Origin of the sequence: uncultured Eudoraea sp. (genome assembly GCF_947258525.1) — a bacterium.
Classification (GTDB): domain Bacteria; phylum Bacteroidota; class Bacteroidia; order Flavobacteriales; family Flavobacteriaceae; genus Eudoraea.
Genome location: NZ_CAMYIP010000111.1, coordinates 1 through 48,595, shown reverse-complemented (window position 1 = coordinate 48,595; position 48,595 = coordinate 1). Strand labels below are relative to the sequence as shown.

Sequence of the window (48,595 nt, the reverse complement as noted above, 5' to 3'; positions counted from 1 at the left end):
TATGTCTGACACAATCAGGGGGTTAGATTTGTTGCTTGTCAATGATCAGTATTATACTACCCATCTTGGTGATGTTGGGATAAATGCAAATATTGTTGAAGCATATTCTAAAGATAAAAACAGAGGCATGATTACCTATGCCAAGTATTTCCTTGAAGAACTGGATAAACTAAAATACTTTAATATGACAGTTAAGGCCAACGGGGAAACTACAAAGGCTAATGGCCTTATGGTGAGTATCTGCAATTCAAGAAAATATGGAACCGGCGTTCCTCTTAACGCAGTTGGGAATCCAATGGACGGTAAATTTGAAATTGTTATTGTCGAAAAGGTAGATACCATTTCACTCTTAAAAGCAGGCATGGCAAAGTTTAATGAAGAATATCTCAAAAGTCAGTATAGCCAACTTATTGTCACAAAAGAGGCAGAGATTGAATTTGAGGAACCCAGGCTCCTTCAGCTCGATGGCGAGGTTATTGGCATGTTTGACAAAATAGATGTTAAAATTTTAACCGGTGCGATTAAGTTAATAACACACCATGATAATTTAAACATCAAATAGTTTACAATTCAGACACCTCTTTAAGGAATCATACATATTCCAGAATAAGATCCCAATTGATCTTTTATTTTCTGCTGGTGGGAAAAGCTTTTGCCTCAAATAAAATTGATTAATTGCAGCTCGTCTTTTTAAATAAAAAATGGTAATTTCCTTACTCAGATTCAATACCTGGAGTAATGAAAAACATAAACAGAAGAAAATTCATTCAAAAGACATCATTATCCGCGGCGGCAATAGCTGCAGCATCTATTATCCCTGTTTCCGGCCAAACCCGAAAAAATAGAGATACCAGTGCTGTATATATGGGTGATTTTGCAGCCCCTAAACTAGAGACTATCAGGATTGCCGTAATAGGAGTAGGTGCCCGCGGACCTCAACATTTGCAGTTTTCTGCTTCCTTACCGGGTACTGAGATTGTGGCAATTTCAGATTTATATGAAGATCTTGCCACAAAATGGGCAGGTGTGGTTAAAGAAATGGGTAAGGGCCAAAGACATCAACATATTGCTACCTATTATGGCAGTGAAGATAAATGGAAATTGATGCTCGAAGAAGTAAAACCTGACATGGTTTTTATTGCAACAAACTGGGCTAATCATGCCCCAATGGCCATCGAAGTAATGAACAAAGGCGCCCATGCTTTTGTAGAAGTTCCTTTAGCCTTAGGCATTGACGAGCTCTGGAAAATTGTAGACACCTCAGAGAAGACCAGGAAACATTGCATGATGATGGAAAATGTAAATTATGGCCGTGACGAATTGCTATTCTTAAATATGTGCAGACTAGGGGTCGTTGGTGAACTATTACACGGGGAGGCAGCCTATATTCACGATCTAAGAACACAGATGGATGAAGTTAAACGAGGTACCGGATCCTGGCGTACGTATCATTATGCCAAAAGAAACGGCAACCTCTACCCTACTCATGGGCTGGGCCCGGTAGCACAATATATGAATCTGGGACGTACTGAGGATACTTTTAAAAGTCTTGTGTCTTATTCTACTCCTGCTATGGGCCGTGCTTTATATGCCAGGAAAAATTATCCTGCTGATCATAAATGGAATCAAATGGATTATAAGGGGGGCGATATGAATACATCTATAATCAAGACAAATATGGGCAGAACCATTCTTGTTCAATGGGATGAAACAAGTCCGAGACCTTATACCCGACTTAACTTAATACAGGGAACCAAAGGTATTTTAGCTGGCTTTCCTACTAGGGTAGCTTTGGAAGGTGGTATTGAAGGCATTACAGAAAGTCATCATCAATGGGCGGAGGGAGAACAACTAGCCACACTTTACGAAAAATATGATCATCCATTATACAAACGCCTGTCCTCAACCACAAGTGAAAGTGGTCATGGTGGTATGGATGGGATGATGGTTTACCGAATAATAGAGTGTCTTAGGAACGGACTTCCTTTGGATCAAAACGTGTATGAAGGATGTTTCTGGAGTGCGGTTTCTCCTTTAAGCGAGCTCTCTATAGCTAATGATGGTGCTCCGCAGACATTCCCTGATTTTACCCGGGGTAATTGGAAAGAAACTAAACCTTTGGATATTATAACCTAATTTTACCCGTTACGAAAAATTTTCTCATCTAGTTCGTCTCATTAACAAGTACGCATTTTCCGTTTGATAATGAATACACAAATTAATTCAATAAAAAGGCAAATAAGCGACGTTCATAATGGTTTGATTTGGGCTGGGACCTCTTATAATAAAAGATTGTCTCAACTTAAAGAAAATGAGCTGTTTGTACGTCCGCTCCCCTCTGTTCACAGTATTGCTGAAATTATTGCACATATCATTTCCTGGCGGAAGGATACCATCTTAAAATTAAAAACAGGTCGAGGCAAACTTACAGATGACCAACCTGAGAATTGGAGATCAAATGAGGAGTTAAAGTCTATTGGCTGGAAGAAGCTCAGGGAAGAAGATAATAGTACCCTTAGTGAATTATTTGAGCTATTACAGGATAAGGATGATACATTTTTGAATGAATGCTACTATGACCCCGAATTTGGTGGTAACTATCCTTATTCATTTGTACTCGAAGGAATGTTACACCATGATATTTACCATTTAGGACAGATTGGGCTGGTGATAAAACTGCTAAAGGGATGAATCGTCTATCAAAACCCCTAATAGAAACTCCCAGGTTAATACTAAGGGAATTCACAGTTGACGATGCTTATAAAATCTGGGAATTAAATTCAGATCCGGAAGTAATAAAATACACCGGTGACCCCCCTTTTGAAAATGTTGAAAACGCAAGAGATTTTCTTAATAACTACAAGGATTATGAAAACAATGGCTTTGGCAGATGGGCGGTAATTAAGAAAGATTCTAACACTTTTTTAGGGTGGTGCGGACTAAAATTAAATGAGCAGAATTTAATTGATCTCGGGTTTCGTTTCTTCAGAAGAGAATGGAACAAAGGATATGCCACAGAAGCTGCTAAAGCTTGTCTTGAATATGGGTTTATGGAACTTAATATAAAAGAGATCATTGGCAGGGTTGCAATGAAAAATACAGGTTCTATAAAAGTTCTGGAAAAACTCTCTATGGAATATTGGAAAAACGATAGCTGCAAGGGGATAGAGAACTCCTTGTATTATAAAATATCTAAAGAACAGTATCTTAAGAATACACAAAACGGCATATAACCTATGGATTCGGACTCTGATTACCTAAAAATAAACAAGGCCTCCTGGAACCGCAAGACAGATACTCACATGGAATCTGATTTCTATGATGTAAAAGGATTTCTCAATGGAAAGACATCTCTTAATAATATAGAGCTAGATCTCCTTGGCGATCTGGAAGGCAAAAGCATATTGCATTTGCAATGTCATTTCGGACTGGATTCACTTTCTCTAGCCAGGATGGGCGCAAAAGTTACAGGAGTAGATCTCTCTGACCAAGCTATTCAAAGGGCCAGAGAATTAGCTCAGAAAACAAACCTTGACGCCAAATTTGTTAACTGTGATCTTTATGATCTGCCTAATCATCTGAATAATGAATTTGATATAGTTTACACTACCTATGGCACCATAGGCTGGCTTCCCGATCTGAACAAATGGGCGGCGGTTGTCTCAAGGTTTTTAAAACCGGGCGGCAGGTTTATTTTCATTGAGTTTCATCCGGTTGTCTGGATGTTCGATGATGAATTTAGCAAGATTGCCTATCGATATTTCAATTCAGGACCCATTGTAGAATCCGAAACGGGGACATACGCTAAAAAGGACGCTGATATTAATCTGGAATACGTAATGTGGAATCACAGCCTGGGAGAAGTTATAACCAGTTTGGTTGGTAATGGTATTGAAGTGACCTCCTTTGAGGAATATGATTATTCACCATATGACTGTTTTAAATTCACTATGGAATCGGAACCGGGTAAGTACAGGATTAAGCATCTTGGAAATAAACTACCCATGGTGTATTCTTTAGAAGGCATAAAAAAGTAATCGGGCAAATAAATTTAATATAGTTAACTCATGACAAAATACTTATATGTATTCTTGATTCTGGCCATTGTATCATGTGTAGATAAATCGAAAACTGAATTACCTGAACCTACCGGGAAATATAGTGGTATCTTCAAAAAAGGAAATTTTGAAGATTCAATTACTATTGATATAGAGCGAGATTCTACGGACTGGAAAGTATTTTTTTCGAGCCTTCAACAAAACGCAAATCGCATCCCTTTTAGGGAGGTTGAAGTAAATGGAGATTCAATAAATTTTAAACTACAGAGCGATTTTTACACGTATTCGTTTAAAAATAAATTTGAAAACAATAATACTGAATTACGTGGAACACTGGCCGTGGATACAGTTGAAATTCAATACGCACTTTTTAAAACTATGGCCGATGAAAAAGTATTGTCAGCTGAGGACATTGGCTATGAATCCAATGGTCTCCATCTGAACGGCACTATCTTTTATCCTGCACCTCAGAAAGACAATAATATGGGTCTGATTATAGTCACTTCTTCAGGCAATTCAGACAGAAGTGCTTCGCGAGCAGAGGCTCAACTTTTTGCCAAACAAGGTTTTACCACTTTTATTTATGACAAACGGGGAACAGGAATCTCTGAAGGTAACTGGCCAATGGCCAGTATAGAAGAACTTGCTTCAGATGATATTAATGCTATTAAGCGGTTTTCAGAAAAAACAACTATCCCGCTTAATCTTATAGGTATAAAAGGCAGCAGCCAGGGAGCTACCAAGATCCCATATATTTTAAATGAATTAAAAGAACTTAAGTATGGAATAGCTGTAAGCTGCCCCGGTACTACCTTATTGGAGAGTGATCTTAACTACTGGAAAAACAGAAATACTAAAAATCTGGGTATAAATATTGAGCAGGCAACAAGTTTTGAGCGTAAAGTTTTTGAAACGATTGCAGGAAATATTTCCAAAGAAACTCTTGAGAAAGAGATCAATTTAATCAAATCACAAGATTGGTATAATATGGTATGGATTCCAAAGCTTGATGAGATTGAAATAGATAAAAAACTAAACTTTACCCCTATTCCATATTTTGAAAAAACTAAACAGCCTGTATTGATTGTTCAGGGGAGTTTAGATGAAATAATTCCTGAAGACAGTCATGAAGTAATTACCGAAGCTCTCAAGAAAGCCCAAAACAAAAATTATGAAATTGTATTACTGCAAGGTGCTTCCCACTCTATGTACGATATCGGGCAAAGTGATTTTCCGTATTGGTCTAAAATACATCCCGAATATGTAGCAACTTTGGAGAATTGGATCAATACTATTTCGGTAACCAATTAAGCCTTCAACAGGGTTCTTTTACATTGTCTAAAAAGTTATATAAATTTTGAATTCTAAATTTCGTAAGACCAAAATCCCCCTTATATTTAAGGACTGAACATTTTAATAAATCACTTTTAGGAATCTAATATTAATATTGATTAATCAATAAGTAGAACAGTTCTTTTGTTAACCATACAGACTTTATAGGCCAATTAAATGATTTCAACACTGGGAAAAATTTTTACTGATCTTTTTATAAGATACATGCCCAGTGCTTATGTTTTTGCATTGCTCCTCACGTTGTTCACTGGTTTTATGGCTCTTATTTGGACCGATGCCTCGCTTATGAATGTGCTAAGTGGCTGGTATGATGGCTTTTGGTCCTTATTGGCCTTTGGAATGCAGATTATTCTGGTTATTGTGACAGCCTATAGTATAGCACAATCCGATCCCATTGCAAAAGGAATAAATTGGATAGCGCGTTTTATTAATACTCCCGGGCAGGTTTATTTATTTGTACTGATATCCAGTGCGTTGTTTTCCCTGATCAGTTTCGGAATGATCGTCATTGTAGCCATTTTGGCCAGGGAATTGGCAGTAAGAGTGAAGGGATTAAATTATCCTTTCCTTATTGCCTGTGTTTATTTTGGCATGGGTAGTTGGGTTGCCGGGGCTTCCAGTTCTATTGCCCTTTTATTAAATACCGAAGATAACTTCTTGATTGAAGCGGGAATTCTTTCAGAATTAATACCAACTGCATATACCTTGGGGTCTTCACTCAACCTGGTTATGATTCTGTTATTTGTTGTAGTAAGTCCATTATTATTTTTCACTTTAATCCCAAAAAACAGCAAACAAAAAGAATTATCTGATCTTTTGATCCTGGACAATCCACAAAAGGAATCTTCTGTAAAAGCAGAGGCGGATTCCTACAAATTGCCTTTCAAGGCAGTCTCAGACATTTTGAATAATAGTGCTTTTTTGCAGGTCACAATTTCAATTTTTGGCTTTATATATATCGGCCATTACTTCTACCAAAATGGTTTTGATCTTAATTTTAACATTATCATCTTCATGTTTTTGATACTCGGATTATTTCTGCACAAAACACCTCTGCGCTATAGCATTTCCATGAAACGTGCGAGCAGCAATATTTCCGGAATACTATTTCAATATCCATTTTATGCAGGTATCATGGGAATTATGTTTTCAACAGGTCTGGGCGACAAAATTGGGGAAATTCAGGCATCATTTGCCACAATGACCAATTATCCGTTTTTAGCTTATGTTTCTGGTGGTTTGGTAAATTTTGCAATCCCCTCTGCAGGAGGTGAGTTTGCAGTAATTGGTCCCAGCATTATTAATGTGGTTAAAGATTTGGGAGCAGGATTAGGTGAATCTGAAGTTACCGCTATGATAGCAAGAGCATCAATGGCTATTGCCTATGGTGAAAGCCTTAGTAATGCCCTTCAACCTTTTTACCTGCTTATTATTTTTCCAGTTATGGCAGCCGGGACCAAATTGCAGGCAAGAGATATTATGGGTTTCTTTGTTATTCCATTTATTTTGTTTTTTATCATTCAGTCACTATTGCTTGTCTATATGCCATTATAACAGTACAATGGTGTATCCTTTACCTGGCATATGGTAAGTTCCCTTTCCATACATACACAACTGCTTTATTAAACATTATTTCTTAAATTTAAATATGTGTTATGATATCAAGGCAAGTTTGGAAGCTCAGTTAAAGAGAGCAAGGCATTATGGCAATGAGCAGGCTATTGAAGAAATCATTGAAAAACTAGCGCCCTTGTCAGATCTGCCACTCTATCATGTATCGGGCTTTAATCACCCAAAATTATTTATTTATCCCGATAGTTCGCCATATGAGCCAACTCTTGCAACCTGGGGTCTGGTACCATTTTGGGTGAAAGATAAAACACAACTTAGAAATCTCTGGAACAAAACACTTAATGCCAGAGGGGAAACCATTTTTGAAAAACCTTCTTTTCGTAATTCCGCCAAAAACAAAAGATGTATTATTTATGTAGATGGATTTTATGAACATCATCATTTTAGAGGGAAAACTTATCCTTTTTATTTAAGTAGAAAAGATGGCGAACCAATGGCCCTGGCTGGACTCTGGAGCGAATGGGCAGATCCTGAAACAGGGGAATTTATAAATACTTTTACTATTGTTACAACAAAGGGCAATGCCATGATGACCAGGATCCATAACAATCCGAGGGCAGCAGGACCCCGAATGCCACTAATACTTCCCGATGAATTGGCGGATAAATGGCTTGAGCATATAGAGGACGAGTTAGATAAAAAAACTATTCAGGAATTAATTCAATCCTATCCGGAAGACCAACTAAAAGCTCATACTGTTAGCCGTCTCAGGGGTAAAGAATATCCCGGTAATATTCGAGAGATCACTAAAGAGGTAACCTATGCGGAGTTGGAATTTTAAAGGACGACCATTACAAAAATCGGCAGTTGGTGATTGCTAATAGTATGATAATTTTCTAAAACAAAATGCAAATTAAAAACAAGGGATTAAGTCGTATTTCAATTCTATTTTTAACGCTTATTATTTCTTGTAATGGTGCAACGAAGGAATCATCTAAAGTTACAATAGCAGCCTCTGCAAATATGCAATATGCTCTGGGACCTATTACAGAAAAATTTATAGAAAAGACTGGTATTCCCTGTCAATTAATTTTAGGATCTTCGGGTAAACATACGGCTCAAATCATGGAAGGTGCCCCATTTGATGTTTTTGTATCGGCTGATATGAAATACCCTACGAAGCTGTATGATAAGGGTTTAACAACGGCTCCACCTGAGATCTATGCCTATGGAAAATTAGTACTATGGACCATGGTTGACGAGCTACCACTATCAATGGCAAAACTGAATGATTCTTCTATTAATCACATTGCACTGGCAAATCCCAAAACAGCACCCTATGGACAAGCAGCGGTAGAAGTACTGGAAAAACATGCGCTTTTAGACCGTCTTAAAAATAAATTGGTATACGGTGAAAGTATTGGCCAAACCAATCAATTTATTTATTCTGAATCGGCCGAAATTGGGTTTACAGCACAATCCGTGGTTCTGGCACCAGAAATGAAGGGTAAGGGTAAATGGATTTTGGTGAATGATACTGATTATAAACCAATTTCACAGGGTGCAGTGGTCATAAAACAATCTGAAGGAAATAATCATAATGCTAATAAATTTTATAATTTTCTTTTCTCCAATGAGGCCAGGATTATATTAAAAGATTTCGGATATTCGGTAGATGAATAGCTTAAAAGGTCATATTAAGGAAGTTCAGGTAAATGGCAGTTTGTCACTCGTAACCGTAGCGCTTTCTGATGAAATATTGTTTAAGGCTGTTATCATTGAAACTCCCGAAACTGCATCTTATCTTAGCGAAGGCCATTTGGTTAAGGTTTTGTTTAAGGAAACTGAAGTTGTTATTGGAAAAGATATAAAGCATTTAATAAGTCTTCAAAACCAGATTAGAGGAGAAATTAAGCGTGTTGAACGTGGTCAGTTATTAAGTAATATAATTATAAATACCCCGGCAGGTGATATCAGTTCCATTATTACCACCAATGCGGTAGATCAACTTAGTTTAAAAGAAGAACTAACAGTATGCGCTATGGTTAAGACTAATGAAATAATGTTATCTGAATAATGAATTGGGATCCACTCTTAATCACCTTTAAACTAGCTTTTGTTACTACGGTAATTCTTTTGATTATTTCGGTGCCTCTGGCATACTGGATGGTTAATACGAAATCCAGGTCTAAACCCCTTATAGAAACGCTGGTCAGTATGCCCCTCGTATTACCGCCTACAGTGCTTGGATTTTATTTCCTTTTAGCATTCAGCCCGGGTAACGCATTTGGCAATTGGATAAATGAATGGCTTGGGATTAAACTCGTATTCTCGTTTGGCGGACTTGTTGTAGCCTCTATAATCTACAGTTTGCCTTTTATGGTGCACCCTATTCAATCTGGCCTGAGTATTCTGCCACATTCATTGACGGAGGCTTCACAGGTAATGGGAAAATCTAAATGGACAACATTGTTCAAAGTACTCTTACCCAATTGTAAAGCTTCATTATTAACAGGAATTGTACTTGCTTTTGCCCATACCGTGGGTGAATTTGGGGTAGTACTTATGATAGGTGGTAGTATTCCGGGTAGAACCAAAGTTGCATCCATTGCCATATATGACGAAGTGGAAGCTATGAACTATAGTGCGGCTAATTTCTATGCTACAGTACTGTTTGTTATTACCTTTTGTATTTTGCTTATGGTCTATTTAATTAACGGGGGGTATCTAAAGCGCTTTTGGAAATGATTAAAATAGACGTTCATAAAAAATTACGCGCCTTTGACAGTGAAATGAACTTTCATATTCAATGCCAAATTAAGAAAGGGGAATTGGTAACGCTGTATGGTGAATCTGGTGCAGGAAAAACATCAACTTTAAGAATACTTGCCGGCCTTTTAAAACCTGATAAAGGAGAAATAACGATAAATGAAGTCAGTTGGATTGACACTAAAAACAAAATCTTTTTGGCACCTCAGAAGAGGAATATAGGTTACGTTTTTCAGGATTATGCCTTATTTCCAAATATGAGCGTATTACAAAATCTGGAGTTTGCATCTGGCAAAGGACAGAATAAAAAGGTGATAACAGAACTTATAGAGATGATGGAACTTGGCGATCTTCAAAACAGAAAACCACAAACCCTGTCCGGTGGCCAACAACAACGTGTAGCCCTTTCGAGAGCTCTTGTTCGCAAACCCGATGTTCTTTTATTGGATGAACCACTTGCCGCACTGGATTATAAAATCAGGTTGAAACTCCAGGATTATATCACAAGAATTCATAAAGAATACAATTTAACAACGATATTGGTAAGCCATGATATTGGTGAGATCATGAAACTGTCTGACCGGGTTTTTGTGCTTGAACAAGGCAAAATTGTGAGACAAGGTATTCCGAGTGAGATCTTTTCTAACCAAAAAATCAGCGGTAAATTCAAATTTACCGGAGAAATATTAAAGATAGAACCCCAGGACGTTGTCTTAATTGTTTCTGTTTTAATACAAAACAATGTAGTTAAAGTAATTGCCAATAAATCTGAAATGCAAACCCTTAAGGTTGGCGACAAAGTGATGGTGGCGTCTAAAGCTTTCAATCCTATTCTTTATAAAATCCAAGAATAGTTAGGTCAAAATTTTTACAAATTCGAATGAGCAACACGGCATTACTTCTTATCGATATTCAAAAAGGTCTGGATGAAATTGACTATTATGGTGGCCACAGAAATAATCTGCAGGCAGAAGCCAATGCCAAAAGAATCCTGGACTTCTGGAGAAATCAAAAGTTTCCTATCTTTCATATTAAACATAATTCCACTAATTCCGATTCACCGCTCATACCGGGCCAACCGGGCAACGAATTCAAAGATATTGTTAAGCCCCTGGCAAATGAATCAATTATAGAAAAACAGGTGAATAGTGCTTTTATAGGTACAGATTTAAGACAACAATTGGATTTGCTGGGAATAAGCAAATTGGTAATAGTTGGACTTACTACAGATCATTGTGTATCTAGCAGCGCAAGAATGGCGGGTAATTTGGGATATAAAACCTTTTTGGTTTCAGATGCTACGGCTACTTTTGATAAAGTGGGTCCTGATGGAACTAAATTCAAGGCTGAAACCATTCATGATATTGAATTGGCCAGTTTGCATAACGAATTTGCCACAGTTATCAGAACCGATGAATTATTAAGACAAGTCGCGGGAGAATAACAGATTTAGAAGTTTTCTTTGGCCAGATTTTAGATTACGATTGAAAAATGCCTGATGACCAATGAAAAAGGCGCTCCTGCCTGTGTAAATGCTAATACGAATTCTTTAAAATATACGTTAGTGTAACATATGAAAATACAAAATGTACTTTTTGCAATATTCCTGGGAACGGGAATGATTTTTGCCCAGGATTGGCAAACTGATCTGGCCGTAGCGAAAGAAATGTCTAGAGCCGGGAATAAAAGTATAATCTTGGTATTTCAGGGATCAGATTGGTGTGCCCCTTGTATAAAACTTGACAAACGAATATGGAGTAGTGAAGAATTCCAGGAATATGCTTCCGATAAATTTGTGATGTTACTGGCAGATTTCCCTCGTAAAAAGCAAAATAGGCTCCCGCTTGAACAAAAAAATAAAAATGAGAAGTTAGCAGAGACCTATAATCGCAATGGATATTTTCCCTTGGTCGTTGTTCTGGATAAAGATGGTAAAGTATTGGGACAAACAGGATATAAAAATATATCTGTAAAAGAATATATCGATTTATTAGAATCTTTTTCCGAGTAAATGACGAAACACATAGCTGCACTTTTGATCCTTATTTTAAGTATTGTTCCCGCATGGGCACAGCAATCTTTCCATAGAAACTTAAAACTGATGGGCAGTGGTTTCCAAATTACCGTTGTCGTTAAGGACTCAACGGAGGCCGATAAAGCTATAAACCTCGCCATTAATGAAATTACAAGAATTGAAAAACTCATTTCTTCCTGGGACCCTAATTCCGAAACTTCTGAAATCAACTCAAATGCAGGAATAAAGCCGGTTAAAGTCAGCCGGGAACTATACGGCCTGATAGACAGGGCGATAAATATTTCAACTTTAACCGATGGTGCTTTTGATATAAGCTACGCGTCTATGGATAAAATCTGGAAATTTGATGGCAGTATGAAGAAAATGCCTTCAAATGAGGCAATTAAGTTATCTGTTTCTAAGGTGGGATTTCAGGATATCATTCTTGATGCCGAGAATACCTCTGTCTTCCTCAAAGAAAAGGGTATGAAAATAGGGTTCGGAGCCATAGGAAAGGGATATGCAGCGGATCGTGCAAAGGCCTTACTACAGAAAAACAATATACAGGCAGGTATTATTAATGCCTCAGGAGATATGAATACATGGGGCAGACAACCCAATGGTAACGAATGGACTGTAGCTATCACGAATCCACTAAACAAAACTAAGGCGGCCGCTATTTTACCAGTTACTAACGGTGCGGTGGTAACTTCAGGCAACTATGAAAAATTTGTTCAATTTAACGGTACGCGTTATGCCCATATAATAGACCCGCGAACAGGTTATCCTTCTACCGGCATTTTGAGCGTAACAGTATTTGCTCCCAAAGCAGAATTAGCCGATGCGCTTGCAACTTCTGTATTTGTCATGGGCATTGAAGCAGGGTTAAACAGAATTAATCAATTGCCTAAAATTGAATGTATAATTATAGATGAAAAAGGGAAGGTGTTTACTTCCGACAATATAGAAATAGACAGGATATGATCAAGAAAATTGCATTTATAGTCTGTATCCCAATACTTTTAAACAGTTGCGTGGTGGTTAAGGGATATGAAAAAGTGAATATTAATGATCCTGATATGGAGTTATCGGAAAAACTGTGTGACAGAAACGTTACAGTCTTTCATTCCTATCGGGAAGCTGCTGCCGGGGCAAATGGTGGCAAAACAGGTGGAGGTTGCGGATGCAATTAATTAACCGGATTGCATAATATAATGCGCTATTCTTTTAAGAAAAACTATGACAATAAATAAGTCCCTATTTTTTATTTGCCTCTTCATGGTCTGTTGCATTTGTAATGCTCAGAATTCTGATCAAAATCCTGACGGCTATAAAAAAAGGGTTTTGGAAACCGCTGAAATTGATCTATTATCTAGTTACTATTACCAGGATGGTAATAATGCTGCGGTAACCGGGGGGCTTGGCACTGAAGAATTAACAGATATTACGGGAACTATGATAATATCAATACCTGTAAGTGATGATGACGTGCTTACAGTAGACGCGGGCATTTCTGCATATACTTCCGCATCATCCAGTAATATTAATCCATTTGATAAAGGTTTTGCAGATCCATTTATCTCTGCCTCTGGTGCTTCGCGGGATGACACCTGGTTTAATCTTACAGGTAATTATAGTCATAGTTCAGATGATAGAAATTCTATATGGAGTGCTTTGGAGGCAGTTATACCAGATTGTTTAATGAAAAAAATACTGAACTAGGGCTTAGTGCAAATGTATTCCTTGATAAATGGAAGATTATCTACCCCTATGAACTTCGCCCTTTTGCCCCAGGTGGAAGAGGTCTAAATGATTTTCTATTTATAGAAAATACGATTACCGGAAATCCTGATTACAACCCGTCTTTTTCTGTTTTAACGAACGAAAATCGCAACTCCTATTCATTGGGTATTGGTTTATCACAAATCCTTTCACGTAATATACAGGGGACTTTTTTAACTGATTTTGTACTGCAACAAGGTTTGCTGTCAACACCCTTTCAGAGAGTTTACTTTAGTGACATAGCAGATTCCTTTATTGATAATTTTCATCTGGCTGATGACATTGAACGCTTACCCGATTCCAGGTTTAAAGTTGCATTGGGAGGAAGGCTCAACTTTTTTGTTAATGAATATCTGGTAATACGCTCGTACTACAGGTATTATTTTGATGACTGGGGGATAAATTCCAATACATTAAGTCTTGAATTCCCTGTAAAGATCACGCAAAAATTTACTTTATATCCTTCGTATCGGTTTTACAACCAAAAGGCGGCAGATTATTTTGCGCCCTATAACGAACATCTTTCCACTTCCATATACTATACCTCAGACTATGACCTTTCTGAGTACAATGCAAATCAATATGGTTTCGGAATCAATTATACGAACATAATCCTAAAACAACACAAGTTGAAAGTAGGTTTAAAAAGTGTTGATTTAAAATATAATTATTACAAAAGAAATACCGGTTTAAGTGCAGGAATTATTACTGCCGGTTTAAAGTTTGTCGTTGATTAAAACGAATTCTATTATTTATGAGCATCAGGTAAAGGGATAGCCGGAAATATTCTAAAAAAAAAACGAGCCTAAAGCTCGTTTTTCAGTTTGTATAAAAATACTTATTATTTGGCTACATTAACCGAACGCGTTTCACGTATAACGGTTACTTTTACCTGTCCCGGATAGGTCATGTCTGTTTGAATTTTCTGAGAGATTTCAAAAGATAGCTGTGCCGCTTTTTCATCACTCACTTTCTCACTTTCAACAATAACTCTCAATTCCCTTCCAGCCTGAATGGCATAGGCTTTTTGGACGCCTCCAAAAGCAAAAGCGATATCTTCAAGATCTTTTAGCCTTTGAATATAGGAATCCAGCACCTGTCTTCTTGCTCCCGGACGGGCTCCACTTATAGCGTCGCATACCTGCACGATTGGGGATATCAGCGTCTTCATTTCAATTTCATCATGGTGAGCCCCAATAGCGTTGCATACGTCTGGCTTTTCACCAAATTTTTCGGCCCATTGCATACCTAAGATTGCATGCGGTGTTTCTACTTCTGCTTCGGTATTTGGCACTTTACCTATATCGTGAAGTAAGCCGGCTCGTTTTGCTATTTTGGGATTCAAACCTAATTCCGCGGACATTACTCCACAAAGCTTTGCTACCTCCCTTGAGTGTTGCAATAAGTTCTGACCATAGGAAGATCTATATTTCATCCTACCCACTGCTCTAATCAATTCAGGATGTAATCCGTGAATTCCCAAATCTATAACCGCACGTTTTCCAACCTCAACTATTTCCTGTTCAATTTGCTTTTCAGTTTTTCGCACAATTTCTTCTATCCTGGCCGGATGAATTCTACCATCTGTAACCAGCTTGTGAAGGGATAATCGGGCTACTTCTCTTCTTACTGAGTCAAAACAGGAAAGTATGATGGCCTCTGGCGTATCATCAACAATAATTTCTACTCCCGTAGCCGCTTCCAGTGCCCTGATATTCCTTCCTTCCCTACCAATAATACGGCCTTTAACATCATCAGAATCAAGGTTGAATACAGATACGCAGTTTTCCACAGCCTCCTCTGTACCGATGCGTTGTATGGTATTTATGACTATTTTCTTTGCTTCCTGCTGGGCAGTAAGTTTAGCATCCTCCATTGTGGTCTGCAAATAAGCCATAGCATCTGTCTTGGCCGTTTCCTTTAAAGACTCAAGGAGCTGACTTTTAGCATCTTCCGCAGATAAGCCAGAAATTACTTCTAGCTGTTGAACCTGACTTTTATGAAGTTTTTCAAGTTCTGACTGCTTTTTGTCGTAAAGCTCAGATTTATGTTCTATATCCTTGAGCTTTATTGCCAGCTGTTCATTCAGCTTACGGTTCTTTGAAAGTTCACCGCTAATCTGCGATTCTTTGTCCCGTGTTCTTTTTTCAGCTTCAGCAATCTTTTTGTCCTTGTTTATGATTACTTTCTCATGTTCCGCTTTTAACTCCAAAAACTTCTCCTTTGCCTGAAAAATCTTGTCTTTTTTAATATTCTCGCCTTCAAGATTGGCGGTTTTTAATATAGAATTTGCCTCTTTTTTTGCATTTGCAATGGTTTTTGATGCTTTGCCTTTCTCCAAAGCCTTCGCAACCAGCAAACCTATAACTAAACCAACCAAAGCTGCTATTGCAATTGTTGTAATATCCATAACCTATTTTAATAATTAATACTTACCTGCCCCCTTGTTAAAGTTTGAATGCAGCACTCAAATGTGGCGCTAGCCCCCTACCAAGTACTAAGGGTATAAAACAAATCGAGATCAGGTCTCAAATTGAATTTGTAAACCAATTAAAAACAAAAAACCCACATTGGTGAAGTTCTGTACAAACTCCAATAAACAGGTTTAGGGCTACCAGGTTGATCAAGGATCCTTTACAAGAAGGCCAAATTAGTGTTGAGTTCGTCAAAAATTAAATACCAATGTGGGCAGTAACTTTGTATTATGTTAAAGAACTTATTTTATACTAAGCTTAGAGTTTACCAACTGATCCAACGCTTTTAAACGTTCTGTTACTTCTTTGGTATCCTCTGAATTATCTATGCCACGTTGTTCAATCTTAGAGGCAAACTGCAAGGCACACATGGCCAGTACATCTTGTTTGTCTCTAACGGCATAATTTTGCTCAAATTTTTTGGCAAGCTGTTCTATATTTTTTGCAGCCTTTCTTAGTCCTTCTTCCTGACTCGGGTCAATGGTCAAAGGATATACCCTATCAGCGATAGAGAGCTTTATTTTCAGCTTCTCTCCCATATTTCTTTGTCACACTATTCAGCGAGTTGAGCCATACAGTAGTCCAACTCTCTAATCAATGTATTTATTTTGAGCTTTGCTTCAGTTTTATTATTATCACTGCCCAGTATAGAATTTGCAAGCTTGAGAGAATTATATCTTTCTTCCCATTCCAAAATGGTATTCCTCAGTGTGTCATCCTCATTTCTCAGTGTCACAATCTCCTGCTCCAACCTAATTTTAGATTGATTTAGCAATTCTATTTTGTGCAGAAGCTTGCTAATTTTATTCTCCAAGGAATCAACGATTTCAACCAATTCGCTCATATGCAAATTACAATACGTTTTACACAAAGTTAACACACCTTCAACGACTTCGCAATAGTTTTTGCAATTATTCCTGAAGTAATTTTGTAAATGCTTTGATTTGGGGTATTCCAAAAACCTAATCAAAGATTAAAGAAAATTGTAGGAGTTAGCAGACCTTTTTTCCAAGTTTAATTCGTATTAATTAAATTCGCATCAACTTAGCACTTATGAGAATACGCATTTTAAGCCTCCTACTTCTTTCAGTTCTCTCCGTTATGGGTCAGGAAAAGTACCCATTAAATACTTTTAGGGCTCCTTTGGATATACCCATAATTCTAGCCGGCACATTTGGAGAGTTACGATCAAATCATTTTCATTCGGGCATTGACATTAAAACCCAACAGAGACAGGGATTACCTGTATATGCTATTGGGGATGGCACGGTAACTAGAATTAAGATAGGACTTTGGGGCTACGGGAAAGTCATATACATTGCCCATCCGAATGGTTATACCTCGGTGTATGGACATCTTCAAAAATTTTCCCCGGAAATTGAAGCCTTTATTAAAAAGATTCAATATGAGAAAAAATCTTATGAGGTTGAGGTATTCCCGGATTATGGGGACATTAAGGTATCGAAAGATCAGGTTATAGCATATAGCGGTAATACGGGTGGATCGTCCGGACCACATCTGCATTTTGAAATAAGAAGTAGTATATCAGAAAAACCCACGAATCCGCTTCTTTATGGATTAGAGGTAAGGGATGCCACCAATCCCGTCCTATTGAATCTGTTTGCCTATCCTTTATCTGAAGATGCACAAGTAAATAGAAGCACAAAAAAAATTCAAATTAAATTCAACAAACAAAAAGACGGTAGTTATCTGGCAGAAAACGTATATGCAGCGGGGACAATCGGTTTTGGAATAAACACCTATGACAGGCAAGATCTGGCTGCCAATAAGAACGGAGTCTATTCAATTCAACAAGTAGTTAATGGAAAAGTTTACTCCGATTTTAATTTTGAATCCTTCTCATTTGGCGAAACCCGATATATCAATACGCTAATAGATTACGATCATTTTGGGAAATATAACGAGCGAATTCAACGCTGTTTTATAGCTCCGGGCAATCGTCTTGAAATATATAAACAAGTATACAATGAGGGAAAAATTTCAGTAAGGGAGGGACTAAATTACAATGTTGAAATTCTGATTAAGGATCTGAATAATAATTTGACAAAATTAGTTATACCTGTGGAAGGCAAGAGAGAGCAACCACTGGTAATAGAGGAGGAAATAAAAACAGATTATTTTATTATCGCCAAACAACCTAATAACTACGACCTTGGTGCAGCTAAAGTGTATTTTCCGGCAAATACGTTTTATGAAAATTTTTATATGGACCTGCAAAAAGGGGAGGATACAGTAGTAATTCACAACAATAGAATCCCTGCCCACAAAAACTTTACAATAACTTTTGATGTCTCCAAATACGCTCCTCAGGAACGTAAGAAATTATTTATAGCCCGCCTTGACAAAAAAAAGAAAGCGAATTACATGAATACCTTTAAAAGGGGTACAAGTTTTACCACCAGAACGAGAAGTCTGGGGACTTATACTCTTGCCCAAGACACTATTCCACCCAAAATACGCCCTAAGAATTTCAAGGAAAAACAGTGGTTAAATAACTATCGCTATCTCAGTCTTGTAATCTCCGATGATTTAAGTGGCATTGACACTTATTCCGCTACATTAAACGGGGCATGGATCTTAATGGAATACGAGCCCAAAACAAAAACTCTCACCTATAATTTTGACGATAAAATTCTAAATCAAACGCAATGTGAACTTAAAGTAGTCGTTACAGATAACGTAGGTAATTCAAATACCTTTACCAGTAGTTTTTTCAGAAAATAGACTTTTGAAGTGTTTTAAACTCTTATTCCCTCTTTTTCTTTTTGGTTCATTTGCTGTTGTGAGTGGACAAAAAGCATCAATTACAGGAGTAGTCCTGGATGTCAATGATGAGCCTTTATCTAATGTAAATATCACTACCAAAGGGAATGGTACTTATACAGATTCTACCGGATTTTATTTGCTCGAAGTAATTGCGGATAAAGAAATAACCATAGTTTTTACTCATTTAGGCCATAAAAATGTAGTTCTTGAAGACTTAATCCTCACTACGAATGAAACCTTCGAATTCAATCCGGTAATGAAAACCGATGTAATTCAGGTAGATGGTGTTGAAGTCACGGCCACCGGAGAAAAAAGCGCTGAAGGTATCACAACAATTTCTGCTGAACTCGTTCGAAAAATTCCCGGTGCCAATGCAGGGGTAGAAAATGTACTAAAATTACTTCCTGGAGTATCTTCAAATAATGAACTAAGTACACAATACTTTGTAAGAGGAGGCAATTATGACGAAAACCTGGTCTATATAAATGGAATTGAAGTCTATAGACCTTTCCTAGTGCGCTCAGGTCAGCAAGAAGGATTAAGCTTTGTGAATAGCGATATGGTTCAAAATCTGGAATTCTCTGCCGGTGGTTTCCAGGCTCAGTATGGAGATAGGCTCTCATCTGTACTGGATATAACTTATAAAAACCCGTCAGAATTTGGGTTGAATATAGATGCAAGCTTTTTAGGCGCAGGCCTTACTCTTGAAACAAACTCAAAAAATAAAAAATTTACCAGTGTATCTGGCTTGCGCTACAGAGACAACAGTCTGCTTGTAAATAGCCAGCAGACCAATACAAATTTCACGCCTGCTTTTGCTGATTTGCAGACTTATCTTACTTATCATTTCTCAGGTAAATTTAGCCTTAATTTTTTGGGAAACCTTTCCTTTAATAACTATAAGAATGTGCCACTTTCAAGGCAGACCAACTTTGGAACTATTAGTGATCCTAAGGCCCTTGTCGTGTATTATCAAGGTGAAGAAAATAATAATTATCAAACAAGTCTTGGGGCACTGAAAGCAGATTATTATCCAAATGACAACGTTTCTCTAAGTTTTATAACATCTGTATACCATACAACCGAAGAGGAGTATTCAGATGTCATTTCACAATATGAATTGGGTGAGATAGATACTGATCTAGGCAGCAATAATCTGGGTGATGTAACCTCAACACGAGGATTAGGCACTCAATTTAACAGAGCCAGAAATGATCTTGATGCTCTTATTGTAAATGTGGCGCACAGAGGCGAGTTCAGTAAAAATGAAGTATCCCTGGAATGGGGAATTAAATATACTCATGAGGACTTTCGAGATCAAATTCGTGAATCTGAATTTTTAGACTCATTAGGCTATTCCGTGAGGCCGCCAAACAATGAGTTTATAAACAACCAACCGCAGGAACCTTTTATAGCCCCGATAGTTCCCTATACATCTATTTCTGCCTTGAATTTTGTAAAAACTAATCGCTTATCAGGGTTTTTTCAATATAGCAAAAGAACTCTTTGGAGTACCAATAACATTTATTATAACATAGGTTTCAGGACGCATTACTGGACACTTAGCGGGGAAGGATTTCCAAGTAATTCTCAGATTATTTTCAGCCCAAGAGGACAGTTTGCAATTAAACCCTCATGGAAAGTCGACATGTTATTTAGAATTGCCGCAGGAGTTTATCAGCAACCGCCCTTTTATCGAGAATTAAGAGATCAGACAGGTACTATTCAACCCGGAGTAAAAGCTCAGAAATCCACACATTTTGTACTTGGCAATGAATATAGTTTTGAACTTTGGAACAGACCTTTTAAGCTGGTAAGTGAGGCTTACTATAAGAATTTGACCAATGTAAACCCGTATACTCTAGAAGATGTAAGGATTCGTTACGCCGCTGCAAATAATGCAACGGCATATGCTTATGGATTTGATATGAGAATGAATGGTGCATTTGTACCGGGAACAGAATCCTGGGTAAGTTTGGGTTTCCTTAAAACTGAGGAAAATATAGATAACAGAGGTTATATTTCAAGGCCAACAGATCAAAGGTTTCAATTAGGCATATTGTGGCAGGATTACATCCCTACAATCCCCAGTTTAAGGATGTACATGAACCTGGTATACAATACGGGCGTGCCCGGAGGTTCCCCAAGTTATGCCGATCCTTATAATTTTCAGAATAGATTAAGAGATTATAAGCGTGCAGATCTCGGTATTTCCTATATTTTTGTAGGATTAAATAAACAATACCCGGAAAATCATTGGTTATACCGCTTTGAAGAATTAAATGTTGGTTTTGAGATATACAACTTATTCAACAATCAAAATTCTATAACTAATACATGGGTAAGAGATGTGGACACAAAACTGGAGTTTGCGGTTCCCAATTATATGACATCCCGTGTGTTCAACCTGAAATTAAGTATGCGTTTTTAGATTATTTCGAATGAAAAAATTATTTTTTATAACCCTTCTTGCCTGCGGCACAGTAATCAATGCCCAAAAAAATGTATTTGAAAGCAGTAAATTCGATGTCTTAAGTGAGGGTCATCAACAGTTAGCTATTATTCCGTTTTTTACTCATCTTGAATTGGAAGAAAAAATTTCCAAAGAAGAATCAAAAAAGTTAGAAGAGAAAGAAGGTTATGCCGTGCAGGATGCCCTGGAGACCTATTTTGGGCTCGGAAAGAAAAAGAAGAAATTCACGGTCGATTTTCAAAATACTAAAAATACAAATGCTTTACTCGCACAAAAAAACATCACTTACGATAATATAGATACTTATACCATTAAAGAACTTAGTGAAATTCTGGAAGTAGATGCCATAATCAGTGGGAATTTGGATATTAATATCTTGCTTTCAAAAGGAATACCGAAAGAGTTTAGCTTTATGGACTATATACTTGGCGATGCCAATTATGGCAGAATTGGAATTAAAATAAGTGATGGTAAAACAGGAAAATTATTATGGAAATATGAGAATGAAATCACTAAGAAATCGGGAAGAAATACAAATGACCTGATTGATAAAATGATGAAAAAATTGGTTCGCAAATTTCCCTACGACAAGGAAAGGTCAAAATTGAAAAAGAATCTTAAGACTGACTAAACTCCTTCAAAACCTCAATTACGTAATCTACCTCTTCTTTGGTGTTATATTTCGAAAATGAAAATCGCACAGAAGGCTTTTGTAGATCTTCCTCAGACAAAATTTCTGCTAGAACATGAGAACCACCATCGGCTCCGGACTGACAGGCACTTCCCTCAGAACAAGCAATTCCTTTAAGATCCAAATGAAATAAAAGCATTTGTGATTTCTCTTCATTAAAAGGCAGGCAAACACTAACTATAGTATAAGTGCTTCTATCCAAATGCCCGGAATAGCCATTAAACTTAACTTCAGGGATAGCTACTTTTATTTTATTGATAAAATACTCTTTTAATCCTGATATGTATTCTTTCTCTTCTTCCAGGTTGTCGTATGCCGCAACGAAGGCCTCCCTTAGACCAACAATATTGTGAAATGCTTCTGTGCCGGCCCTGTAACCGCGTTCTTGTGAACCGCCAATTATTAAAGGTTCCAAATTGGTGTTTTTCCTTATAAAGGCAAAGCCAACGCCTTTGGGTCCATGAAATTTATGAGCTGCGGCAACAATGAAATCAATTGGCGTGGCTTGCAAATCCCATTGAAAATGACCTATAGATTGTACAGTATCCGAATGGAGAAGTGCACCTTTAGACTTGCATAATTTTGCTATCTCATGAATATCCAAAATATTCCCAATCTCATTGTTTACGTGCATTAAACTCACTAATTTTTTAGAATCATCAGCTTCCAATAACTGTTCCAAATGCACAAGATCAATGTTGCCAAAGCTATCAAGATCCACGTATTGAACTTGTATACCAAACTCTTTCACCAGGGCATCGGCGGTATGTAAAACCGCATGATGTTCAATTTTTGAAGTTATAATTGTATGCACCCCAAGGTCCCTGACGGCACTTCTAAGGATCATATTGTCTGCTTCTGTACCTCCAGACGTAAATATTATTTCCGAAGGGTGGGCGTTTAAATATTTCGCAATTGTTTTGCGCGCTTGCTCAATTTCTGTTTTAGCGCTTCTTCCAAATCCATGGGTAGAAGATGGATTACCATAGCAGCTGGCCAGGGCATCCTGCATTTTTCCAATTACTTCTTCCCTAACCCGGGTTGTAGCGGCGTTATCAAAATAGATCTTTTGCATCTAAAAGCTTTGCATTGTGAGACACGGCCAAAAATAATCGAAATAAACTTAAACTCTTCATAAATTGAGTACAATACACTAGGATAATAGCCTTAAATTCATTTACATTTGAGTTATGAATCGAGTATTATTAGTTTTTATTTTGTGTTTGTTTAACTCATGTGATGACGGTGATCTTGTAATTGAAACCATAGATTTTAACGATACTAGTATCTCTTTCTGTCAATCCACCACTACGATCAACAGTACATTATTCTTTAAAATAAAAACAACAGAAGCTTTAGTTCTTGAATTGCAAAGTGGCCTTTTAAAGAATGAAGTTTCTGCAGATACTATTGTCAGCGCGGTTCCAGGACAATCTCAACTTATATACCGGACTTTCTCCGACAACGTTTCAAGCAATTATTTTTGCGATGCTGTACCTCCTGTCATACCTACTGTTACTGATGAGTTCGAAGCAGAAAGTGGAGAAGTTTTAATTACTACAATGCAAAGCGAAAACGATTCTACTATTTTTGAACATAAAATTGAATTAAGCGGTATTTCTTTTGTTAATTCTTTGGGCCAGAGGATAACAGATCTGAGAATAAATGATTTCGGTACAATTACTACTACCGAGTAGGTAATTCATGGATTCTGATAAATATATACTTCGGTAGCCCCTAACCCATATTTTTGATAATCCGCATCATAGTATTTTACATTTTCGTACCGTTTAAATAAATAATTCAATTCTTCTTTTAGTACGCCGGCACCCACACCATGAATAAAGACTACTTTTTGTATTCTTTTACTTAGAGCAAATTCAAGCTGGCGCTTAGCAGTTTCGAGCTGTATATTGAGTATATCATAATTGCTCATCCCTTTTGAAGAGGGTACAAGTTGATGTATATGGAGATCTACTTCCATTTTGGCCACATTTCGTTCTTTAGGCCGAACTTTAGTGGTTTTTCGTTTACCGGCCTGTTCCTTATCTGCCTTCACCCGGGCAGCTTCAAAATTGCTTACTTTTATAGGGTTAAGCCCTTCTGTATGCATTAATTCCGATGCCTCAAAATCCATATCGAAACCTTCATTAGTTCGTATCGTTATAAAATTGTTGGAAACGGCTATAACTATCCCATTAATGTTATCGTCAATAACCTCAACCCTCTCCCCTTGTTCAAATTTTTTCATAATCACTGGTTATTATTCACTTTTCTGTATTAGTCCAATTTTTCGAAGTTTTATAAATTCCGAACATCAGCAAAATTATTCCCACACACATGGCGTACTCTTGCTTAGCCCATTGGTCCCTTGTTGCCATTATAATTGCACCGGCCGTAATCAGTAAAAAATAAATGATTCGATTTGTTTTCATTCCTCAAAAATAATAGTATTTTTCAGTTGATTAATCGGCCAGAATGAAAATCGCTTTATCCATATTGCTTTTTATAGGTGAAGACTATTTGCTGCCATGTCTCAACAAGCAGCTTTTAGGTATTGAATGTACCGGATGCGGTATTCAAAGAGCGGCTGTTTTACTATTTCATGGGGAATTTATAGAGGCTTTCAGAATGTACCCTGCAATCTACCCTCTAATATTATTGACGGGTTTTTTGTTGTTGGATAATTTTATGAAGATAAAATATGCAAATAAAATCAGTATATTCCTGATTATAACGAGTGTAGCGACAATATTGATCAACTATATTTTAAAATTTTTTTAACCAAACCATTACTTCATGGAACAACAAAAACTACCTAATGTAACTATAGCTATTGTACTGGCAATTCTTTCCTATCTATGTTGCTGTTTTGGTGGCCTGCCAGCAGCTATTTTAGCCGGTATTGCCTTTTTCCTGGTATATAAGGATGAAAACAAATACAAGGAGAATCCTGAACTCTATTCCAACTATAGTCAGCTTAAAACCGCAAAAATTTTAGCTATCATTGGAATAGTCCTGGGCGTTTTATGGTGTATCTGGGTCATATATTCCATTTCTGCTATTGGTGGCTGGGATGCCTACATGGAACAAGTGAATGAAATGAGAGAACAATGGGAGCAATAAATATCCCTGAAAAACATATAAAATGAATCAACAGCCTTTACCCGGTGCAAGTAATGCTTTGACAATGGGCATTATATCTATCATAGGAGCCATTACATGTTGCGGCCCTTTTGCGATCATATTTAGTATTATTGGTTTAAGCAGTGCTAAAAAGGCAGAGGGACTTTATCAGAATCATCCCGAAAATTATTCGGGATATGAAAGTGTAAGGACTGGCCGCATTTTATCTTATGTTGGAATGGCCCTAGCTTTGATATATCTGGTTTTCGGGATCCTGTATTTTGGAGTTATAGCTGCTTTTATTACGAGTGGAAATTTCTAAGAGGACATTAAAACTAATTAAATTACCGAAGATAAAATATAAAAAACCCTCATAATGAGGGTTTTTTTCTTGTATTTAAGTTTATGCTTGTTAATTAGCTATCTCACTCATAAATTTCAGCCGGTATAGTCGTAATTCTTCATCTTCATATTCACCATCAAACTCTTTTTGCGCCTCTTTTATATTGTCGGATTCAGCTTCTAAAAAATAATCATGAATTTCTTCCTGTTGATCCTCATCAAGGATTTCGTCTATCCAATATCCTATATTCAGTTTGGTGCCGCTAAAAACTATTTGTTCCATTTCCTTTACCAATTCTTCCAATTCAAGGCCTTTTGCAGAGGCAATATCATTCAATGGCAACTTTCTATCAACATTCTGAATAATATATAGCTTAAGTGCAGAATTAGCGCCTGTACTCTTTACTACGAGGTCATCCGGACGAATTATTTCATTCTCCTCAACATAATTGTTAATTAAGGATAAGAATGGCTTTCCATACTTCTTGGCCTTACCCTCACCTACCCCATGTATATTTACCAATTCTTCCATGGAAATAGGATATTTAAGAGCCATATCATCAAGGGAAGGGTCCTGAAAGATCACAAAAGGAGGAACATCTAACTTTTTAGCTTCACTCTTTCTAAGATCTTTGAGTAAACGCAATAATTTTTCATCAGCAGCACCTCCCGCACTTTTTGCTGCAGTAACTATGGCCTGGTCATTTTCTTCATTATAAACATGATCCTTGGTCATCATAAAGGACACAGGATTTTCAAGAAATGAAGCCCCGGCACTGGTAACATGCAATATGCCGTATTGTTCAATTTCTTTTTTTAGCAACCCTGCAACCAATACCTGCCTAATTAAGGCCATCCAATAACTTTTATCTTTGTCGGATCCTATTCCAAAAAATGGTTTTTCATCGGTTTTGTGAGAAGCAATAAGTGCATTCTTAGACCCCATGAGTGCAAATACAATTTCTTTTGCCCGGAACTTTTCTTTGGTGCCCTGAATTACCTTAATTAGCTTAACAACATTTTCTTTGGCTTCTTCCTTTTTCTTCGGATTTCGGGCGTTATCATCCATATCTGCCCCTTCACCGTTAACCTCATCAAATTCTTCGCCGAAATAATGAAGAATGAATTTTCTCCGAGACATGGATGTTTCAGCATAGGCAACAATTTCCTGAAGCAGGGCATTTCCAATTTCCTGTTCTGCTACCGGCTTACCAGACATGAATTTCTCTAACTTTTCAACATCTTTATACGAATAAAATGCAAGACAGTGACCTTCGCCCCCATCCCTGCCTGCTCGGCCCGTTTCCTGATAATAGCTTTCAATACTTTTGGGAATGTCATGATGGATAACATATCGCACATCCGGTTTATCTATCCCCATTCCAAAAGCTATAGTTGCTATGACTACATCTACTTCTTCCATAAGGAACATGTCCTGATACCTAGAGCGCGTCTTAGCATCAAATCCGGCATGATAAGGCACAGCACTAATACCATTAACCTGCAATACCTGGGCTAGTTCTTCAACTCTCTTCCTGCTTAAACAGTAAATAATTCCCGATTTACCGACATTTTTCTTTACAAACCGAATAATATCAGCATCCACATTTTTGGTCTTAGGCCTAATCTCATAGAATAAATTGGGCCGATTAAAAGATGCTTTAAAAACCTTTGCATCCGTAATCATGAGATTCTTAATAATGTCCTCCTGTACTTTTGGAGTTGCTGTAGCGGTTAAACCAATTATGGGGATGTTATCTCCCAGCCTGTTTATGATAGCCCTAAGATTTCTATATTCCGGCCTGAAATCGTGCCCCCATTCAGAAATACAATGGGCCTCATCTACAGCCACAAAGGAAAGCTGTACAGATTGTAAAAATTCCACATACTCCTCTTTTGTAAGGGATTCGGGCGCTACATAGAGTAATTTAGTTATGCCATCTAAAATATCCTGTTTTACTTCCTTTACCTGGGTTTTGGTTAATGAAGAATTTAATACATGGGCAATTCCCGGATGTGCAGAAACACCTCTTATGGCATCAACCTGATTTTTCATAAGGGCGATTAATGGCGATACAACTATAGCAGTTCCATCTTTTATAAGAGCAGGCAGCTGATAACAAAGTGATTTGCCACCTCCGGTGGGCATAATTACAAAGGTGTTTTTATTTTGTATGATGTTTGTTATAACATCTTCCTGAAGTCCTTTAAATTTGGAAAAACCAAAATACTTTTTTAGCGCAGCATGTAGTTCAATTTCATTCAAAATCATTGCAAATTTAGTATGTAGAGTCTCGCATTATATTGATATTCGTAATCAAAATGAAGATAAGTCTTCTTATTATTAGGTGGGTAATATGTTAAATGATATTGTTCGTAGATTAGAATCTTCTATAAAATAAGTTTATGTAATTTTGTTTTCTTAAATATAATACATTCTTTTAAAATCTGTTTACTTATTAAGTTAATTTCTAAAGCTGTAAACATATAATTTCAAAACTATATTGAGCAATCACAAAGCTATATTAGCCACGGCCAAAAAAACCATAACAACTGAAAGTGAAGCCATTGCCCATTTGGCTACACTTTTAGACGATGAATTTGCAAGTGCTGTAAACTGCATTTACGAATCATTGGGGCGCGTTGTAATTACGGGAATTGGTAAAAGTGCTATAATAGCCTCAAAAATAGTAGCTACCTTAAATTCTACAGGTACACCTGCAATATTTATGCATGCAGCTGATGCCATTCATGGTGATCTGGGTACAATCCAGAAAGATGATGTGGTTATTTGTATTTCCAAAAGCGGGAATACCCCGGAAATTAAAATGCTTGTGCCGTTAATTAAACTCGGAAATAATAAGTTAATTGGAATGTGTGGTAATTCGGATTCATTCCTTGCTGAAAATGCAGATTTTATATTGAACACTTTTGTGCAGAAAGAAGCTTGTCCAAATAATCTTGCACCAACCACAAGCACTACTGCACAACTTGTATTGGGTGATGCTTTAGCTATTTGTCTTTTGGAATTAAGAGGATTCAGCAGTCAGGATTTTGCTAAATATCATCCCGGGGGTACTTTAGGTAAAAAACTATATCTCAGAGTTTCGGATATTTCAAAAAATAATTTAAAACCCCAGGTTGGTGTCGATGCTGATGTAAAAGAGGTTATCATCGAAATTTCAGAAAAAATGTTGGGCGTTACAGCCGTAATGAAGAATGACAAGCTTGTTGGAATTGTTACAGATGGTGATATTAGACGAATGCTTAAAAAATATGAAAACATAAATGGCCTTAAGGCTAAAGACATAATGACAACTAATCCTAAAACCATTGGAGCAGACGTTCTCGCCATAAAAGCGTTGAAAGAGATGCGGGCTAACAGCGTATCACAATTACTGGCTGTAGATGGAAAGGAATATGTTGGCGTTGTTCATTTACACAATCTAATTAATGAAGGAATACTTTAATGGCGAAAACAGCTAGCGACCCTAATGAAATGTCCTTTTTGGACCATCTGGAAGAACTGCGGTGGCATCTTATTCGTTCAACCATTGCAGTAGTTCTGATTGGCATTGTGGCTTTTTTAGTGAAAGACTTTATTTTTGATACCATAATTTTCGGACCAAAGAAAATGGATTTTCCAACCTATCGCTTTTTTTGCCATATCGCCACATCGTTGGGTTTTGATTCGGCATTCTGTGCGGATAAACTTCCCTTTACAATTCAAAGTAGAACGATGGGCGGACAATTTTCCGCACATATAATGACATCTATCTGGGCCGGATTTATAATTGGCTTCCCATATGTGCTTTGGGAAATATGGAAATTCATAAGTCCGGGGCTTAAGGAAAATGAACGAAGTAATTCCCGCGGTTTTATCCTTATAGCCTCACTACTTTTCTTTATGGGTGTGCTTTTTGGTTATTACGTAGTCGCACCCTTATCGATTAACTTCTTGGGTACTTATCAGGTAAGCAAAGAGGTGTTGAATGAATTCGATATAGGTTCATATATTTCAACGGTTCGCACCTCGGTCATCGCCTGCGGTATTTTATTCGAATTACCTATTATCATTTTCTTCTTGACTAAGGTTGGTTTGATTACTCCGGAGATTATGAAGAAGTATCGAAAGATCGCATTGGTTATCGTTTTAATACTATCAGCGATTATCACCCCTCCTGATGTCACCAGTCAGATCATTGTAGCCGTTCCCGTCTTAATTCTATACCAGATCAGCATCTATATTTCAAAAGTTGTATTAAAAAGAGAAGCCAAAAAAGTAACTAAAAATGTCAAATCCCGTTGAGGAGTTTAACGCCTACCGTTCTAAAATGAATGGGAAATTGTTAGCCGATAATAACAAAATAATAAAGAGAATCTTCAATCTTGATACTAATGCTTATAGTGAGGGTGCACTGGACGTAAAAACCAAAGAATTATTGGGCCTTGTGGCGTCTGCAGTTTTACGCTGCGATGATTGTATAAAGTACCATTTGCAAAGCAGCTATAATTGTGGAGCAACTAAAGAAGAGGTTATGGAAAGCCTGAGTATTGCTACCTTAGTTGGAGGCACAATTGTTATTCCTCATTTGCGAAGAGCTTATGAGTTTTGGGAACAACTTGAGCTACAGGAAGGTTAAAAAAAGTATAATTCGCTACAGCTGAAGGTTATATGACTTAGATTTGAATGATAATTCTTCTGAATGAAATTAAGAGCAGATAACATAATGAAGGCCTACAGGGGGCGCAAGGTGGTAAAGGGTATTTCACTGGAGGTAGACCAGGGAGAGATAGTTGGACTGCTGGGCCCTAACGGAGCCGGAAAGACTACTTGCTTCTACATGATTGTAGGACTTATAAAACCCAATGGAGGACAGATCTTCCTGGATGATACGGAGATCACAAAATTTCCAATGTACAAAAGGGCTCAAAATGGTATTGGTTACCTTGCTCAGGAGGCTTCCGTATTTAGAAAATTAAGTATTGAAGATAATATCTTAAGTGTTTTACAACTAACTAAACTTAGTAAAAAAGAACAACACTTAAAAATGGAGTCACTAATCGAAGAGTTCGGACTTGGACATATTAGAAAGAACAGGGGTGATTTATTATCAGGGGGAGAACGCCGAAGAACAGAAATAGCAAGAGCCCTGGCCACAGACCCCAAGTTTATACTTCTGGATGAACCGTTTGCCGGCGTTGATCCGGTTGCAGTTGAAGATATTCAGCGAATTGTAGCACAACTGAAAAATAAGAACATAGGTATCCTGATCACAGATCATAATGTGCAGGAGACCCTTGCAATCACAGAGCGATCCTACCTCATGTTTGAAGGAGGAATACTAAAATCTGGTATTCCCGAAGTCCTTGCAGAAGACGAAATGGTTCGTAAAGTTTATCTAGGACAGAACTTTGAATTGCGCAAAAAGAAACTTGACTTTTAAATTTAACCTCAAGATAATTTAAGATAGTCCTTTACCAATATTGCCTAATATATTAATGGTTTACGTAATTTAGATGTCTTGTTAAAAATTGCACACTGTTATGAAAAATTTAATCCTTAACTGCCTGATCATTATAATTGTTTCGACACAAATGATAAATATCAGCTGTTCATCGGATGATAATGGTATTGAGGTAGCAGAAGTTTCATCTGAGAGGACCATTGATACCAAACTTGTAGGTACCTGGAATGGAACTCTTGAGGGATCATTTGGGACTGCAATTTTCGTTTTTACATTACAAATGAACGGGGAAATAATCGCTGAAACTGACTCCCAGGATTTATGTACCTTTCAGGGAGCCTGGTGGGTCTCAAATAAAAAATTTACCGCAAGTGGTGAAGATGAATGCGGTGGCACTGCTATAGAACTACTTGGTAATAATGCCTCGAGTACTGAAATTTCAGGAAATTGGACTGCAAGTAACGGAAATGGCGGTACTTTTTCTATGACAAAGCAATAAGAATTATGTTCAAATCTCCAGCCCTAATCCCCCCAATTTGTAAACTCTATAATTTATTTAGCGCCAAGCTTGTATACTATGGAGCTAACAACATAAAAAAATACTATGGCTGGTACTGCTAAAAATTTTGTCGTTAGCAACAAGACCAAACTTACAATTACGAAAATATAGCGCAAGGCATTATCCTTAAAACTCCAGTTTTTAAATTTTAAGGTAAATAATTCTATTCTCGAATTTAACAGATAAGAACTCAGAATCGTGATAATAATCAGAAACCATGGATTTAAAATTATCTGACTTAAAAAATCATTACCCTGGTCTAAAAGTATCAATGGAAGGGATAGTATAAATAATGCATTTGCCGGAGTAGGAAGGCCAATAAAGGTAGTAACCTGATTTTCATCTATATTGAATTTCGCCAATCTATAGGCTGAAGCCAAAGTAATCAAAAAGCCAAAAAAAGGAAGAAACGATATTTTTATTCCGGTCCAGGTCAAAGCATTCGAATTATCGGAGAATTCCAGATTCCAACCCCCCGTTTGAGACATAGCCAGCAGTTGAAACATTACGATACCAGGTACAAGACCACTTGTGATAACATCGGCTAGTGAATCGAGCTGAATTCCTAATTCACTCTGGGAGTCAAGCAATCTTGCGGCCAAACCGTCAAGGAAATCAAAAATAATCCCCAGAAAAACAAAAATTGCGGCCAGTTCCAACTTATTTAAAACGGCAAATACTGTCGCAATACATCCACATAAAATATTAAGCATGGTAATAAACTGTGGAATATGTTTCTTCATGGTTTGCGGTTTCAGTAAAAATAAGATAATTTTTATTCTAACTCTTTCTTAACATATTTTATTCGGATATTTGCCATTAATAGTTATTCCACAAGTGATCAGAGCACTAAGAATCTCATTTAAAAAACTTTGTTTCATTAACTCATTATGGATTGCCTTAGTGGGTTTTTCCCTTCAGGCTCAGCTGTCTGATGATGCCCAGATCAGTATCATCACATGTGACGCCGGTCAGGAACTTTATTCAAGCTTTGGACATAGTGCCTTTAGGGTTCAGGACTCTGCAAATGGAATAAATTGGGTATATAATTACGGGACTTTTGATTTTAATACCCCTAATTTCTATTATAAATTCGCCAAAGGGAAATTGCTTTATTCTTTGCGTGTTTCAACCTTTTCAGATTTCTTATTTACCTATGAATTGGAGAACCGATGGGTAAAAGAACAAATATTAAAACTTAACGCGAAGGAACGAAACGACTTATTCAGATTTTTAGAAAACAATCGAAAGCCCGAAAACAGGGATTATAAATACGACTTCTTATTTGATAACTGTGCCACTAAATTACCGCAAATATTAAAGAAGGTTCTTGGAGACAACCTTGAATATCATGGAGAACATCTTAAAAACCAATTGACTTTCAGAGATCTGATACATCAAAATCTGCTCACTAATTCATGGTCCAGTTTTGGCATAGACCTTGCCCTTGGGTCTGTGATAGACAGAGAAGCAGCATCGGAAGAGTATATGTTCCTGCCTAAATATGTAATGCTGCAAATGCAAAATACAACACTGGCTGCGAATCCTTTAATCCTAAGGGAACGTTCAGTTCTTGACTATAGCGATAAAAGATTTAACTATAATTTTGGGTTAACACCGCTTTTTTGGTTACTCCTTCTTTTACTTTTTACCCTATCAATATCATATATAGACCTAAGAAATGGTACACGAAGCAGGTGGCTCGACTTTTTTTTATTTCTGATTACCGGGTCGGCCGGCTTACTCATATTCTTCTTATGGTTCCTTACTGATCATTCTTCAACCGCAAATAATTTTAATATCCTTTGGGCATTCCCATTCAATATTGCCGCCTGTTATTTTCTGCTTAGAAAAGACCGGATACCAAAATGGATGGGTAAATATATCCTTGGACTGCTGGTTTTAATGACTATTACGTTAATCCTATGGATTTTTCAAATTCAACAGTTTTCACCTTTAATATCTGTTGTATTTGCCACACTCGGATTTAGGTACGCCCTGCTATACCGTTATTTCACAAATTCTAAACCAAGCCTTTAATGAATTTGGTTTCTGTAGAAAATATAGCCAAATCATATGGAGAATTAGCCCTCTTTGAAGACCTCTCTTTTGGAATAAATAAGAATCAGAAAATTGCATTGGTCGCACGTAATGGGGAAGGTAAAACTTCAATCTTAAATATCCTGGCCGGGAAAGATGTGCCGAATAGCGGGGAAGTAAACTACCGCAAAGGAATTCGAATTTCTTACCTGGAACAAGAGCCCAGTCTTAATCCAAACCTAACAGTTGAGCAGACCGTTTTAGAATCTGAAAATGAGATTCTAAAAATAATTGCTGCCTATGAAGCCGCTCTGGAACATCCCGAAAACGAAAAAGCTTACCAGAAGGCATTCGAATCTATGGACAGAAATAATGCCTGGGATTTTGAAACCCAATACCAGCAAATTCTTTCTAAATTAAAACTGGACAATCTCAAAACCAAAGTGAGTAGTTTGTCTGGTGGACAAAAAAAGAGACTGGCATTGGCAAATGCCCTTTTGAATGAACCAGATCTGTTAATCCTCGATGAGCCTACAAATCATTTGGATCTGGAAATGATAGAATGGCTCGAAGATTACTTCAGCAGAAAAAAGATAACTCTATTTATGGTTACCCACGACAGGTACTTTTTGGAAAGGGTTTGTAATGAAATTCTTGAATTGGATAATGGGCAACTTTATTCGTACAAGGGTAATTACGCTTACTACCTGGAGAAAAAAGAAGCCAGATTGGAACTTGAAGCGGTAGAACTGCATAAATCCAAATTGCTCTTTAAAAAAGAACTGGAATGGATGCGAAGACAGCCAAAAGCAAGAACCACAAAATCCAAATCTCGCATTGATGATTTCCATAGCATCAAAGAAAAGGTGCATCAACGCAGAGAGACCCATGAAATTCAGCTGGAGATAAATATGGAGCGTATGGGCAGTAAAATTTTGGAAATACACAAAGTCTCCAAAAGTTATCCGGGAATTACCTTGCTGGATAAATTTGATTATAATTTTTTAAGAGGAGAACGAATCGGAATTATTGGAAAAAACGGTACGGGTAAATCTACTTTTCTGAATATCGTAACGGGCACGGAAAAGCCGGATAGCGGAAAGATTGTAATCGGTGAGACTATCAAATTTGGATATTACACTCAAAATGGGATTACGATAAAAAAAGGTCAGAAAGTGATTGATGTCATAAGGGAATTTGGTGATTACATCCCTTTAAAAAAAGGAAGACAACTCTCGGCTCAGCAGCTTCTGGAACGGTTCTTATTTGACAGGAAGAAACAGTATGATTTTGTGGAAAAGCTTAGTGGCGGAGAACGAAAAAGACTTTATTTATGTACTGTCCTTATCCAGAATCCTAATTTCCTTATCCTTGACGAGCCTACCAATGATCTGGATATTATTACCTTAAATATCCTCGAAAGTTTTTTATTGGATTTTCCCGGATGCCTGCTGGTGGTATCTCATGATCGCTATTTCATGGATAAGGTAGTAGATCATTTATTTATTTTTAAGGGGGATGGAATTGTTGAAGATTTCCCCGGTAATTATTCAGATTACAGGGCTTATGAAGACAGTGCGGTATTAGAACAACGGGCTAATAAAGGGAATAGCATTCAAAATAAAGCGACTAAAAGTTCCTGGCGGTCCGATAACAAAAAACTGTCTTTTGAAGAACAAAAAGAGTACAACAAGTTAGAAAAATCCATTCAGAACTTAGAAAAACAAAAAGAGGAGCTTCAAAATCAATTTGCTGATACTTCCATGTCTGGAGAAGAAATAGATGTTTTATCTATAAAATTAAAAGATATTATAGAAAAACTAGAGGATAAAACGGAGCGGTGGTTTGAGCTTTCGATGCTATTGGAAGACTAATGTACTAGTGCAATATTCCTATTTATTTAAATTAAGAATTTTCTTCAATGTCAAATACCCTGCAATATCTGAAATTTTGGTTTGAGGCAACCAACGAGCATGGAATTCATTCCCCGTTTATATATCGCTTTGTGACAAAGGGTCTTTATAGTAAACATAAATACAGTAAATCAAAATCACTGAATATTTTTTTTAAGTGCATAAAATACTTCAAACCAATAAGTGTAGGTTTTGATCAAGAAAATGAGTTATTAAGAAACAAAACAAGGGATCAATTCCCATCACTTTCTTTCAAAGAACCATTTGATATGATGTATTATGAGAGCGTGGTTGCAGATTCTCAAATTAAAGCTATGAAAGACTACGCCAAACAGCAGCCCAATGGAATAATTTACCTTAACAGTATTAAGAAAAATAAAGTTTCAACAGAATTTTGGAATAAATTACTACTAGAAGATTTTGTAAAAGTCAGTATAGACATGTATTTTGGTGGCCTTATTTTTTTTCATAAAACACAGGCTAAAGAACATTTTAAAATTCGAATCTAAACGCTTAACTTTAAGATAGACAATTTACACGCAATGAATGACAATATTTATTACATTTTAGCCGGGGTTGCCGTGGTGTATATTATCTTCTCTATTTTTAGCAAAAAGAGCACAAAGAGAAGAAAATCAAGGAAATTTATGGAAGGTTATGAACGAAAGGATAAAAAGAAATAATAGATCCCATGAGTTAATCCTCTATCACTAAGGAAGAGGTCTATATAAAGCCAATTCCCTACCTTGCGACTCAAAAGTTCCAAAAATAGCCTATGAAAATATATACAAAAACCGGGGACAAAGGTTCAACCTCACTTTTTGGGGGTACAAGAGTAACTAAACATCACATTCGCATTAATGCCTATGGTACTGTAGATGAACTAAATTCATGGCTGGGGCTCCTTAGAGATCAGAAAATAGATACACATTCCAGAGAAATGCTTATCACTACCCAGGATAAATTGTTTACCGTAGGTGCTATTTTGGCAACCGATCCGGAAAAAGCGCAATTAAAAAGCGGGAAGGAGCGCCTCAATATCCCTTTGCTAAGCATAACAGATGTTGAGCATCTGGAAAATGAAATAGATATGATGAATGAAACCTTGCCGCCGATGACCCACTTTATACTACCGGGTGGTCATACAAATGTGTCATACTGTCATATTGCACGTACTATTTGCAGAAGAGCTGAGCGAATGGTATCACTACTACATGAAAATGAGCCAGTTGATAGTATGGTACTCATTTACCTCAATCGCCTTTCTGACTATTTATTTGTATTGGCACGGAAGTTGTCATTTGACTTAAAGGCGGATGAAATTAAGTGGATTCCTGAGAAAAAAGGCTAATAATTACACTTTTTCTTCGTTATGAAATTATCAAAACCCTAAATTGTTGATAAAATAAGTGATTTTACTCAGATTATTCTTGGCATTCTGGGTTTAAAATTTATTTTTGCAAAAATTTTAAAATTAGACTTAGCCATGTATTGGACATTAGAACTAGCATCTTATTTAAGTGATGCACCCTGGCCTGCCACTAAAGACGAATTAATAGATTATGCTATCAGAACTGGTGCTCCTTTAGAAGTAGTAGAAAATTTACAATCTATGGAGGAAGAAGGTGGTGAGATCTACGAATCAATAGAAGAAATATGGCCGGATTACCCCACAGAAGAAGATTACCTCTGGAATGAGGATGAATATTAAAGAAGTTATCTAAAACCTATAAAAAGTCTCATTTGAGGCTTTTTTTTTATGTAATTTTGACAGGCTTAACGTAGTTTAAGGAGAAATATAAAATCTGGAATACCTTTTGCTTTAAAAAGGATATTACAATTCTATAGCATATTGCTCATTTTGAGACTTAGTTTATTGCAATTTAAGTTGTGAAGAGCATGCTATCAAAACATATGTAATTTATGAGTATTTTAAATTCAGTTATCAAGGCATTTGTAGGTGACAAGGCTAAGAAGGATGTTAAGGAACTACAACCGCTTTTAAAGGAGATCAATTCCTATGAGGCAGCGATAGAAGGCCTGGACCATAATGCACTGAGGGAAAAAACAAAAGAATTCAAGCTTACAATAAAAAAGGCATCTGAAGAACTTCAGAAACAGATTGATGTCCTGAAAGAAGAAGTAAAAGCCTCTCCGGATATTGATAGAAATGAGGAAATATATTCGGAAATTGATAAACTTGAAGAAGAGGTCTATAAGATTACGGAGAACACCTTAAATGAAATTCTTCCTGAAGCTTTTGCCGTAGTTAAAGAAACCGCGAAGCGATTTGTGAATAATAAGACCATTACGGTTGAGGCCACAGAATTTGACAGATTGTTATCTGGCTCCAAAGAATACGTAAGTCTTGATGGTGATAATGCGGTTTGGCAAAACTCATGGGATGCCGCAGGGAAGGAAGTTACCTGGGATATGGTTCACTATGATGTACAGTTAATTGGTGGTATTGCTTTGCATCGGGGAAAAATTGCAGAAATGCATACTGGTGAAGGTAAAACACTTGTTGCCACACTTCCAATGTACCTGAATGCTCTGGCAGGAAAAGGAGCCCATTTGGTTACAGTAAATGATTATCTGGCTAAAAGAGATAGTGCCTGGATGGCACCAATATTTGAATTTCATGGACTTTCAGTTGATTGTATAGACAAACATCAACCTAATTCCGAAGGGAGAAGAGCAGCATACAATGCGGATATTACCTATGGAACAAATAACGAATTTGGATTCGATTACCTTAGGGACAATATGGCTCATACCCCTGGTGACCTGGTCCAACGCCCGCATCATTATGCCATTGTGGATGAGGTAGATTCCGTACTTGTAGATGATGCCCGTACACCGTTGATCATTTCCGGGCCAGTACCGGAAGGAGATCGTCACGAATTTAATGAATTGAAACCCAAGGTATCAGATATCGTTCAAAAACAACGTCAGTATCTTACAGGAGTGCTGGCAGAGGCCAAAAAAGAGATTGCCGCCGGGAATACAAAGGAAGGTGGTTTTCTATTGCTTAGGGTGCACAGGGGTCTCCCTAAGAACAAAGCCCTTATTAAATTTCTAAGTGAAGAAGGAATAAAACAATTGCTCCAGAAAACAGAGAATTTCTATATGCAGGATAACAATAGGGAGATGCCTCAGGTTGATGCGGAATTGTTATTTGTTATTGATGAAAAGAATAATCAGATTGAACTAACGGATAAAGGCATCGAATACATTTCAGGAGATCAGCAAAAAGACTTTTTTGTGATGCCCGATATCGGGAGCGAAATTGCGAAGATTGAAAATCAAAGCCTCGAAATTGAGAAGGAAGCTGCAGCTAAGGAAGAATTGTTTAAAGATTTTGCCGTTAAGAGCGAACGTATCCATACCATGAGTCAATTGTTAAAAGCATATACCCTTTTTGAAAAAGATGTGGAGTATGTCGTTATAGACAACAAGGTAATGATTGTTGATGAGCAGACAGGTCGTATCATGGACGGACGCCGTTATTCAGACGGATTGCACCAGGCAATTGAAGCGAAAGAGAATGTAAAAATCGAAGCAATGACACAGACTTTTGCGACGGTTACTTTACAGAACTATTTCAGAATGTACAAAAAGCTTTCAGGTATGACCGGTACCGCAGTAACCGAAGCCGGTGAATTCTGGGAAATCTATAAATTAGATGTTATGGAGATCCCTACCAACAGACCTATTGCAAGGGATGACAGAAATGATCTGATCTATAAGACTAAAAGAGAAAAATACAACGCAATTATTGACGAGGTTACTCAGCTTTCTAAACAAAAAAGACCGGTACTTATTGGTACTACCTCGGTAGAAATATCAGAATTGCTTTCGCGAATGCTGGCTATAAGGAAAATTCCGCATAATGTTTTGAACGCAAAACTTCATAAAAAAGAAGCAGATATCGTGGCAGAAGCCGGAAATGCAGGGGTTGTAACTATTGCAACAAATATGGCGGGGCGAGGTACAGATATAAAACTATCAGACGAGGTTAAAAAAGCTGGTGGACTAGCCATTGTTGGAACGGAAAGACACGACTCCAGAAGGGTAGACAGACAGTTGAGAGGTCGTTCGGGCCGTCAGGGAGATCCCGGAAGTTCGCAATTCTATGTTTCATTGGAAGATAACCTAATGAGGCTTTTTGGCTCGGACCGCGTGGCAAAAATGATGGATAGAATGGGGCTTGAAGAAGGTGAAGTGATCCAGCATTCTATGATGACCAAATCTATTGAACGGGCACAGAAAAAAGTTGAAGAGAATAACTTTGGTATTCGTAAACGACTGTTGGAATATGATGATGTAATGAATGCCCAACGCGAAGTGGTTTATAAAAGAAGACGGCATGCGCTTCAGGGTGAACGACTTAAGGTAGATATTGCAAATATGGTGTATGATACCTGCGAAGTAATAGCTGATACCAACAAGGCTGCTAACGATTTTAAAAATTTCGAATTTGAACTCATCAAGTATTTTTCCATAACCTCTCCGGTGACAGAAGAAGAATTTGCCAAACAGAGTTTTCAGGAGATAGCAAATACCACCTATGCTGCCGCTTATGAGTATTACCAAAACAAAATGGAGCGCAGTGCCGCTACGGCATTCCCTGTGATTAAAAAGGTATACGAGGACAGCAGTAATAAATTTGAACGCATTGTAGTTCCATTTACAGATGGTATTAAATCACTGAATGTGGTTACCGATCTTAAGAAAGCTTACGATAGCAATGGAAAACAGTTGGTTACAGATTTTGAAAAAAACATCACCCTGGCCATAATTGATGATGCCTGGAAAACGCACCTGAGGAAAATGGACGAATTAAAGCAGTCTGTTCAGTTAGCTGTGCACGAACAAAAAGACCCTCTGTTGATTTATAAGTTTGAAGCTTTTGAGCTATTTAAAAGCATGATAGACAAGGTAAACAAAGAAGTTGTATCCTTCTTGTTCAAAGGGGAACTACCCTCAGCAGACACCAGTGAAATTCAGGAAGCCAGGAATGTGCGAAGACCAAAAGAAAAGCTGCAGACCACCAAGGAGGAAATTCCAAACAATGATGAATTAGCAGCCCGGAACAGAGCTATAGGTCAGAACCAGGGTGGCAGGGCGCCAATAACCGAAACCATTGTTCGGGAAAAACCAAAAATTGGCAGAAATGAAAGGGTTACTATAAAAAATGTGATGTCCGGCGAAAGTAAGACTGTTAAATTCAAACAGGCTGAGCCTCTTATAGACCGAGGGGAATGGGTATTGATTGAAGATTGACAAATTAATCACAAACAGTAAAAAGGTGTCCGCATACGGACACCTTTTTTTGTTCAAAAATGCCCTATCTTTAGGTATTAACCCTTTATTATTTTCTGATGAACACTACCAGACGTAAATTCCTGACCTCCTTAAGCATGCTAGCTGCCTCTTCTGTAATGCCAATTACACAGTTTGATTTTGGAATGAATGAAAAACTAAAAGTTGCACTTGTAGGCACGGGTATTCGAGGTATCACTTTTTGGGGAAAACGCCTTGTTGACGAGTATTCGGATATTCTTGAATTTGTAGGCTTGTGTGATATTAATCCGGGACGTCTTGCTTTTGGAAAGGAATATATCGGTGCCAATTGCTCCACGTTTGCAGATTTTGATATTATGATCCGCAACTCCAGACCCGATCTTGTAATAGTAACTACCAAAGATGCAACGCACCATGAATTTATTATTAAGGCTATGGATATGGGATGCGATGTTCTTACCGAAAAACCCTTAACCACAGATGAAATTAAATGTCAGGCCATTCTGGATATGGAAAAAAAATCAGGTAAAAACCTAATTGTAGGTTTTAACTACCGATGGAGCCCTTATAATACGAAAATAAAGCAGTTACTGGCTGAAAATACCATTGGCAAACTAACTTCAGTTGACTTTCATTGGTATCTGAACACCTACCATGGTGCCAGTTATTTCCGAAGATGGCACGGACAGATGGAAAGCAGCGGGTCTTTATGGGTACATAAGGCCACACATCATTTCGACCTTCTTAACTGGTGGATTAATTCGGAACCATCGGAAGTATTTGCGTTTGGTGATTTGGAGTTTTATGGTAAAAATGGACCTCTCAGAGGGGATAACTGCAGAAATTGTGATCATCAATCCAAATGTGATTTCTATTGGGACATTACTAAAAACAAGTTTTTAACTGATCTATACGCAAACAATGAGAAATACGATGGGTATATCAGGGATAACTGCCTTTTTAGAAATGAAATAGATATATATGATAAGATGTCGGCGCAGGTTAAATATCAAAATAATGTGCAATTAAATTATTCACTTACCACCTATTCACCGTTCGAAGGTTGGCGTGTTGCTTTTAACGGAACCGAAGGAAGAATGGAAGCATGGATGGACATTCCTTATTATAAAGAAATGAATATCGATCAGGCCGAGATGCACGACAAGGAAATGGAACAGAATAAAAATGAAACTGGCCATAATGAACCCATCATAGTACATAAATTGTGGAAGGATTTCGAAACTGTGGTGGTGGAAATGGAAAAAAGTGGTCATGGCGGAGGTGATAAACGTTTGCAAGATAAAATGTTTAGAAGTGCTGATTCTGATGACCCTTTTGGCCGGACGGCAGGAAGTAGAGACGGCGCAATGTCCGTACTTATAGGCATTGCAGCTAGAAAGAGCATTGAATCGGGTAGCGCTGTTAAAATCAAAGACCTAACTAATTTACAGCCTCAGGAGGTGCGTAACTAGCACACAATATACTGTCAATAATAAAATTATTATTTGTTGGTATAGCTGTTGAATATTAAATAAAACATATATAGCTTTACACTACGAGGGGAATTCGCTGCCCATTTAAGGTTGCGATTTTCCATATGTGGCACATCTGCATTAATGAAAATAATTTAAATCATGGAAAAAGCAGTCAAACATCAGCACCGTATACAGGACAAAATACGCCTGACCCTTAGGGTAAGCTATTTTGCTTCTATTTCCTCATTGGTTTTCGGTTTGATTTGTCTCTTTTTTCTTGATGTTTTTGAAATAGTTCCACATATATTTATTGCCTTTGGTGCATTAAGCATAATAAATAATCTGGCTTATGCTTCTCATCAAAATCTGACCCTTACCTATAACATACTATCTATCCTTGGCTTAGCTTCTGCTACGGCAATCACCATGTTAACAGGTGGCATAAACAGTCCGTTTATTTTTGTACTTGCAATTGTTGTATTTGCAGGATATGCTACAACACGCAATTATGGAAAAATATATCTGTACCTCACCATTCTAATTATTGCATTAATTTTTGTTCAGGAAATTTCAGATTTTTCGTTAACCCGGAATGTCATTCCTGAAGAGAGTCGGGACCTTTTTAGCTTTTTGAGCGTAATATTCTCCGTTTACCTTTTGGGCGGAGTTCTCGGTAAAAACCTCTTAAAAGCTCACCATAGACTTTATAAAACCAAGATGGAAATAGAAGAACGGATACATGAAAAAGACACACTACTGCAAGAGGTACATCACAGGGTTAAAAATAACCTGCAAACAGTATCCAGCCTTTTAAGCCTTCAATCAAGGGGTATTGAAGATGAAAAAGTAAAAAATCTGATAAAAAGCAGTCAGAATAGAGTCATCGCAATGGCGATGGTACATGAAATGCTATACATGCGCGAAGATTTGTCTAAAATAGACTATAAATCCTATGTAGAGGAATTAAGCGAATACCTTGTTAAATCAGTTAAGGGGGCCGATAGTAATGTTTCTGTTAACATTACTATTCCTCAAATTGAATTGGGCATAGATACGGCTATTCCACTTGGGCTCCTAATCAATGAGGCGCTCACAAATGCCCTTAAATATGGTATAAAAGGTAATGACCAGGGGGAAATCCATATTGAACTAAAGAAAATCGCCGACAAGGACTATGTGCTCAATATTGGAGATAATGGTGTAGGTTTTTCAGAAGAAGTGAATTTTAAAAATACCCGCTCGTTAGGCTTAAAATTAATTCATAACCTTACCCGTCAACTGAAGGGATCAATTATAAGGGATTTTTCTAAAAAAGGAACTAACTATATCATTAATTTTAAAGAAATAGGACAGAGCGATTTTCATCAGTCGGTAGCTTAAAGGATACATAATCCGAGACAGGTACTATGTGTTTATGGTACAAGGTATTCCCAATGTAAAAGACTACTACACAAAGCAATTTATAACTATATTTAGCCGACTAACTCAAAAATTGCCCTCATGAGGAATTCTTTTCTAATATGTTTTTTGCTTTTTAGTACCCTCCTGTTCAGCCAGGATTATTTTTTTAAAAAATTTCATCCTTTTAATAGTAACATCCCTTCTCCCGAAGAATTTTTAGGATATGAAATTGGAGAACGCCATACCAGGCATGATCTGATCGTGGCTTATTTAAATAAACTTGCAGAGCTTTCAGACAGGGCCTCTATTTACGAATATGGCCAAACACATGAAGGACGTAAATTGGTAATCTTAACCATAACTACCCCGGATAATTTAGCTAATCTTGAATCTATTAAGGAAAGGCACCTTGCATTTACCGATCCGGGTAAATCTACTTCTTCGGATGATTCACTTCCTGTTTTTATTAATTTGGGATATAATGTTCACGGTAATGAGCCTTCAAGTTCCGAAGCAGCCCTTTTGAGCGCTTATACCTTTGTAGCTTCAGAAAATCCCGAGATACTTAATTACCTGACCAATGCAGTAATCTTTATAGATCCGACTATCAATCCAGATGGCCGTGACAGGCATACACAGTGGGCTAATAGTTACCAGGGGAAGCCATTAGTGGCGGATCCGCAGGACGCGGAGCATAACGAATACTGGCCAGGCGGTAGGACCAATCATTACTGGTTTGACCTCAACAGAGACTGGCTTTTGGCAATAAACCCGGAAAGTCGTGGAAAACTCAAATGGTATCACGAGTGGTATCCTAATGTGGTGACGGATTTTCATGAAATGGGTTCGCAAAGCACCTATTTCTTTGAACCAATGAAGCCAAATGGATCACTAAACCCTATTATGCCAAAAAAAAACTATGAAGACCTCAATAATATATTCGGGAACTACTTTGCCAAGGCTTTGGATAGTATTGGTTCATTATATTTTACAAAAGAAGCTTTTGATGGCACCTATCCCGGTTACGGTTCGTCCTATCCGGATATTCAGGGTGGCCTGGGCCTTTTATTTGAACAAGCCAGCTCCAGGGGCCATAAACAGAAAACTGACTATGGAGAAATTACCTTTCCCTTTACCATCCGCAATCAATACGTTTCCAGCATTACCACGGTTAAAGCAGCAGTTGAGAACAAGAATTTTCTTCGATCATATCAAAAAGAGTTCTTTAAGACAGCCATGATGAATTCTGCAATAAAGGGAATACAAGGATACAGTTTTGGGGATAGTTACGACCAAAATCGGATAAAGGCATTTATTGACAAACTTCTAATCCACAAAATAAACGTTTATAAATATGGTAAAGAATCTTATGTTGTTCCTACATCCCAACCCCAGTACAGGATGGTTCAAACCATGTTTGAAACATATAAAAAGTACCGTGACAGTGTTTTCTACGATGCTTCGGCCTGGTCTGTCGCAAATTTCTACAATATCAATTACAGGGGACTTAGGAGGGTTAACCTGGGAGAACAAATAAGCTCAACTGCCGATCTTATAAATGTCGATCCAGTTCAGAAATCTGATTATGCCTATATAATTGATTGGGATGATTACAATGCGCCGGCAGTTTTAAATTTTCTTCAATCCAAAGAATTGGTACTTTCTTCTGCCTTTAAACCATTTACAACAAAGCTTGATAATACCAGCAAGTCTTTTAATTATGGAGCCTTAGTACTTCCCGTAAGCCTTCAAAAGAAAGATTCGGATGAGGTATATAAATGGGTGCTTGAGGCACAAGAAAAATACCAGGTTCCTATTTATGGGATGGCCACTGGTTACAACAGCGGGGGAATTGATCTGGGCAGCAGGAATATTCGCCCGTTAACCAAACCCAAAGCTGCAATGCTCATAGGAGGTGGAACCCGCTCATATGAAGCCGGAGAGGTTTGGCATTTATTGGATACCCGGGTAAATATGCCAATTACTAAAATACCTATCAGGAATTACGATGAGGTAAAGCTCGACGAGTATAATACACTGGTAATGATTTCAGGTGAATATAAGTTTACAGAAGAGCAGCAAGCGAAACTTTCAGACTGGGTTAAAAAAGGGAATACCCTGATTACTATAGGAACAGCCTCCGAATGGGTCATCGATAAGAAAATAGTAAAAGAGAAGCTTGTAAAATCTGAGATAGATTCTACGAAAGCAGTATTTAGAAAACCTTATGTGGATGCTAGTGAAAACCTGGGTAAAGAAAGTATTGGAGGGGTTATATTAAAGGTTGATCTGGATATTACACACCCGCTGGCTTTTGGTTATAGAGATACAGACATCCCGGTTTATAAGAATAATAATGTATGGCTTTCAGCAAGTAGAAATGAGTATTCCACTGTAGCAAGGTATTCCAGAAATGCCCTAATAGACGGATATATCAGCAAGAAGAACAGCGAAGAATTCTTAAAATCCTCAGCTTCACTTATTGTTAGCCCTTTAGACGAAGGCCGAGTAATTTTATTTGCTGATAATCCTAACTTCAGGGGATCGTGGTACGGAACAAATCGTCTGTTCCTCAATGCCTTGTTTTTAGGTGATAAAATTGAAGTACCTAAAAAAGAAGACTAGTATGAACAAAAAAAAATATTCCTTTTTAATCCTCATCTTATTTTCAAATCTTTTAATATTTGCGCAGAATAGCAAGGGCGATGGACCATTTTCTCAACTCATTATCAGAGGTGTCACTTTAATAAACGGCAACGGGGCTCCACCACTTGGTCCGGTAGATATTGAAGTTGTAAATAATCGTATTAAGGACATTAAAGTTGTTGGTTATCCCGGGGTAGCTATAAAAGATTCAGACCGTCCGCAATTAAAACAGGGTGGCAAAGAACTGAATTGCGAAGGGATGTATTTGCTTCCGGGCTTTGTGGATATGCATGGGCATATTGGAGGAAAAGCTCAGGGCGCAGAACCCGATTATGTTTTTAAGCTCTGGATGGCTCATGGAATTACCACCGTAAGGGAACCAAGCGGACGAGGCATAGACTTTACAATAGACTTGAAAAGAAAAAGTGCCAAAAATGAAATTGTAGCACCGCGAATTTTGGCGTATACAGGTTTTGGTCAGGGTAGTGATGCATCAATCACTACTCCTGAAATGGCGCGTGAATGGGTACGGAACAATGTAAAAAAAGGGGCTGATGGCATTAAGTTATTTGGATCACCTCCCGAAATTATGACGGCGGCTTTAGATGAAAACAAAAAATTAGGCCTGCGATCTGCTTGTCATCATGCTCAACTCAATGTTGCCAGATGGAATGTCCTACATTCGGCAAGGGCAGGTTTAACAAGTATGGAGCACTGGTATGGACTACCGGAAGCCCTTTTTGAAGACCGCACAGTACAGGATTACCCTCTGAATTATAATTATAACAATGAACAGCACCGCTTTGAAGAGGCAGGTAAGCTTTGGCAACAGGCTGCAAAACCCTATTCAGAGCATTGGAATAAAGTTATGGACGAGCTTATCTCCTTAGATTTTACCCTGGATCCAACCTTTAATATTTATGAAGCAAGTCGTGATCTGCACAGGGCACGACGCGCGGAATGGCATGAAGACTATACCCTGCCATCTTTGTGGGATTTCTACCAACCTAGTAAAATCAGCCATGGCTCCTATTGGCATTATTGGGGAACAGAACAGGAAGTAGCATGGAAGGAGAATTACAAGCTCTGGATGACGTTTGTAAACGAATATAAGAATAGAGGTGGCAGAGTTACTACGGGTTCAGATTCGGGCTTTATCTTTCAGCTTTATGGTTTCGCCTATATCCGGGAAATGGAGTTGCTGCGGGAAGCCGGGTTTCACCCTTTAGAAATTATTCGTTCAGCGACCCTGAACGGAGCAGAGGCCCTGGGCATGGATGATCAAATAGGCACCGTTACCGTTGGCAAACTGGCAGATTTTGTTATTGTATCCGAAAATCCACTTCAAAATCTGAAAGTATTATATGGTACTGGAGCCATAAAACTTACCGAAGATAATGAAGTTGTACGGGTTGGCGGAGTAAAATACACCATAAAGGATGGTATAATCTACGATGCCAAAGCACTTCTTAAAGAAGTTAAACAGATGGTAGACGCAGAGAAAGATCGCCTGAATTATCAGATTAAACAACCCGGTATTCAGGAATAAGAGTCGTCTTGATCTAACCTTGCTTTACTTGAGCTTATAAAGTGTGAACTTATCTTCGTCCTGTGTGTACTTTAATAGGTCTTAAAACACCTTTTGTTTTTGGAAAAACAATGACATAACTCATTAAAAGTGCAACGGGTAATAATAGAATAAATAGTATCATAAGATTGGGATTAGGCTAATTTGGGTTTGTTTTTTTTCGTAGAAAAAGCTAACGCTCTCTTTACTCTTGTATTCTTGAATTTGTATAAGCGCGTAACAGCGTCTTTTTTTGCTGCCTCAATTTGCCCACTATTGTGAGAAATAGAAAGGCTACTATCCAAAACAATATCCATTTGTAATGTTTCAACTTTACCATAGTCTGTAGTTTTTTGGGCCAGAGCGGCTGCTCCGAATAAAAGTATAAGTACTAAGGTTAAAAAGGCTTTCATGTTATTAGATTTGGGTACAATAAAATAACTACAGAAAGTGATATCCTTAGGGTATTAATCGCTGAAAGCACCTTATTTTTCGGTACTTGGAAAAAATTACGATAAAGTGATAATTATTTCGGATATAAAGATTCATGGCCCAAAACCCTTAATCGGTATTTTGGGTTTTTTGGCGGTGATTCCTAAGGGATTATACGAGATTTCTCACACTCACTTTGTTCGGTTCGAAATGACAGATGTAGCTTAAATCAGCTTATTAGAAACCGACCTGGTCATTTCGACATAAGTTGCGAAGCAACGATTGAGAAATCCAGACTGCATTTAGGTGTCATTGAAAGCACCTAAATTGAGATTTCTCATACTCA

The 48,595-nt window shown here is 37.5% G+C and carries 49 protein-coding genes; 41 read left to right on the top strand and 8 right to left on the bottom strand.

The annotated features are described in order from the left end of the window. The 18 genes from Q0X89_RS08300 to Q0X89_RS08220 all read left to right on the top strand — a co-directional run. On the top strand, window positions 1-562 hold a 562-nt coding region (locus tag Q0X89_RS08300; protein ID WP_367177033.1), incomplete at its 5' end, for a diacylglycerol kinase family protein. 176 nt (window positions 563-738) lie between these two features. Further along, complete coding sequence (locus tag Q0X89_RS08295) at window positions 739-2,136, top strand: Gfo/Idh/MocA family oxidoreductase (protein WP_297693037.1); 1,398 nt, start codon at window positions 739-741, stop codon at window positions 2,134-2,136. A 69-nt stretch (window positions 2,137-2,205) separates the two neighbouring features. Beyond that, entirely contained in the window at window positions 2,206-2,691 is a 486-nt protein-coding gene (locus tag Q0X89_RS08290) for a DinB family protein (protein ID WP_297693035.1), read from the top strand. Further along, window positions 2,688-3,233 carry a GNAT family N-acetyltransferase gene (locus Q0X89_RS08285; protein WP_297693033.1) on the top strand — a complete coding sequence of 182 codons (546 nt, stop codon included), beginning with the start codon at window positions 2,688-2,690 and terminating at the stop codon, window positions 3,231-3,233. Before Q0X89_RS08290 ends, Q0X89_RS08285 begins: the two co-directional genes overlap by 4 nt. Window positions 3,234-3,236: 3 nt before the next feature. Continuing rightward, window positions 3,237-4,037 (top strand): class I SAM-dependent methyltransferase, encoded by an 801-nt coding sequence (locus tag Q0X89_RS08280; protein ID WP_297693031.1) that lies wholly within the window; start codon window positions 3,237-3,239, stop codon window positions 4,035-4,037. A gap of 30 nt (window positions 4,038-4,067) precedes the next feature. After that, window positions 4,068-5,369, top strand: a complete 1,302-nt coding sequence (locus tag Q0X89_RS08275; protein WP_297693029.1) for a CocE/NonD family hydrolase — start codon at window positions 4,068-4,070, stop codon at window positions 5,367-5,369. Window positions 5,370-5,567: 198 nt separating this feature from the next. Then, entirely contained in the window at window positions 5,568-6,965 is a 1,398-nt protein-coding gene (locus Q0X89_RS08270; RefSeq protein ID WP_297693027.1) for a TIGR00366 family protein, read from the top strand. Between the two features lie 94 nt (window positions 6,966-7,059). Next, on the top strand, window positions 7,060-7,824 hold the full coding sequence (locus tag Q0X89_RS08265; RefSeq protein WP_297693025.1) for an SOS response-associated peptidase: 765 nt from the start codon (window positions 7,060-7,062) through the stop codon (window positions 7,822-7,824). Between the two features lie 65 nt (window positions 7,825-7,889). Beyond that, window positions 7,890-8,666, top strand: coding sequence for a molybdate ABC transporter substrate-binding protein (gene modA, locus Q0X89_RS08260; protein ID WP_297693023.1), 777 nt, complete (start codon window positions 7,890-7,892; stop codon window positions 8,664-8,666). Next, window positions 8,659-9,060, top strand: a complete 402-nt coding sequence (locus Q0X89_RS08255) for a TOBE domain-containing protein (protein WP_297693022.1) — start codon at window positions 8,659-8,661, stop codon at window positions 9,058-9,060. Before modA ends, Q0X89_RS08255 begins: the two co-directional genes overlap by 8 nt. Then, on the top strand, window positions 9,060-9,731 hold the full coding sequence (gene modB, locus Q0X89_RS08250; RefSeq protein ID WP_297693020.1) for a molybdate ABC transporter permease subunit: 672 nt from the start codon (window positions 9,060-9,062) through the stop codon (window positions 9,729-9,731). Before Q0X89_RS08255 ends, modB begins: the two co-directional genes overlap by 1 nt. After that, window positions 9,728-10,606, top strand: a complete 879-nt coding sequence (locus tag Q0X89_RS08245; RefSeq protein ID WP_297693018.1) for an ABC transporter ATP-binding protein — start codon at window positions 9,728-9,730, stop codon at window positions 10,604-10,606. Before modB ends, Q0X89_RS08245 begins: the two co-directional genes overlap by 4 nt. 26 nt (window positions 10,607-10,632) lie before the next feature. Then, window positions 10,633-11,196, top strand: coding sequence for a cysteine hydrolase family protein (locus Q0X89_RS08240; RefSeq protein ID WP_297693016.1), 564 nt, complete (start codon window positions 10,633-10,635; stop codon window positions 11,194-11,196). 129 nt (window positions 11,197-11,325) lie between these two features. Next, window positions 11,326-11,763: a thioredoxin family protein gene (locus Q0X89_RS08235; RefSeq protein ID WP_297693014.1), complete on the top strand. Its 438-nt coding sequence runs from the start codon at window positions 11,326-11,328 to the stop codon at window positions 11,761-11,763. Beyond that, the gene (locus Q0X89_RS08230) at window positions 11,764-12,750 is read left to right on the top strand and encodes an FAD:protein FMN transferase (RefSeq protein WP_297693012.1); all 987 of its coding nucleotides are present in this window, start codon (window positions 11,764-11,766) and stop codon (window positions 12,748-12,750) included. Next, window positions 12,747-12,959: a DUF4266 domain-containing protein gene (locus Q0X89_RS08225; RefSeq protein WP_297693010.1), complete on the top strand. Its 213-nt coding sequence runs from the start codon at window positions 12,747-12,749 to the stop codon at window positions 12,957-12,959. Before Q0X89_RS08230 ends, Q0X89_RS08225 begins: the two co-directional genes overlap by 4 nt. A 46-nt stretch (window positions 12,960-13,005) precedes the next feature. Then, window positions 13,006-13,488: a hypothetical protein gene (locus tag Q0X89_RS18045; RefSeq protein ID WP_367177032.1), complete on the top strand. Its 483-nt coding sequence runs from the start codon at window positions 13,006-13,008 to the stop codon at window positions 13,486-13,488. Continuing rightward, window positions 13,431-14,285 (top strand): DUF3570 domain-containing protein, encoded by an 855-nt coding sequence (locus tag Q0X89_RS08220; protein ID WP_367177031.1) that lies wholly within the window; start codon window positions 13,431-13,433, stop codon window positions 14,283-14,285. Before Q0X89_RS18045 ends, Q0X89_RS08220 begins: the two co-directional genes overlap by 58 nt. Before the next feature lie 104 nt (window positions 14,286-14,389). Here the strand turns inward: Q0X89_RS08220 and rny are convergent, their stop codons facing one another. The 3 genes from rny to Q0X89_RS08205 all read right to left on the bottom strand — a co-directional run bounded on the left by rny (window position 14,390) and on the right by Q0X89_RS08205 (window position 16,866). After that, complete coding sequence (rny, locus tag Q0X89_RS08215; protein ID WP_297693008.1) at window positions 14,390-15,958, bottom strand: ribonuclease Y; 1,569 nt, start codon at window positions 15,956-15,958, stop codon at window positions 14,390-14,392. A gap of 306 nt (window positions 15,959-16,264) precedes the next feature. Continuing rightward, on the bottom strand, window positions 16,265-16,561 hold the full coding sequence (locus tag Q0X89_RS08210; protein ID WP_297693006.1) for a cell division protein ZapA: 297 nt from the start codon (window positions 16,559-16,561) through the stop codon (window positions 16,265-16,267). 14 nt (window positions 16,562-16,575) lie between these two features. Continuing rightward, a complete protein-coding gene (locus tag Q0X89_RS08205; protein WP_297693004.1) occupies window positions 16,576-16,866 on the bottom strand; it encodes a hypothetical protein in 291 nt (96 codons plus the stop codon). Window positions 16,867-17,075: 209 nt separating this feature from the next. On the opposite strand from Q0X89_RS08205, the gene Q0X89_RS08200 reads away from it, so the two are divergent. The 3 genes from Q0X89_RS08200 to Q0X89_RS08190 are packed head-to-tail and all read left to right on the top strand — an operon-like array spanning window position 17,076 to window position 21,913. Then, window positions 17,076-18,767: a M23 family metallopeptidase gene (locus Q0X89_RS08200; RefSeq protein WP_297693002.1), complete on the top strand. Its 1,692-nt coding sequence runs from the start codon at window positions 17,076-17,078 to the stop codon at window positions 18,765-18,767. A 4-nt stretch (window positions 18,768-18,771) separates the two neighbouring features. Next, window positions 18,772-21,240 carry a TonB-dependent receptor plug domain-containing protein gene (locus Q0X89_RS08195; RefSeq protein WP_297693000.1) on the top strand — a complete coding sequence of 823 codons (2,469 nt, stop codon included), beginning with the start codon at window positions 18,772-18,774 and terminating at the stop codon, window positions 21,238-21,240. 10 nt (window positions 21,241-21,250) lie between these two features. Then, window positions 21,251-21,913: a hypothetical protein gene (locus tag Q0X89_RS08190; RefSeq protein ID WP_297692998.1), complete on the top strand. Its 663-nt coding sequence runs from the start codon at window positions 21,251-21,253 to the stop codon at window positions 21,911-21,913. On the opposite strand, the gene Q0X89_RS08185 is transcribed toward Q0X89_RS08190, so the two are convergent. Then, window positions 21,900-23,048, bottom strand: coding sequence for a cysteine desulfurase family protein (locus tag Q0X89_RS08185; RefSeq protein WP_297692996.1), 1,149 nt, complete (start codon window positions 23,046-23,048; stop codon window positions 21,900-21,902). The two genes, Q0X89_RS08190 and Q0X89_RS08185, sit on opposite strands and share 14 nt — an antisense overlap. 115 nt (window positions 23,049-23,163) lie before the next feature. Here Q0X89_RS08185 and Q0X89_RS08180 point away from each other — a divergent pair, with 115 nt between their 5' ends. After that, the gene (locus Q0X89_RS08180; RefSeq protein WP_297692995.1) at window positions 23,164-23,670 is read left to right on the top strand and encodes a hypothetical protein; all 507 of its coding nucleotides are present in this window, start codon (window positions 23,164-23,166) and stop codon (window positions 23,668-23,670) included. Window positions 23,671-23,675: 5 nt separating this feature from the next. Here the strand turns inward: Q0X89_RS08180 and Q0X89_RS08175 are convergent, their stop codons facing one another. Beyond that, on the bottom strand, window positions 23,676-24,224 hold the full coding sequence (locus tag Q0X89_RS08175) for a Smr/MutS family protein (protein WP_297692993.1): 549 nt from the start codon (window positions 24,222-24,224) through the stop codon (window positions 23,676-23,678). 227 nt (window positions 24,225-24,451) lie between these two features. Here Q0X89_RS08175 and Q0X89_RS08170 point away from each other — a divergent pair, with 227 nt between their 5' ends. From Q0X89_RS08170 to Q0X89_RS08160, 3 genes are read left to right on the top strand one after another with little or no spacing between them, the layout of a single operon-like run. Continuing rightward, window positions 24,452-24,757 (top strand): DUF2752 domain-containing protein, encoded by a 306-nt coding sequence (locus Q0X89_RS08170; RefSeq protein WP_297692991.1) that lies wholly within the window; start codon window positions 24,452-24,454, stop codon window positions 24,755-24,757. A 15-nt stretch (window positions 24,758-24,772) separates the two neighbouring features. Continuing rightward, on the top strand, window positions 24,773-25,099 hold the full coding sequence (locus tag Q0X89_RS08165) for a CCC motif membrane protein (protein WP_297692989.1): 327 nt from the start codon (window positions 24,773-24,775) through the stop codon (window positions 25,097-25,099). A 22-nt stretch (window positions 25,100-25,121) separates the two neighbouring features. Then, the gene (locus Q0X89_RS08160) at window positions 25,122-25,421 is read left to right on the top strand and encodes a CCC motif membrane protein (protein WP_297692987.1); all 300 of its coding nucleotides are present in this window, start codon (window positions 25,122-25,124) and stop codon (window positions 25,419-25,421) included. 90 nt (window positions 25,422-25,511) lie between these two features. Here Q0X89_RS08160 and recQ read toward each other — a convergent pair whose 3' ends face one another. Next, window positions 25,512-27,713, bottom strand: a complete 2,202-nt coding sequence (gene recQ, locus Q0X89_RS08155; protein ID WP_297692985.1) for a DNA helicase RecQ — start codon at window positions 27,711-27,713, stop codon at window positions 25,512-25,514. A 232-nt stretch (window positions 27,714-27,945) separates the two neighbouring features. Here recQ and Q0X89_RS08150 point away from each other — a divergent pair, with 232 nt between their 5' ends. The 5 genes from Q0X89_RS08150 (at window position 27,946) to Q0X89_RS08130 (ending at window position 31,408) form a co-directional block, all read left to right on the top strand. Then, on the top strand, window positions 27,946-28,911 hold the full coding sequence (locus Q0X89_RS08150; RefSeq protein ID WP_297692983.1) for a KpsF/GutQ family sugar-phosphate isomerase: 966 nt from the start codon (window positions 27,946-27,948) through the stop codon (window positions 28,909-28,911). After that, window positions 28,911-29,750, top strand: a complete 840-nt coding sequence (gene tatC, locus Q0X89_RS08145; RefSeq protein WP_297692981.1) for a twin-arginine translocase subunit TatC — start codon at window positions 28,911-28,913, stop codon at window positions 29,748-29,750. The genes Q0X89_RS08150 and tatC overlap by 1 nt, the downstream gene beginning before the upstream one ends. Then, window positions 29,734-30,084, top strand: a complete 351-nt coding sequence (locus Q0X89_RS08140) for a carboxymuconolactone decarboxylase family protein (RefSeq protein WP_297692979.1) — start codon at window positions 29,734-29,736, stop codon at window positions 30,082-30,084. The genes tatC and Q0X89_RS08140 overlap by 17 nt, the downstream gene beginning before the upstream one ends. A gap of 63 nt (window positions 30,085-30,147) precedes the next feature. After that, window positions 30,148-30,888: an LPS export ABC transporter ATP-binding protein gene (gene lptB, locus Q0X89_RS08135; protein WP_297692977.1), complete on the top strand. Its 741-nt coding sequence runs from the start codon at window positions 30,148-30,150 to the stop codon at window positions 30,886-30,888. Between the two features lie 100 nt (window positions 30,889-30,988). Next, a complete protein-coding gene (locus tag Q0X89_RS08130) occupies window positions 30,989-31,408 on the top strand; it encodes a hypothetical protein (protein WP_297692975.1) in 420 nt (139 codons plus the stop codon). Window positions 31,409-31,461: 53 nt separating this feature from the next. Here Q0X89_RS08130 and Q0X89_RS08125 read toward each other — a convergent pair whose 3' ends face one another. Further along, window positions 31,462-32,211, bottom strand: coding sequence for a CDP-alcohol phosphatidyltransferase family protein (locus tag Q0X89_RS08125; RefSeq protein ID WP_297692973.1), 750 nt, complete (start codon window positions 32,209-32,211; stop codon window positions 31,462-31,464). Window positions 32,212-32,281: 70 nt separating this feature from the next. On the opposite strand from Q0X89_RS08125, the gene Q0X89_RS08120 reads away from it, so the two are divergent. The 11 genes from Q0X89_RS08120 to Q0X89_RS08070 all read left to right on the top strand — a co-directional run bounded on the left by Q0X89_RS08120 (window position 32,282) and on the right by Q0X89_RS08070 (window position 47,799). After that, the gene (locus Q0X89_RS08120; RefSeq protein ID WP_297692971.1) at window positions 32,282-33,508 is read left to right on the top strand and encodes a DUF4105 domain-containing protein; all 1,227 of its coding nucleotides are present in this window, start codon (window positions 32,282-32,284) and stop codon (window positions 33,506-33,508) included. Next, window positions 33,508-35,382: an ABC-F family ATP-binding cassette domain-containing protein gene (locus Q0X89_RS08115; protein ID WP_297692969.1), complete on the top strand. Its 1,875-nt coding sequence runs from the start codon at window positions 33,508-33,510 to the stop codon at window positions 35,380-35,382. The genes Q0X89_RS08120 and Q0X89_RS08115 overlap by 1 nt, the downstream gene beginning before the upstream one ends. Window positions 35,383-35,429: 47 nt before the next feature. Continuing rightward, a complete protein-coding gene (locus Q0X89_RS08110) occupies window positions 35,430-35,930 on the top strand; it encodes a hypothetical protein (RefSeq protein ID WP_297692967.1) in 501 nt (166 codons plus the stop codon). 33 nt (window positions 35,931-35,963) lie between these two features. After that, entirely contained in the window at window positions 35,964-36,104 is a 141-nt protein-coding gene (locus Q0X89_RS08105) for a hypothetical protein (protein WP_297692965.1), read from the top strand. A 92-nt stretch (window positions 36,105-36,196) separates the two neighbouring features. Next, a complete protein-coding gene (locus Q0X89_RS08100) occupies window positions 36,197-36,772 on the top strand; it encodes a cob(I)yrinic acid a,c-diamide adenosyltransferase (protein ID WP_297692963.1) in 576 nt (191 codons plus the stop codon). A gap of 135 nt (window positions 36,773-36,907) precedes the next feature. Further along, window positions 36,908-37,132 carry a DUF2795 domain-containing protein gene (locus tag Q0X89_RS08095; protein WP_013551418.1) on the top strand — a complete coding sequence of 75 codons (225 nt, stop codon included), beginning with the start codon at window positions 36,908-36,910 and terminating at the stop codon, window positions 37,130-37,132. Between the two features lie 212 nt (window positions 37,133-37,344). After that, window positions 37,345-40,707, top strand: coding sequence for a preprotein translocase subunit SecA (gene secA / locus Q0X89_RS08090; protein WP_297692939.1), 3,363 nt, complete (start codon window positions 37,345-37,347; stop codon window positions 40,705-40,707). 98 nt (window positions 40,708-40,805) lie between these two features. Then, window positions 40,806-42,200 (top strand): Gfo/Idh/MocA family oxidoreductase, encoded by a 1,395-nt coding sequence (locus Q0X89_RS08085; RefSeq protein WP_297692937.1) that lies wholly within the window; start codon window positions 40,806-40,808, stop codon window positions 42,198-42,200. A gap of 162 nt (window positions 42,201-42,362) precedes the next feature. Then, complete coding sequence (locus Q0X89_RS08080) at window positions 42,363-43,583, top strand: sensor histidine kinase (RefSeq protein WP_297692935.1); 1,221 nt, start codon at window positions 42,363-42,365, stop codon at window positions 43,581-43,583. A 120-nt stretch (window positions 43,584-43,703) separates the two neighbouring features. Continuing rightward, window positions 43,704-46,229 carry a M14 family zinc carboxypeptidase gene (locus Q0X89_RS08075; RefSeq protein WP_297692933.1) on the top strand — a complete coding sequence of 842 codons (2,526 nt, stop codon included), beginning with the start codon at window positions 43,704-43,706 and terminating at the stop codon, window positions 46,227-46,229. Between the two features lies 1 nt (window position 46,230). Next, window positions 46,231-47,799 carry an amidohydrolase family protein gene (locus Q0X89_RS08070; RefSeq protein ID WP_297692931.1) on the top strand — a complete coding sequence of 523 codons (1,569 nt, stop codon included), beginning with the start codon at window positions 46,231-46,233 and terminating at the stop codon, window positions 47,797-47,799. Window positions 47,800-47,972: 173 nt separating this feature from the next. On the opposite strand, the gene Q0X89_RS08065 is transcribed toward Q0X89_RS08070, so the two are convergent. Further along, on the bottom strand, window positions 47,973-48,230 hold the full coding sequence (locus Q0X89_RS08065; RefSeq protein ID WP_297692929.1) for a hypothetical protein: 258 nt from the start codon (window positions 48,228-48,230) through the stop codon (window positions 47,973-47,975). Between the last annotated feature and the right edge of the window lie 365 nt (window positions 48,231-48,595).

Coding starts and splice junctions, on each gene's coding strand:
- Q0X89_RS08230 (WP_297693012.1), top strand. CDS start 11,764: ATGACGAAACACATAGCTGCACTTTTGATCCTTATTTTAAGTATTGTT.
- Q0X89_RS08290 (WP_297693035.1), top strand. CDS start 2,206: ATGAATACACAAATTAATTCAATAAAAAGGCAAATAAGCGACGTTCAT.
- Q0X89_RS08270 (WP_297693027.1), top strand. CDS start 5,568: ATGATTTCAACACTGGGAAAAATTTTTACTGATCTTTTTATAAGATAC.
- Q0X89_RS08200 (WP_297693002.1), top strand. CDS start 17,076: ATGAGAATACGCATTTTAAGCCTCCTACTTCTTTCAGTTCTCTCCGTT.
- Q0X89_RS08170 (WP_297692991.1), top strand. CDS start 24,452: ATGAAAATCGCTTTATCCATATTGCTTTTTATAGGTGAAGACTATTTG.
- Q0X89_RS08075 (WP_297692933.1), top strand. CDS start 43,704: ATGAGGAATTCTTTTCTAATATGTTTTTTGCTTTTTAGTACCCTCCTG.
- Q0X89_RS08100 (WP_297692963.1), top strand. CDS start 36,197: ATGAAAATATATACAAAAACCGGGGACAAAGGTTCAACCTCACTTTTT.
- Q0X89_RS08225 (WP_297693010.1), top strand. CDS start 12,747: ATGATCAAGAAAATTGCATTTATAGTCTGTATCCCAATACTTTTAAAC.
- Q0X89_RS08070 (WP_297692931.1), top strand. CDS start 46,231: ATGAACAAAAAAAAATATTCCTTTTTAATCCTCATCTTATTTTCAAAT.
- Q0X89_RS08245 (WP_297693018.1), top strand. CDS start 9,728: ATGATTAAAATAGACGTTCATAAAAAATTACGCGCCTTTGACAGTGAA.
- Q0X89_RS08210 (WP_297693006.1), bottom strand. CDS start 16,561: ATGGGAGAGAAGCTGAAAATAAAGCTCTCTATCGCTGATAGGGTATAT.
- Q0X89_RS08065 (WP_297692929.1), bottom strand. CDS start 48,230: ATGAAAGCCTTTTTAACCTTAGTACTTATACTTTTATTCGGAGCAGCC.
- Q0X89_RS08285 (WP_297693033.1), top strand. CDS start 2,688: ATGAATCGTCTATCAAAACCCCTAATAGAAACTCCCAGGTTAATACTA.
- Q0X89_RS08095 (WP_013551418.1), top strand. CDS start 36,908: ATGTATTGGACATTAGAACTAGCATCTTATTTAAGTGATGCACCCTGG.
- Q0X89_RS08110 (WP_297692967.1), top strand. CDS start 35,430: ATGTCAAATACCCTGCAATATCTGAAATTTTGGTTTGAGGCAACCAAC.
- Q0X89_RS08160 (WP_297692987.1), top strand. CDS start 25,122: ATGAATCAACAGCCTTTACCCGGTGCAAGTAATGCTTTGACAATGGGC.
- Q0X89_RS08080 (WP_297692935.1), top strand. CDS start 42,363: ATGGAAAAAGCAGTCAAACATCAGCACCGTATACAGGACAAAATACGC.
- lptB (WP_297692977.1), top strand. CDS start 30,148: ATGAAATTAAGAGCAGATAACATAATGAAGGCCTACAGGGGGCGCAAG.
- Q0X89_RS08115 (WP_297692969.1), top strand. CDS start 33,508: ATGAATTTGGTTTCTGTAGAAAATATAGCCAAATCATATGGAGAATTA.
- Q0X89_RS08265 (WP_297693025.1), top strand. CDS start 7,060: ATGTGTTATGATATCAAGGCAAGTTTGGAAGCTCAGTTAAAGAGAGCA.
- Q0X89_RS08240 (WP_297693016.1), top strand. CDS start 10,633: ATGAGCAACACGGCATTACTTCTTATCGATATTCAAAAAGGTCTGGAT.
- Q0X89_RS08295 (WP_297693037.1), top strand. CDS start 739: ATGAAAAACATAAACAGAAGAAAATTCATTCAAAAGACATCATTATCC.
- Q0X89_RS08105 (WP_297692965.1), top strand. CDS start 35,964: ATGAATGACAATATTTATTACATTTTAGCCGGGGTTGCCGTGGTGTAT.
- Q0X89_RS08125 (WP_297692973.1), bottom strand. CDS start 32,211: ATGAAGAAACATATTCCACAGTTTATTACCATGCTTAATATTTTATGT.
- Q0X89_RS08235 (WP_297693014.1), top strand. CDS start 11,326: ATGAAAATACAAAATGTACTTTTTGCAATATTCCTGGGAACGGGAATG.
- Q0X89_RS08175 (WP_297692993.1), bottom strand. CDS start 24,224: ATGAAAAAATTTGAACAAGGGGAGAGGGTTGAGGTTATTGACGATAAC.
- tatC (WP_297692981.1), top strand. CDS start 28,911: ATGGCGAAAACAGCTAGCGACCCTAATGAAATGTCCTTTTTGGACCAT.
- Q0X89_RS08280 (WP_297693031.1), top strand. CDS start 3,237: ATGGATTCGGACTCTGATTACCTAAAAATAAACAAGGCCTCCTGGAAC.
- rny (WP_297693008.1), bottom strand. CDS start 15,958: ATGGATATTACAACAATTGCAATAGCAGCTTTGGTTGGTTTAGTTATA.
- Q0X89_RS08085 (WP_297692937.1), top strand. CDS start 40,806: ATGAACACTACCAGACGTAAATTCCTGACCTCCTTAAGCATGCTAGCT.
- modB (WP_297693020.1), top strand. CDS start 9,060: ATGAATTGGGATCCACTCTTAATCACCTTTAAACTAGCTTTTGTTACT.
- Q0X89_RS08190 (WP_297692998.1), top strand. CDS start 21,251: ATGAAAAAATTATTTTTTATAACCCTTCTTGCCTGCGGCACAGTAATC.
- Q0X89_RS18045 (WP_367177032.1), top strand. CDS start 13,006: ATGACAATAAATAAGTCCCTATTTTTTATTTGCCTCTTCATGGTCTGT.
- recQ (WP_297692985.1), bottom strand. CDS start 27,713: ATGATTTTGAATGAAATTGAACTACATGCTGCGCTAAAAAAGTATTTT.
- Q0X89_RS08205 (WP_297693004.1), bottom strand. CDS start 16,866: ATGAGCGAATTGGTTGAAATCGTTGATTCCTTGGAGAATAAAATTAGC.
- Q0X89_RS08140 (WP_297692979.1), top strand. CDS start 29,734: ATGTCAAATCCCGTTGAGGAGTTTAACGCCTACCGTTCTAAAATGAAT.
- Q0X89_RS08185 (WP_297692996.1), bottom strand. CDS start 23,048: ATGCAAAAGATCTATTTTGATAACGCCGCTACAACCCGGGTTAGGGAA.
- Q0X89_RS08255 (WP_297693022.1), top strand. CDS start 8,659: ATGAATAGCTTAAAAGGTCATATTAAGGAAGTTCAGGTAAATGGCAGT.
- modA (WP_297693023.1), top strand. CDS start 7,890: ATGCAAATTAAAAACAAGGGATTAAGTCGTATTTCAATTCTATTTTTA.
- Q0X89_RS08220 (WP_367177031.1), top strand. CDS start 13,431: ATGGAGTGCTTTGGAGGCAGTTATACCAGATTGTTTAATGAAAAAAAT.
- secA (WP_297692939.1), top strand. CDS start 37,345: ATGAGTATTTTAAATTCAGTTATCAAGGCATTTGTAGGTGACAAGGCT.
- Q0X89_RS08130 (WP_297692975.1), top strand. CDS start 30,989: ATGAAAAATTTAATCCTTAACTGCCTGATCATTATAATTGTTTCGACA.
- Q0X89_RS08165 (WP_297692989.1), top strand. CDS start 24,773: ATGGAACAACAAAAACTACCTAATGTAACTATAGCTATTGTACTGGCA.
- Q0X89_RS08180 (WP_297692995.1), top strand. CDS start 23,164: ATGAATCGAGTATTATTAGTTTTTATTTTGTGTTTGTTTAACTCATGT.
- Q0X89_RS08275 (WP_297693029.1), top strand. CDS start 4,068: ATGACAAAATACTTATATGTATTCTTGATTCTGGCCATTGTATCATGT.